Source organism: Streptomyces sp. NPDC058663 (assembly GCF_042716745.1).
Taxonomy (GTDB): Bacteria; Actinomycetota; Actinomycetes; order Streptomycetales; family Streptomycetaceae; genus Streptomyces.
On record NZ_JBHXRV010000003.1, the window covers coordinates 115,344 to 171,935 of the forward strand.

Here is a 56,592-nt window from a genome sequence, read left to right on the forward strand (position 1 = left end):
CGGCATGATCGCCCCCGACGCCACCACCTTCGACTACCTGCGGGGCCGCGACCACGCCCCGAAGGGCGCCGACTGGGACGCGGCGGTGGAGTACTGGAAGACGCTGCGCACGGACGACGACGCGGTCTTCGACGCGGAGGTCCTCATCGACGCCGCCTCGCTCGCCCCGTTCGTCACCTGGGGCACCAACCCCGGCCAGGGCGCGCCGCTCTCCGCACACGTCCCCGACCCTGCTTCGTACGAGGACGCTTCGGAGCGGCATGCCGCCGAAAAAGCGCTGGAGTACATGGGATTGACCGCAGGCCAGGCGCTGCGTGACATCAAGGTGGACACCGTCTTCGTCGGCTCGTGCACCAACGGCCGCATCGAGGACCTGCGGGCCGCCGCCGCGGTCGTCGAGGGCCGGTCGGTGGCCGACGGCGTGCGGATGCTGGTCGTACCGGGTTCCGTACGGGTGGCGCTGCAGGCGATCGACGAGGGCCTGGACAAGGTGTTCACGGCCGCCGGCGCCGAATGGCGGCACGCCGGCTGCTCGATGTGCCTGGGCATGAACCCGGACCAGCTCGCCCCCGGTGAGCGCTCCGCCTCCACCTCCAACCGCAACTTCGAGGGCAGGCAGGGCAAGGGCGGCCGTACCCATCTGGTATCGCCGCAGGTCGCGGCCGCAACCGCCGTACTGGGCCATCTGGCATCGCCCGCCGATCTGACCGACGCAGCCGCAACCGCCCTCGTGGAGGCCTGAGAACCATGGAAGCTTTCACCGCGCACACCGGCCGGGCCGTCCCGCTGCGCCGCTCCAACGTCGACACCGACCAGATCATCCCTGCTCACTGGCTCAAGAAGGTGACCAGGGACGGTTTTGAGGACGGGCTCTTCGAGGCCTGGCGCAAGGACCCGGAGTTCGTGCTCAACAAGCCCGAGCGGGCGGGCGCCTCGGTGCTGGTCGCCGGACCCGACTTCGGCACCGGTTCGTCCCGTGAGCACGCCGTCTGGGCCCTGCAGAACTACGGTTTCAAGACAGTTGTGTCCTCGCGGTTCGCGGACATCTTCCGGGGCAATTCGCTCAAGAACGGCCTGCTCACGGTGGTTCTGCCGCAGCAGACGGTGGACCGGCTGTGGGAGCTGGTCGAGGCCGACCCGAACGCCGAAATCACCGTTGATCTCCAGGACAGGCAGGTGCGGGCCGAGGGCATCACCGCCGACTTCGAGTTGGACGAGAACGCCCGCTGGCGCCTCCTCAACGGCCTGGACGACATCAGCATCACGCTCCAGAACGAGCCCGACATCGCGGCGTACGAATCAAGCCGCCCGGCCCACAAGCCGAGTACCCTCCGGGCCTGACCGTCGCTCCTGGCCCCATCGCCTTGGCCCAGTAGCCCGTTCGGCCTGAGATTCACGCCTCACTTTCGGCGCCCCCCGCCATTCGTGGCAGGGGGCGCCGAACTGTATTCCGGGCCTCAACTGTGCTTGTGGGTCGCGGAGTTGGAAGCTGGGGTTGAAGTGACGCCCGGGGCTGATGGAGTCTGGAATTCCGTTAGTTGCCCCCGGCGGAGGCGACAACTCGCCCCAGATGGCACAATCGGTGCATGGAACGTGACAGCCAACTCGAGCTCCACGAGGCAGTCGCGGACCAACTGAAGGAAGCACACACACGGGTGCGTGCACTGCAAGTCCCGGAGGGCGTACGGATGGCGCTGTCCCGGAAGCTGCTGGTCATCACGGCTGCGGCGAAACACGATCTCGCCGGTGCGGCTAGACGTCTGATCAGGTTGATGAAGGACCTCGACGAGGGCCGATTCCCTGAAGACGACTAGGGCTTCGGAACTCCCGCAAGGACTCCCACAAGGCCTACTTCGTTGCGGCACTAGGGTGATTAGCCCGTTTCGTGTTTGATTTGCGGTATATATCTGCCTAACGTGCGAATAAGTCCGGACATTTCGTTCCGGCAATGTCTCCGAAGGGGAAGACGTGAACAAGGCCCAGCTCGTAGAAGCGATTGCCGACAAGGTCGGTGGCCGTCAGCAGGCCGCTGACGCCGTGGACGCCGTTCTCGACGCCGTTGTCCGCGCCGTCGTCGCCGGCGACCGCGTCTCGGTCACCGGTTTCGGCTCGTTCGAGAAGGTCGACCGCCCGGCCCGCTACGCCCGCAACCCGCAGACGGGTGAGCGCGTGCGGGTCAAGAAGACCTCCGTGCCGCGCTTCCGTGCAGGTCAGGGCTTCAAGGACCTGGTCGCCGGCTCGAAGAAGCTGCCGAAGAACGACGTCGCCGTGAAGAAGGCGCCCAAGGGCAGCCTCTCGGGCGGTTCTTCCACCCGGACGACCGCCAAGGCCGCGGCCAAGAAGGCCACCGCCAAGAAGGCGACGGCCACGAAGAAGGCCACCGCCGCGAAGAAGACGACCGCGACGCCCGCCAAGAAGACCACGGCGACGGCGAAGAAGACCACGGCCAAGAAGGCCACCGCGACGCCCGCCAAGAAGACGACCGCCACGGCGAAGAAGGCCGCTCCGGCCAAGAAGGCCACGGCGACCACCGCCAAGAAGGCGACCGCCAAGAAGACCGCCCCGGCGAAGAAGGCCACCGCCACGAAGGCGCCGGCCAAGAAGACCACGGCGCGCAAGACCACCACCGCGAAGAAGACCACCGCGAAGAAGAAGTAACCCCCTCGCGGTCGGGGTACTCACACGCCGGGCCGGGCTCCCTTCGGGGAGCCCGGCCCGCGGTGTGTTCGGCCGCGAAGAGCAGGCCCCGAACGCGTCTCCGGGGGACCCTGTGGGTCTGCGTCTCCCAGGGCCGTCAGAAGCTTTCGGGGGGCCTTCAGAAGGTCTGGAGCGTCACCAGGGTGATCGTGCGGGCCGCGCCCTCGCCGGACGTCTCCAGGCGGACCCGCTGGCCGGGGCGGAGCAGCCTGAGGCCGCCCGCGTCGAAGGCCGGGGCGTCGAAGGGCACCGGGGTGCCATCGTCGAGCAGCACGCTGCCGCTGCGGGTCTCGGGGTCGTATGTGTACGCGGTCGCCTGCATGGCCGCAGCGTACCCAGGACCGTGCCCGCCGCACGAAGGCAGGACCGGTTCCCGCCGGAGCAGGCCCTACCCCTGCGTCTGCCGCACGAAGGCCGGGCACAGGGCCTCGGTGTGCCGGCCCACCCCCAGCGCGCACGCGGCCCGCAGATCGTCCCCGGTGTCCACGTCCTGTCGTACGGAATCGACCCATTCGAGCAGGAGTTCCTCGGCGCCCGAAATGGTGTGCCGCATACGGGAGCGCCCCCCGAACGCGGGACGCAATTCCGTCTCCGGCGCAGCGGAAAGGAATGTGGTGCCGATTCCGGCCGCGTCGGTCAGAAATGCGCGCGGAAATTCAGACGCACGGATCAGCACCCGGCGCAATTCGGCGGGGCGCAGGGCGGGCAGATCGGCGTTCAGTGCGGCGACGGCGGCGCCGGGACGCAGCGCCCGCACCGTCCGCGCCCCGTGTGCCAGCGCCGCGTTGAGGCCCGCGCCGGGCACGTCCGGCACGATGCGCGCCCCCAACTCGGCCAGCGCCGCGCCTGCCGCGATGTCGTCCGTGACGACCACCACATCACGGACCTCCGCGGTGGCCAGCGCGGCGGCCACGGTGTCCTGCGCGAACGCCAGGGCGAGGCCCGGGCGGAGCGCGTCCCCGGCAGCGGGCGCGAGCCTGCTTTTCGCCCGCGCCAAGGGCTTCAAGGGGACGACCAGGGACCAGGAAAGGGTCCGGGGCGGGTTCGTGGCGGGCCTCCGTCCGGGCTGCGGGTGTGATCTTCCGTACCGTGATCGGCAACGGGACGGGCCCATTGTCGCCCGGGGCGCCGGTAACCAGGAGGCCCGGCCCCGGGCCCGGGGCGTACGGTGTTCTCGACAGACAAGGGACCCGGGGCGACACTTGTCCGCCCGAACGGGCGCACAGGTGCACACGGGGTGCAGTGGCCAGGGTCCCAGAGGAAGGTGTCCGAGTGTCCCGCCGCAGAATCGGCTTCTGGTACCGCCTGGCCGCGGTCATCGCCAAACCCCCGCTGCTTGTTCTGTTCAAGCGGGACTGGCGCGGAATGGAGCACATTCCGGCGGACGGCGGGTTCATCACCGCGGTGAACCACAACTCGTATGTGGATCCGCTGTCCTACGCGCACTGGCAGTACAACACCGGCCGGGTGCCGCGCTTCCTCGCCAAGGCAGGGCTCTTCAAGACCCCGTTCGTCGGCATGATGCTGCGCGGGACCGGCCAGATCCCGGTCTACCGCGAGACCACCGACGCCATGACCGCCTTCCGCGCGGCCATCGCCGCCATCGAGCGCGGCGAATGCGTCGCCTTCTACCCGGAGGGCACCCTCACCCGCGACCCCGACATGTGGCCGATGGCGGGCAAGACCGGCGCCGCCCGGGTCGCGCTGGCCACCCGGGTGCCCGTCGTGCCCGTCGCGCAGTGGGGCGCCAACCTGGCCATGCCGCCGTACGCCAAGGGCAGGAAGACGTACTTCTTCCCCCGCAAGACCCTCACGGTGCAGGCCGGGCCGCCGGTCGACCTGGAGCGGTTCTACGACAAGGAACCGACGCCGGACGTGCTGCGCGAGGCGACCGAGGTCATCATGGCCGCCATCACCGCACTTCTCGCCGAGGTACGGCAGGAGCCGGTCCCCGCCCAGGTGTACGACCACCGCAAGGCGCGGGCCGAGCAGCGCCGCAAGGCAGCGGCCCACAAGCAGGCGGTCAAGGACCGGGCGCAGAACGGCAAGTCGGGAGAGAACGCACAGTGACAAAGGCCGCCGTCTTCGGAAACGGCTCCTGGGGGACCGCCTTCGGCATGGTGCTCGCCGACGCGGGCTGCGAGGTCTCCCTCTGGGGCCGCAACGCCTCCCGCGCCGACGTCATCAACGCCACGCGGACGAATCCCGAGTACCTGCCCGGGGTCACGCTCCCGGACGGCATCACGGCCACCGCCGACGCCGCCGGGGCCGCCGCCGGAGCGGACTTCGTCGTCCTCGCCGTCCCCTCGCAGACCCTGCGCGAGAACCTCGGCGGCTGGAAGGACCTGCTGGACGCCGACTCCGTCCTCGTCTCCCTGATGAAGGGCGTCGAACTCGGCACCGCCAAGCGGATGAGCGAGGTCATCGCCGAGGTCGCCGGAGTCCCGGACGACCGGGTCGCCGTGCTCAGCGGGCCCAACCTCTCCAAGGAGATCGCCGCCAGGCACCCCGCCGCCGCGGTCGTCGCCTGCCGGGACGAGGAGGCGGCCGTACGGTTCCAGGCCGCCTGCCACACCCCGTACTTCCGCCCGTACACCACCACCGACGTGGTGGGCGTCGAGCTGGGCGGCGCGGTCAAGAACGTCATCGCGCTGGCCGTCGGCATCGCCAACGGCATGGGGCTCGGCGACAACACCAAGGCCTCGCTGATCACCCGCGGCCTCGCCGAGACCACCCGGCTCGGCCTGGCGATGGGCGCCGACGCGCACACCTTCGCCGGCCTCGCGGGCATGGGCGACCTGGTCGCCACCTGCTCCTCGCCGCTGTCCCGCAACAACACCTTCGGCATGAACCTGGGCCGCGGCATGACCCTCCAGGAGGCGGTCGCCGCCACCAAGCAGACCGCCGAGGGCGTCAAGTCCTGCGAGTCCGTACTCGATCTGGCGCGGCGGCACGGGGTGGAGATGCCGATCACCGAGACGGTGGTGAGCATCGTCCACGAGGGCAAGCCGCCGCTGGTCGCCGTGAAGGAGCTCATGTCCCGCAGCGCCAAGCCGGAGCGCTAGCGCCGAGTCGCCAAGCAGGAGCGATGGCACCGAGTCGCCGAGCAGGAGCGCCGGCGCCGAGCCGGAACGCTCGGTTCCCACGGCTCTGCTGCCGGGGGCACCTCGGCGCACCTCGGGTACCCTCAAGCCGATATGAGCAGCGAGAACCTCCCCCAGAGCCCTGAGCAGGAGCCCCGCAAGCCGCGCGTGGCCGTCGTCTTCGGCGGCCGTAGCTCCGAGCACGGCATTTCGATCGTCACGGCCGGGGCCATCATGCAGGCCATCGACCGCGAGAAGTACGACGTGCTGCCGATCGGCATCACCACGGACGGGCGTTGGGTGCTGACCGCCGACGCGCCGGACCGCATGGCGATCACCGACCGCAGGATGCCCGACATGGAGCAGATCGTGGAGTCGGCCGACGGCAGCGTCGTGCTCTCCGCGGACCCGGCAAGCCGCGAGGTCCTCTACCACGAGCCGGGATCCGTGCCCAAGGCGCTCGGCGAGGTCGACGTCGTCTTCCCGATGCTGCACGGCCCGTACGGCGAGGACGGCACGCTCCAGGGCCTGCTGGAGCTCTCCGGCGTCCCGTACGTCGGCTCCGGCGTGCTCGCCTCGGCCGTCGGCCAGGACAAGGAGTACATGAAGCGGGTCTTCCTGTCCTTCGGGCTGCCGGTCGGACCCTACGAGGTGATCCGCCCGCGCGAGTGGGCCGCCGACCCGGCCGCCGCCCGCAAGCGGATCGTCGACTTCGCAGGCGAGCACGGCTGGCCGCTCTTCGTGAAGCCCGCCCGCGGCGGATCCTCGATGGGCATCACCAAGGTGAGTGACCTTTCGGGGCTGGACGAGGCGATCGCCGAGGCACAGCGCCACGACCCCAAGGTGCTCGTCGAGTCGCTGCTCACGGGGCGCGAGATCGAGTGCGGGGTGCTGGAGTTCGAGGACGGGCCGCGGGCGAGCGTGCCCGCCGAGATCCCGCCGGTCTCCGCCCACGACTTCTACGACTTCGAGGCCAAGTACATCGACTCCGCGGCCGGCATCGTGCCCGCGCCGCTGACCGGCGAGCAAACCGCCGAGCTGCAGCGCCTCGCGGTCGCGGCCTTCGACGCCGCGTCCTGCGAAGGCCTGGTCAGGGCGGACTTCTTCCTCCAGGACAACGGCGAGTTCGTGATCAACGAGATCAACACGATGCCGGGGTTCACCCCGATCTCGATGTACCCGCGGATGTGGCAGGAGAGCGGAGTGCCCTACGCGGAGCTGGTGGACCGGCTGATCCAGGCGGCACTGCGCCGTCCGACCGGGCTGCGCTAGGCGGCCGGGGGGCCGCGCCAGGACGCGGCCCCCTGCTGCCGGGGAGGGCCCGGTCAGAACTTCGGGTCCGCCAGGGACTTGGGCACCGTGTCGGCGATGGGCTTGGCGAAGTCGACCAGGATGCCCGCGTCCGCACGGTACGACGCGGGGACCAGCAGTTCCACATAGGCCTCGCGGTACGTCGTGATGAAGCGGAGCCCGTCGTCGCCCCGGTCGTCCAGCACCCAGCTCACCCCGTTCACCTCCATCCCGTGCGCCGTCGGGTCGCCCACCTTCTCGGGCCGGTCGATCCCGCAGCGCAGTACGATCGTCGGGTCGCCCCAGCCCGCGGTGAACGGGGACCCGGGCGACAGCTCGGTGCGTCCGACGTCCTCGATGACCTTGTCGGGGAGTTCCTTGTGGAGCGCCTCGCAGTACTTCGCGACCTCCGCGGGCGGCGTGGGAACCGGCGCCCCGGCCGTCACGTCGGTGGGAGAACAGGCGACGGCCGCCGACAGCAGGAGCGCCGCGGCGGCCGGTATCCGGAACGGCCGGTGGTTCGAAGAGGTCACCGGGCCAGGGTAGACGGGGGTTACAGGTGGACGACCGGGCAGGTCAGCGTGCGGGTGATGCCGTCCACCTGCTGGATCTTGGCGACCACCATGCGACCGAGCTCGTCCACCGTGTCCGACTGGGCACGGACGATGACGTCGTAGGGTCCGGTGACGTCCTCGGCCTGGATGACTCCCGCTATTTTGCCGATCGTGTCGGCGACGGTCGATGCCTTGCCGACTTCGGTCTGGATGAGGATGTATGCCTGTACCACGGAACCTCCAAGGCGGCCACGAGGATCATGTGGGGTGGGAAAGAGACGCCACCGTACCGTGTCGTCGCGGGCGGTGGGGAGAGTTGCGCGGCCGGTGACGCGGGGGCTGGTGCGCAGAAGAAGTCGTACGGCGAAGAGAAGTTGACGTACGTGTTGACGGTACCTACAGCAGTGTCGGCTCGCGACCGCAAGCGCACTGGGGCAGAAGGGGCACACATATGAAGGGCACCGTGGGCGAGCTGGGGGAGTTCGGCCTCATCGAGAGGCTGACCTCCCGGCTCACCTCCACCCCGGCCGTACGGCTCGGGCCCGGCGACGACGCGGCGGTCGTGGCCGCGCCCGACCGGCGGGTCGTCGCCAGCACGGACATCCTGCTGGAGGGCCGGCACTTCCGCCGCGACTGGTCGACGGCGTACGACGTGGGCCGCAAGGCGGCGGCACAGAACCTCGCCGATATCGCCGCCATGGGCGCCGTCCCCACGGCCCTGCTGCTCGGGCTGGTGGTCCCCGCGGAGCTCCCGGCCACCTGGCCCGTCGAGCTGATGGACGGGCTGCGCGACGAGTGCCAGGTGGCCGGGGCCGCGGTGGTCGGCGGTGACGTCGTGCGCGGCGACATCATCACGGTCGCGATCACCGCGCTCGGCGACCTGCGCAACCACGACCCGGTGGTGCGCTCCGGCGCCCAGCCCGGCGACGTGGTCGCGGTCACCGGATGGCTGGGCTGGTCGGCGGCCGGGCACGCGGTGCTCTCCCGCGGCTTCCGCTCGCCGCGCGCCTTCGTCGAGGCGCACCGCAGGCCCGAGCCGCCGTACCACGCGGGCCCCGCGGCCGCAGGGCTCGGCGCGACCGCGATGACCGACGTCAGCGACGGCCTCGTCGCCGACCTCGGCCACATCGCGGAGGCCAGCAAGGTCCGCATCGACCTGCGCTCCGGCCTCATCGACATCCCGACGCAGATGTCCGACATCGGGCAGGCCGTCGGCGTCGACCCCCTCCAGTGGGTGCTCACCGGGGGCGAGGACCACGCGATCGTGGCGACCTTCCCGCCGGACGTGAAGCTGCCGGCCCGCTGGAAGGTGATCGGCGAGGTGCTCAATCCCTCGGCGCTGCCCCAGGTGACGGTCGACGGCGCACCGTGGACGAGCAAGGGCTGGGACCACTTCGGCGACATCGAGGACTGACGCCGCCGCGCGGCGGGTGCGGCCCGGGAGGCTGTGGGGGGAGCCCGTGCGCGCGTTACATTCGCTGGTATGCGAATAGCTCCTGGTGTGCTCCCCTGTGTCCTCACCGTCGCCGGATCCGACTCCGGCGGCGGTGCGGGCATTCAGGCCGATCTGAAGACGATGCTGGCACTGGGCGTGCACGGGATGAGCGTGCTCACCGCCGTGACCGCCCAGAACTCCCTCGGCGTGCAGGGGGTGTGGGACCTGCCGGTGGAGGCCGTGCGGGCCCAGTACCGCAGTGTGGTCGACGACATCGGCGTACAGGCCGTGAAGACCGGGATGCTCTCGTCCGCCGGACTGGTCGAGGAGGTCGCCGACCTGCTGGCCGGAACGGACGCCCCGGTGGTCGTCGACCCGGTCGGCATCTCCAAGCACGGGGACCCGCTGCTCGCCGCGTCCGCCGTGGACTCCGTACGCACCTGCCTGCTGCCGACCGCCACGGTGGCCACGCCCAACCTCGACGAGGTGGCCCAACTCACCGGCGTACGGGTCGAGTCGGAGCAGGACATGCGACGGGCGGCGGACGCGCTGCTGGCCTGCGGGCCGCGCTGGGTGCTCGTCAAGGGCGGCCATCTCGCCGGTGACGCCGTGGACTTGCTCTCCGACGGCTCGGCGGAGCACTGGCTGCGCGCGGCGCGCCTGGACAACCGGCATACGCACGGCACCGGTTGCACCCTCGCCTCCGCGATCGCCTCCGGTCTCGCCAAGGGACTCGACGTACCGCAGGCGGTGCACGCGGCCAAGGAGTACGTGAGCGAGGCGATCGCCGCGGGCTTCGCGCTCGGGGCCGGAATCGGCCCGGTCGACCACGGCTGGCGACTGCGGGAACCGGCGAGGGCGGGAGACCAGCGGGGCTGAGCGGCGGTGTTCTGACAGCAGCTGTCGGGGGGCCGGCCTACGGGAACCTCGACAGCGGCTGCTGGGGGGCCGGCCCGGGTGCTGCCGCCCGGCCGGCGCCGTCGTGGGGCCGGGGGCCGGCCGACGCCGATGCGCAGCGGACCGGCGGCTGCTACTCGATGCCGATGAGCAGCGGGGCGGAATGCCGGCCGCCCTCGTAGGTGACCGTGTCCACCGCGAGGTGCTTGCCGCGGACGTGCGCCTCCAGTGCTTCCGCCAGGCCGTCCGGGGTCGTGTCCCCGAGGACCAGCGTCACCAGCTCGCCCCCCGCCGACAGCATCCGGTCCAGCACCGTCCGCGCCGTCGCCGCGACCTCCGTACCGATCACCGCCACGTCGCCGTCGATCAGCCCGAGGACGTCCCCGGCCTGGCAGATGCCCGCCATCGTCCACGACTGCCGCTCCGCGACGGCCAGTTCGGCGTAGCGGGTGGCCCCGGCCGCCGACGTCATCGCCACCACGTCCTCGTCGAAGCGCCGGTCCGGCTCGTGGACGGCGAGCGCGGCGAGGCCCTGGACCGCGGCCCTGGTCGGGATCAGCGCGACCCGCACGCCCTCGGTGCGCATCTGCTGGGCGGCGGCCGCCGCGGTGTGCCGCAGCTCCGCGTCGTTGGGCAGCAGCACCACCTCGCGCGCGTGCGCCCGCCGGATCGCGTCCACCAGCTCCCCGCTCGCGGGCGGCTCACCGGGCCGGGCCAGTACGGTCGTCGCGCCCGCCTCCGTACAGAGAGCCAGCAGGCCCTCGCCGGGGACGACCGCCACGACGGCCCGCTGCGCCCGCTCGCGCGGCGGTGCGACGCGGTCGGCGCCGAAGTGCGTGATGCGGATGCGGTACGGGCGGCCCGCCTCGACCCCGGCCTCCACCGCCGCCCCGGCGTCGTCGACATGGACGTGCACGTTCCACAGTCCGTCGCCGCCGACCACCACCAGGGAGTCGCCGAGGCCGTCGAGCCGGGTGCGCAGCCGGTCCACCGCCGCGTCGTCCGCCTCCAGGAGGTAGATCACCTCGAAGGCCGGGCCGCCCTCGTCCGCGTGGTCGGCCGAGCAGTCGTCGACCAGGACGCCGTGCGGGGCGTGCACCCTCGCCGCCAGTGCCTCGCCGGTCAGGGCCTCCACGAGTGCGCCCAGCACCGTCACCAGGCCCCGGCCGCCCGCGTCCACCACGCCGGCCCGGCTCAGGACGTCCAGCTGGCCGGTGGTCTCGGTGAGCGCCAGGCGGGCGCCCTCGTAGGCGGCGTGCGCCACCGAGGCGGCCGTCGTGCCGGCCCAGGAGGTGGTGGCGGCAGCGGCGGAGGCCGCCTCCGCTGCCGCCCGCGCCACGGTGAGCACCGTGCCCTCGACCGGATGGGCGACCGCCCGGTGGGCGGAGCGGGCGGCCCGGTGCAGCGCCCGCCGCAGATCCTCCCCGTCCGCGCTCTCGCGCTGCGACAGTTCCTCCGACATTCCCCGCAGCAACTGGGAGAGGATCGTCCCCGAGTTGCCGCGGGCCCCTATCAGCGCCCCGTGCGCCATGGCCCGTACGGCGTCGGACAGCAGCGGAACGGAAGCGGTGGGTCCGGTGACCGTCTCGTGGGCGGCGAAGACCGCTTCCAGGGCCTGGGCCGCGGACTCCACGGTCAGGAAGAGATTGGTGCCGGTGTCCCCGTCCGCGACCGGATAGACGTTGATCGCGTCGATCTCCTCGCGCTCCGCGCCCAGCGCCTCCAGGGCCAGCGAGCACCAGGTGCGTACCGCGACGGCATCGAGATCGTCGGGGGACTGCGGCACCTGGGCCTCCTCCTTGAGCAGCGGGAACGAATCGCAGACTAGCTCCCGGAGCGAAGCCACCGGGAGAAGGGCGGGGGACGGGGGTCCCTCCAGCCGTGGTAGTTTCGTTGTACGAGAGCAGTCGTTGTATGCTGCTCCGGTTGCCCGATGAAAATCGGGACATTCCCTCGGCTACGCCGCAAGATCTCCGGATCTTCGGCATGCCGGAATTCACTGTAAGTGCATCTGAAGTCTTTGGAGTGACCGTGGCTGCCAACTGCGACGTCTGCGGCAAGGGGCCGGGCTTCGGCAACAACATTTCGCACTCGCACCGCCGTACCCCGCGTCGTTGGAACCCCAACATCCAGCGCGTGCGTGCAGTGGTCGGTCGGACGCCGAAGCGGCTTAACGCCTGCACCTCGTGCATCAAGGCCGGCAAGGTCTCGCGCTGACGTCTAGATAGCGCGGCCACCTAGCTGGTTGCTTGAAGAACCGGTCCACCCTCGGGTGGGCCGGTTTTTTCTTGTCCCCGTACCACAGGCCGGCCGGCACGGGACCCCGCTGTCAGTGCCATGGTGTCCAATGGATCTCGTGCCCTCGCTCGACGAACCACTCAAGAAGACACTCGGCGGCACCACCGCGAAGGTGATGGCCGAGCACCTCGACCTGCACACGGTCGGTGACCTGCTGCACCACTACCCGCGGCGGTACGCCGAGCGCGGCGAGCTCACCCAGCTCGCCGGCCTCCCGCTCGACGAGCACGCCACCGTGGTCGCCCAGGTCGCGGACGCCCGCGTCCTGCGCTTCAACAACGGCAAGGGCCAGCGGCTCGAAGTCACCCTCACCGACGGCAGCGGCCGCCTCCAGCTGGTCTTCTTCGGCAAGGCGATCCACCACCACCAGAAGGAACTGCTGCCGGGCCGCAAGGGCATGTTCTCCGGCAAGGTCGGCATGTTCCGCAACATCCGCCAGCTCTCCCACCCCGCGTACGAGATGCTCGGCAAGGAAGCGGGTGCGGACGCCGTCGAGGCCTGGGCGAACCAGCTCATCCCCCTCTATCCGGCCTGTGCCCAGATGGAGAGCTGGAAGATCGCCAAGACCGTCGACCTCGTCCTCGCGTCCATGGAGGCGACGAAGTGGGCGGAGGTCGTCGACCCGCTGCCGACCGCACTGCGGGAGGGCCGGGGCCTGGTCGAGCTCCCCGAAGCCTTCCGCAAGATCCACCGCCCCCGCACCAAGGCGGAGATCGCCGACGCCCGCGACCGGCTCAAGTGGGACGAGGCCTTCATCCTGCAAGTCGCCCTGGCCCGTCGCCGGTTCGCCGAGACCCAGCTCCCGGCCGTCGCCCGCAAGCCGGTCCCCGAAGGCCTCCTGGACGCCTTCGACGCCAAGCTCCCCTTCACCCTCACCGACGGCCAGCAGAAGGTGTCGAAGGAGATCTTCGACGACCTCGCCACCGAGCACCCCATGCACCGGCTGCTCCAGGGGGAGGTCGGTTCCGGGAAGACCATGGTGGCCCTGCGCGCCATGCTCGCCGTCGTCGACGCGGGCGGGCAGGCCGCCATGCTCGCGCCCACCGAGGTCCTCGCCCAGCAGCACCACAGGTCCATCACGGAGATGATGGGCGAGCTGGCCGAGGGAGGCATGCTCGGCGGGTCCTCGATCGGGACGAAGGTGGTGCTGCTCACCGGGTCGATGGGGACGGCCGCCCGCAGGCAGGCCCTGCTCGATCTGGTGACGGGTGAGGCCGGCCTCGTCATCGGCACGCACGCCCTGATCGAGGACAAGGTCCAGTTCCACGACCTGGGGCTGGTGGTCGTCGACGAGCAGCACCGCTTCGGTGTCGAGCAGCGCGACGCCCTGCGGTCGAAGGGCAAGCAGCCGCCGCACCTGCTGGTCATGACGGCCACGCCCATCCCGCGCACGGTCGCCATGACCGTCTTCGGCGACCTGGAGACCTCCGTACTCGACCAGCTCCCCGCCGGGCGTTCGCCGATCGCCACTCACGTCGTGCCCGCCAAGGACAAGCCGCACTTCCTGGCCCGCGCCTGGGAACGGGTACGGGAAGAGGTGGAGAACGGGCACCAGGCGTACGTCGTCTGCCCGCGCATCGGCGACGGCGAGGACGAGCCCGGGAAGGGGAAGAAGTCCAGGAAGGCGGCCGAGGAGGCCGAGGACCCCGAGAAGCGGCCTCCGCTCGCCGTCCTGGAGATCGCCGACCAGCTGCGCGCCGGGCCGCTGAGCGGGCTGCGCGTGGAGGTGCTGCACGGCCGGATGCAGCCGGACGACAAGGACGACGTGATGCGCCGCTTCGCTGCCGGCGCGGTGGACGTCCTGGTCGCCACCACGGTCATCGAGGTCGGGGTCAACGTCCCGAATGCCACCGCGATGGTGATCATGGACGCGGACCGGTTCGGCGTCTCCCAGCTGCACCAGCTGCGCGGCCGGGTCGGGCGCGGCTCGGCCCCCGGCCTGTGCCTGCTGGTCAGCGAGATGCACGAGGCGAGCCCGGCCCGCGCCCGCCTCGCGGCAGTCGCCGCCACCCTCGACGGCTTCGAGCTGTCCCGCATCGACCTCGAACAGCGCCGCGAGGGCGATGTGCTCGGCCAGGCCCAGTCCGGGGTCCGCTCGTCGCTGCGCGTCCTCGCCGTCATCGAGGACGAGGAGGTCATCGCCGCGGCCCGCGAGGAGGCGGTCCGGATCGTCGCCGACGACCCCGAGCTGGAGCACCTCCCCGAGCTGCGCACGGCCCTCGACGCACTGTTGGACAAGGACCGGGAGGAGTACCTGGACAAGGGCTGATTGCCCCTTCCCTTCCCCAACTGCCCCTTATCGCAAATGAGTTGACGTCCACACCGGTGATGCACAACATCATCACGACACGTCCGGACTCTCCTGGGGGCACGATGAGCCACAGCACGACGCGCAACACCGGCGGGCGTCCGCTCGCCCGTTTCGGTACGGCCCTCGGCCTGGTCCTGGTCCTTGCCTCCGGCGCCCTGGCGACGGCCGGGACGGCCCAGGCCCAGCCGGTCGAAACCGGGTCCCTCAGCTTCTCGGGCGACCCGGGCGACTACATCAGCCAGGGCCGCCCGCACACGTACTCCGTCGCGAACAAGGACAAGCTCACCGTCACCAGCAACAAGGACCAGAACGCCCTCTCGGTCTCGGTCAACGGGGCGGACGGCTCCCACTGGTCACTCGACCTCGCGGACGGCAAGGCCCTGAAGGCGGGCAGCTACACCGGCGCCGTCCGCTACCCGTTCAACGAAGCCGGCCGGCCCGGCCTCGACCTGAGCGGCGACGGCCGCGGCTGCGACACCCTCACAGGCTCCTTCGACATCGCCCAGGTGGTGTTCGGGCCCCACGGCTACGTACAGAAGCTCGACGCCACCTTCGAGCAGTTCTGCGGGAACAGCGGAGCGGCTGCGCGGGGTGAGATCCACCTCACGAATCCGGAGCCTCCCACCGAGCTCTCCCTCGGCCTCGACGTGTCCCTGGAGGGCCGGGCGAGCACGCTGAACGGCAAGGCCACCGTGCACGGCAAGGTGAGCTGTGCCGTACCGGCCCAGGTGGAGGTCACGGGCGACGTGACGCAGGTGAAGAAGAAGGTCATCATCCGCGGTGCCTACAGCGCCACTGTGTCCTGCACCCCGGGGGCTCCCGTCGCCTGGAGCGCCGAGGCGGTGCCCGCCGGGACGACCCCGTTCCAGAGGGGCCTGGTCGAGGTCGAGGCGCGGGCCTCGGCGGTCGACCCGAACTACGGGAACACCGTGACGCTCTCCCGCACCGAAGCCGTCCGCCTCGCCAGGAGCTGAGCCCGAAGCGCCAGGGCCCCGGCCGGCACCGCCGGCCCGGTCAGCCGCCCGGCACCACAGGCCCCGGTCGCACTCACCTGTGCGGCCGGGGCCGACGCCTGCCGGTCCGGCGGTGAGCTGAGAGACTGGCCGGGTAGGCAGCCCGCCCCGACCAAGGACTTGAGCAGATGACCCGCGTGATCGCAGGCACCGCCGGCGGACGCCGCCTGGCCGTACCGCCGGGCAACAGCACCCGCCCCACCTCCGACCGCGCGCGCGAGGGCCTGTTCTCCACCTGGGAAGCGCTCCTGGGCACCCTGGAAGGCATCAGGATCGCCGACCTGTACGCCGGCTCCGGCGCAGTCGGCCTGGAGGCGCTGTCCCGGGGCGGAACGCACGCCCTGCTCGTGGAGGCCGACGCGAAGGCCGTCCGTACGATCCGGGACAACGTGCGCACCCTGGGCCTGCCCGGTGCCGAGGTCAGGGCGGCCAGGGCGGAGCAGGTCGTGACCACCGCGGCACCCGCCGAGCCGTACGACATCGTCTTCCTGGACCCGCCGTACGCGGTCACCGACGACGATCTCCGCGAGATTCTCCTCACACTCCTGGCACAGGGCTGGCTCGCCGACGACGCGATCGCCACCGTGGAACGCGGCACCAGGGGCGGAGAATTCAACTGGCCCACGGGATTTGAGCCGCTGCGGGCCCGTCGCTACGGCGAGGGAACGCTTTGGTACGGTCGCGCCGCCTCGTCGTGCGAAGACGCACGATGACCGGACCGGAGAGCGAGGGACCACAGATGCGCCGAGCAGTCTGTCCCGGGTCGTTCGACCCCATCACCAACGGACATCTCGACATCATCGGCCGAGCCTCCAGGCTGTACGACGTCGTGCACGTCGCGGTGATGATCAACCAGTCGAAGCAGGGTCTGTTCACCGTGGAGGAGCGGATGGACCTCATCCGCGCCGCCACCGCCGACTACGGGAACATCGTGGTGGAGTCCCACCACGGTCTCCTCGTCGACTTCTGCAAGGACCGCGACATCCCCGCGATCGTCAAGGGACTGCGCGCGGTCAGCGACTTCGACTACGAGTTGCAGATGGCCCAGATGAACAACGGCCTCTCCGGCATCGAGACCCTGTTCATACCGACCAACCCCACCTACAGCTTCCTCTCCTCCAGCCTGGTCAAGGAGGTCGCGGCCTGGGGCGGCGACGTCGCCCACCTGCTGCCGGAGCACGTCCACGAGGCCCTCACCGCCCGCCTCGCGGAGCGGAAGTCCGGGAGCCGGCCCAACTGACGTTCCGGCACCAGGTGTCGGGCGGGAGCCGACTGGCCTTACAGTCGTCCCGTCCGTCTCCAAACCAGGCCGAGAGAGTGGCGAGCACACGGTGGACGTGCAGAAGAAGCTCGATGAGATCGTCGAGGCGGTCGGCAGCGCCCGGTCCATGCCCATGTCGGCCTCGTGCGTGGTCAACCGCGCCGACCTGCTGGACATGCTCGAAGAGGTGCGGCAGGCGCTTCCCGGCTCCCTCGCCCAGGCGCAGGAGCTGATCGGCGGCCGCGAGCAGCTGGTCGAGCAGGCGCGCCAGGAGGCGGAGCGGATCATCGAATCCGCCCAGGCCCACCGCGGCGACCTGATCTCCGACACCGAGGTCGCCCGCCGCTCGCAGGCCGAGGCCGACCGGATCCTCGCCGAGGCCCGGCAGGAGGCCGAGGAGATCCGCGCCGAGGCCGACGAGTACGTCGACTCCAAGCTGGCCAACTTCGAGGTCGTCCTCACCAAGACCATCGGCTCGGTGGGCCGCGGCCGCGAGAAGCTGCTCGGCCGGGGCCCGGGCCTCGACGAGCAGGGCTTCGGGGACGACGACGCCCCCGAGTACAGCACGGACCCCTCCACCCTGCTGCACCGTGCCGACGAGTACGTCGACACCAAGCTGGGCGCCTTCGAGGCCGTCCTCGCAAAGACCCTCGAAGCGGTCGGCAAGGGCAGGCAGAAGCTGCACGGCCGGGTCGCCTCCGACGACCTCGGTGTCCACATGGCCGAGCAGGACGGCCTGGACCACTCCCAGCTGCGCGGCAGCGACGCGGACTTCCTCGCCGACCTGGCCGAGCCGCAGCCCGCCGTCCCGGCCCAGCAGCCGGCCCGGATCCCCGAGCCCCCGCAGGTCCAGCCCCAGGTCCCGGCCCAGCAGCCGTACGACCCGTACGCGGCGCAGTACGGCGACCGGCCCCAGGCCCAGGACGCCTACGCGGCCCCGTACGGCCAGCAGGACCCGTACGGCTACCAGCAGGACCCGTACGCGGCCTCCTACGCGCAGCAGGGCTACGACCCCTACGGCCGGCCCGTCCAGCAGTCCCACGAGCCCCACCAGCCTCAGCCTCAGCCGCACCACCAGGCCCCGGCACACCAGGAGGCCCCGGCGCACCCGCAGCAGGGTGCCCTCGACGAGACCAGCATGTTCGACACGGGCATGATCGATCTCGACCGGCTCCGGGAGTACGAGCAGGGCCGCTGAGACCGGATTGGGCCCTGGGCGAAGCGTCAAGTATCCTGGCTCTTCGTCGCGGACCACGTCTGCGATTCCGGCTGCCCGACCGCCCCGGAACCCCCGGGAATTCTCTCCGGGACCTCCCGCGGACGTCACGGCAGCCCTTCTCCACAGCAATCCGAAGGCAGGAATTCCCCTGAGTACGCACCTCGACCACCGCAACCCCCTCGTGTTCGACACACACGAGCTGGGCCGGCGTCCCGGTGCGCTCCAGCGGCTGACCCGCTCGGTGGAGGCCCCCAAGGACTTCGGTGTCGAAGGGGTCATCGGCGTACCGGAAGGTGCGCCGATGGAGATCAGGCTCCGCCTCGAATCCGTCATGGAAGGGGTGCTTGTCACAGGCACCGCCCGTGCCACGGGTGAGGGGGAGTGCGTAAGGTGTCTGGAGCCGGTGCGGCTTGACGTCGCAGCGGACTTCCAGGAGATGTTCTCGTACCCTGACGCCGACGACCGGGGCCGTGCAAAAGCGGAACCGGGCGACGACGCCGAGGACGACGAGGACACGCTCTTCCTCGAGGACGGTTTGTTCGACCTCGAACCCGTGCTGCGTGACGTGGTAGTGCTCGCACTGCCGATGCAGCCGGTGTGCCGGGAGGACTGTGCAGGTCTGTGCTCGCAATGCGGGATCAGCCTGAACGACGACCCCGACCACCACCATGACGCCGTCGACATCCGTTGGGCGGCACTGCAGGGACTCGTCGAGACCGGCCAGGTCGACGAGAAGGACAACGTGAACGACGCTGAATCTGGCGTCGACGAGAAGCAGGAGAAGTAGCCGTGGCTGTTCCGAAGCGGAAGATGTCGCGCAGCAACACGCGCCACCGCCGGTCGCAGTGGAAGGCTGCGGTCCCCACCCTGGTGTCGTGCGAGCGCTGCCAGGAGCCGAAGCTCCAGCACATTGCGTGCCCGAGCTGCGGCACGTACAACAAGCGCCAGGTCCTCGAGGTCTGAGCGGCTGGTGAGAGGCACCATGTCTGAGTCACACAAGACGGACAATGCCTCGTCTCACACGCTTCTGGAAGGGCGGCTCGGGTATCACCTCGAGTCCGCCCTTCTGGTGCGTGCGCTGACCCATCGTTCGTACGCGTACGAGAACGGCGGCCTGCCGACGAACGAGCGTCTGGAGTTCCTCGGGGACTCCGTGCTCGGCCTCGTCGTCACGGACACGCTGTACCGCACCCACCCCGACCTCCCGGAAGGCCAGTTGGCCAAGCTCCGGGCCGCGGTGGTCAACTCTCGTGCGCTGGCGGAGGTGGGCCGCGGCCTCGAACTCGGCTCCTTCATCCGGCTCGGCCGGGGCGAAGAGGGCACGGGAGGCCGGGACAAGGCATCGATCCTCGCCGACACCCTTGAAGCGGTGATCGGTGCGGTCTATCTCGACCAGGGTCTGGACGCGGCTTCCGAGCTGGTGCACCGGCTCTTCGATCCGCTGATCGAGAAGTCGTCCAGCCTCGGCGCCGGCCTGGACTGGAAGACCAGTCTCCAGGAGCTCACCGCGGCCGAGGGGCTCGGGGTTCCCGAGTACCTGGTCACGGAGACGGGCCCGGACCACGAGAAGACCTTCACTGCTGCCGCCCGCGTCGGTGGTGTCTCGTACGGCACCGGCACCGGCCGCAGCAAGAAGGAAGCGGAACAGCAGGCGGCGGAGTCCGCATGGCGCGCGATCAGCGCGGCGGCGGCGGAGCGCGCGGCGGCGGCGAAGGCCGACGCGGCAGCGGCCGGCTCCTCACCGGCCAGGACCAGCGACACCGTCACGGCTCAGGCCGACGACACCGTCACGGCCCAGGCCGAGGACAGTGTCGCGGCTCCGGCCCACGACACTGTCACGGCTCCGGCCGAGGACACGGCCGCGGCTTCCTGAATTCGGTTCCGAACCCCGTCGCACTCCGGTGCGGCGGGGTTTTTTCCGCTGCGGACCCGACACGGACCCGGGGGAGACGAGCGGACCGGCCACCGTGCGGGCGGCCTGGCGGACGGCGGCCTTGGGACGGCGGGTACGCTGCCGACGGTCTTCGCATCACCGCCCCGCCCCGAGGAGTGCTTCCGTGCCCGAGCTGCCCGAAGTGGAAGTCGTACGCCGCGGTCTGGAGCGGTGGGTCGCGGGGCGGACCGTCGCCGCGGTGGAGGTGCTGCACCCGCGTGCGGTGCGCCGGCACCTCGCGGGCGGCCCCGACTTCGCCGCCAGGCTGCGGGGGCACCGCGTCGGAACGGCCATGCGGCGCGGCAAGTACCTCTGGCTGCCGCTCGCGGATGCCCCGCTGGCGGTGCTCGGGCACCTCGGGATGAGCGGGCAGCTCCTCGTCCAGCCCGAGGAGGCCCCCGACGAGAAGCACCTCCGGGTGCGGGTGCGCTTCGAGGACGGGCTCGGTACGGAGCTGCGCTTCGTCGACCAGCGCACCTTCGGCGGCCTGTCGCTGCACGACACGACCCCCGACGGGCTGCCGGACGTCATCGGGCACATCGCCCGCGACCCGCTCGACGAGGCCTTCGACGACGCCGCGTTCCACACGGCGCTGCGGCTGCGGCGCACGACGATCAAGCGGGCGCTGCTCGACCAGTCGCTGATCAGCGGCGTCGGCAACATTTACGCGGACGAGGCGCTGTGGCGCGCGAAGCTGCACTACGACCGGCCCACCGCCACCGTGACCCGACCACGCTCGGCGGAACTGCTCGCTCACGTACGGGACGTCATGAACGCGGCCCTCGCCGTCGGCGGCACCAGCTTCGACAGCCTGTACGTGAACGTGAACGGCGAGTCCGGCTACTTCGACCGCTCGCTCGACGCATACGGACGCGAGGGCGAGCCGTGCCACCGCTGCGGCACCCTGATGCGGCGCCGCCCGTGGATGAACCGGTCCAGCTACTTCTGCCCGAAGTGCCAGCGGCCGCCGCGGGTGGTCACCGCGGGATAGGGACGCTGCATTGTCAGTGGTGCGCACTAGTGTGCGATCGATGTTCCGTTGATCCGCCGGGTGCGCACAAGGAGCCACGATGTCCGAAGCCGAAGCCCCCGCCGACCCCAACGAGCGGAAGGCCTACGTCCTCAATGCGGAGCCCGGTGCGCCCGGAGCGCGGGAGAGCTCGCTCGGTGGCCCGCCGCTGTGGCCCACCGACGAGCCGTGGCCGTACTGCGCGCAGGAGGACCACTGGACGTACGGCTCCGATGTGGGCAACACCGAGCCGATCGTTCCCGGCGCGGTGCCCATGGTGCCCGTACTCCAGCTCTTCGCCCGTGACGTGCCGGGGCTGGAGTTCCCGGTGGGGACGGACGTGCTCCAGGTGGTGTGGTGCGCGCTGAACCACGACGACGGCCCCTTCCTGGTGTCGCCGCGGCTCTTCTGGCGCGACGGAACGCAGGTCGTGGCCGGTGGGATGCGGGCCGGGACACCCGTCGCGCGCGAGGGGGAGTACGACGAGGACAACGTGCCGGAGCCGTCCACGGTGTCGCCGACCGTGGTGCCGGACCGGCCGAGCCGGTGGGAGCACGGGAATGCTCCCCAGGGCGGTGGCGCGTCGTACGGGGACGACGAAGAGGGCGAGGGCGGTCATGTCGTCGCATCGAAGGCAGGCGGCTGGCCTGCCTGGACGCAACCCGCCAACTGGCCCGACTGCGCGGAAGGGCACCGCATGGAGCATCTGCTGACCCTCACCGGCGACATACAGCTCGGCGACTGCGGCGGCGTCTACTTCTTCCGCTGCCGCAGGTGCCCGGGACATCCGTGGGACTGGCGCGGCGACTGTCACTGACAGCGACGGTGGAGCAGCACCGCATCGACTGCACTGACAGCGGCGGGTGGGGCAGGACCGTGACGGGTGGGGCAGGACCGTGACGGGTGGAACCGGTCAGAAACCGAAGTCCTGCGTCCACCACGGGCCGCCCTCGGCCATGTGCACGCCGACGCCCAACGTCGTGTAGTCGCAGTTCAGGATGTTTGCGCGGTGGCCCTCGCTCTTCATCCACGCGTCCATCACCGCCTGGGCGTCGGCCTGGCCGCGTGCGATGTTCTCGCCGCCCAGGTCCTTGATGCCCACCTTGGCGGCCCGGTCCCACGGCGTCGCGCCGTCCGGGTCGGTGTGGTCGAAGAAGCCGCGCGAGGCCATGTCGCGGCTGAAGTTCGCGGCCAGCGTCGCCAGCCCGGTGTCCGGGCGGACCGGGCTGCAGCCGGCCTTCGCGCGCTCCTGGTTGACCAGCGAGAGCACGGCGGCGGCCGCGTTGTCCGGCGAGGCCGGGGCGGAGGGCCTGGCGGGGCGGCGCGCCGGTGCGGCGGGCGTCTCCGGTGCGGGAGGAGGAGACCCGGTGCGCTGCGGGGCGGTCGTTGCGGGAGCCGTGGAAGGAGTCCTGGCGGGGAGCTTGGAAGGAGTCGTCTTCGCACTTTCGACCGTCTGCTTGTGCGAATCGGCCGTTGGGGTCTTCGCCGTGTCCGAGGGAGAGGACTTCTCGGAAGGGCTCTTCGACGGGCTCTGCGAGGGGCTCTTCGACGGACCCTGCGGACGCTTCGCACCCCGCGCGGACGCGGAGGCCGAGGCGCGGTCGGTGGGGGAGGCCGAGGCGTCGCCCTGGGCGCGCAGATCCACCGCGCCGCCGGCCGTCACCCGGTCCCCGGAGCCGCTGCCTCCGCCCCCGAGGTGGAGTCCCTCGGTGCCGGGAAGGATTCCGGAAGCAACCGCAACGGCGCCGAAGGCCACCGCCGCGGAGACTCCGAGCAGCCCGGTCCGCACCGGCGCGGCCCGCTTCTTGCGGCGGTCACCGCCCCGAATGCCGCCTGCCGGAATACCCGCGTGGTCGTCCGCGGCGGGCCCGGCGGCAGTGCGTCGATGGCGTCCCATCTGCTGTGCCTTCCTCAAACTCGACGGTCAATGTGTTCACCCGTATGGATGAGGCTCATTGCGTCGGGACTGTACGGCATGGCGGGTGGGGGCGGAGTGCCTCGTGAGCATTTGGCCGGTTAGCGTGCAGTCATGAACGAAGACGCACGGCCGGACGCGCGACTCACGGCCTGGGTACGCGGACGGGTACAGGGAGTGGGCTTTCGCTGGTTCACCAGGGCAAACGCTCTGCAGATCGGCGGCCTCTCCGGCTTCGCCCTCAACCTCGACGACGGACGTGTGCAAGTAGTGGCCGAGGGGCCGCGTGAGAATTGCCACCGTCTCCTGGAGTGGCTGCACTCCGCCGACACACCCGGCCGCGTCGACGGTGTCACTGAGATCTGGGGCACACCGCGCGGGGGTTACAGCGGCTTCGCCATTCGCTGACGCGCCGGCCCCTGGGCCCGCCGAGGGGCGCCGTCAGAGGTCCCGGGCACGTGCCACGGGCACCCGCGCGGACGGAAACGCCCTGGTGGTTGCCAGAAACGGCTTGCCGTGGAAGGCTCCCCGTAAGAGGATCATCTCCAAGCCCCCAGGGCCCCGCAGGTGAGCGAAGCCGTTGTTTCCAAGGCTGAACGCCCCCGGGACGCCCGCCGATACGGGGTGTGATCGTGTTGACCGTCAAACTTTTTGGTGAGACTCTGGAATCCCCGCGCACCTTAGCTGTTTGGCAGCGAGAACCGCAGTGAATCAAGTGAATCAGTAGCACTGCCAAGCACCGCGGGTGCGATTCCCTCACGACCCAACCGCTCTCGGTCGGTCACTCAGTGTGGAGGACCACTCATCATGGCAAAGGCGCTTCTCGGTTACGTCGGCGGCTCCGACCCGCGACTCCTCGCCGAGATGCGACGGCTTCAGCAGCGAGTACAGGATCTGGAATCCGAGCTCAACCGGATCCAGAACGAAAACGACTCGCTCACCGCCGCCGCTCAGCACCGCGGAGACTCTTCTCTGCTCGACGAGGACTTCGACATCGACGTCCCGCGGGCGGAACCCGCACTTACCTGATACCGCTTCCGTACTGCCGTACGGCCCGGGTCGTCACCCGTGCCCGTAGCGGCAGTGGACCGGTTTCCCACGGGCAGGGAAGAATCTCTGGCATCTCCCTGCCCAGAATCCGGCATTCCCTGCCCTGAACCATCCGCAGGGCCTTCTGCGACCAGCCGCAGGGCTTCTCCATGCCCTGCTCCGGCGTTATCGCCCTGCTTCGGCGTCATCAAGATCTGCAAGGGACGCCCCGGCGTCCCTTCTTTCTTTACCGCCCCTTCGCCCCGCGTCCTCTTTCCCTCGGCGTCCCCTCAACGTCTGATGTGCCCTGCACCTTCATGGGTGAAACCGCGCGGACGTCAGGCGTGGCGCGCAGCGCCGTCATGGATGCGCCGGGAAGGGGGAGGGATGGGCGGTAAAGTCCGGCTGCGTGCATCTCAAGGCCATGACCCTCCGCGGTTTCAAATCGTTCGCCTCCGCCACCACGCTCCGCTTCGAGCCGGGCATCACCTGTGTGGTGGGGCCCAACGGGTCGGGCAAGTCCAATGTGGTGGACGCGCTCTCCTGGGTCATGGGCGAGCAGGGTGCCAAGACACTGCGCGGCGGCAAGATGGAGGACGTCATCTTCGCCGGCACCACCGGACGGCCCCCGCTGGGCCGCGCCGAGGTGTCGCTCACCATCGACAACTCCGACGGTGCGCTGCCCATCGAGTACGCCGAGGTCACCCTCACGCGGATCATGTTCCGCAACGGCGGCAGTGAGTACCAGATCAACGGTGACACCTGCCGGCTGCTCGACATCCAGGAACTGCTGTCCGACTCCGGCATCGGCCGCGAGATGCACGTCATCGTCGGGCAGGGACAGCTCGACTCCGTCCTGCACGCCGACCCGATGGGCCGGCGTGCCTTCATCGAGGAGGCGGCGGGCGTCCTCAAGCACCGCAAGCGCAAGGAGAAGGCGCTGCGGAAGCTCGAAGCGATGAAGGCGAACCTGTCCCGGGTGGAGGACCTGACCGGTGAGCTGCGCCGTCAGCTCAAGCCGCTGGGGCGGCAGGCCGCGGTCGCGAGGCGGGCCGCCGTGATCCAGGCCGACCTGCGGGACGTACGGCTGCGGCTGCTCGCCGACGACCTGGTCGCCATGGAAAGGGCGCTCGGCGCGGAGCTCGCCGACGAGGCCGCCATGAAAGCGCGCAAGGAGGCCGCCGCGCGTGCGCTCGGGGCCGCTCAGCGGCACGAGGCCGAACTGGAGGAGGAGGTGCGGCGGCTCGCTCCCCGGCTCCAGCGGGCCCAGCAGACCTGGTACGAGCTCTCGCAGTTCGCCGAGCGGGTACGGGGCACCATCTCGCTCGCGGACGCCCGCGTGATGAGTGCGCAGGCGGCGCCCGAAGAGGAAAGGCGGGGCCGCGACCCCGAGGACATGGAGCGCGAGGCCGCCAGGATCCGCGCCCAGGAGGCCGAGCTGGAGGCCGCCCTGGACGCGGCCCGGCACGCCCTGGAGGACACCGTCGAGCACCGTGGCGAACTGGAGCGCGACCTCGCCGCCGAGGAACGCCGCCTCAGGGACCTCGCGCGCGCCATCGCCGACCGCCGCGAGGGGCTCGCCCGGCTGACCGGGCAGGTCAACGCCGCCCGCAGCAGGGCGGGTTCGGCTCAGGCGGAGATCGAGCGGCTCACCGACGCCAGTACCGCCGCCCAGGAACGCGCCACCGCCGCCCAGGAGGAGTACGAGCAGCTCAAGGCCGAGGTCGACGCGCTGGAGGCGGGGGACGAGGAGCTTGCCGGGCAGCACGAGGACGCCAAGAGCGAACTCGCCGACGCAGAGCGGGAGTTGACGACCGTACAGGAGGAGCTGACGGCTGCCGAGCGGAAGCGTGCCGCGACCTCCGCACGGCGCGAGGCGCTGGCGCTCGGGCTGCGCCGCAAGGACGGCACCGGAGCGCTGCTGGCGGCGGGCGAGCAGCTGACGGGACTGCTCGGGCCCGCCGCGGAGCTGCTGACGGCCGCCCCCGGCTACGAGGTCCCGGTGGCGGCGGCCCTGGGGGCTGCGGCGGACGCGCTCGCGGTGACCGGACCGGCCACGGCCGCGGAGGCGATCCGGCTGCTGCGCAAGCAGGACGCGGGACGGGCGGCGCTGCTGGTGGCGGGGGAGTCGGGCCAGGACCTGGCGGCCGGGCCGCCGGCCGGCGGCGCCCCCTTCGCCGTCGACTTCGTACGGGGGCCGGCCGATCTGATGCCCGCCGTCCGCAGGCTGCTGCACGGGATGGTGGTGGTGGGGACGCTGGAGGACGCCGAGGATCTGGTGCGCGTGCGCCCCGCGCTGACCGCGGTCACCGCCGAGGGCGATGTGCTGGGGGCGCACTTCGCGCAGGGCGGGTCGGCCGGGGCGCCGAGCCTGCTGGAGGTACGTGCGTCCGTGGACGAGGCGGACGCCGGGCTCGCGCGGCTGGACGTGCGGTGCGAGGAGCTGGGCGGGGCCCAGCGGGAGGCCGCCGAGCGCAGACGCCGGTGCGCCGCGGCGGTCGAGGAGCTCGGCGAGCGGCGCCGGGCCGGGGACCGGGAGCGCTCCGCGGTCGCCCAGCAGCTGGGCCGCCTCGCCGGGCAGGCGCGCGGCGCCGCCGGTGAGGCCGAGCGGTCCGCCGCCGCGGCCGCCCGGGCGCAGGAAGCGCTGGAGCGCGCCACCGAAGAAGCCGAGGAACTGGCGGAGCGGCTCGCGGTCGCCGAGGAGGCTCCCGTGGAGGAGGAGCCGGACACCTCGGTGCGCGAGCGGCTCGCCGCCGACGGGGCCAACGCCCGGCAGACCGAGATGGAGGCACGCCTCCAGGTCCGCACCCACGAAGAGCGGGTCAAGGCTCTGGCCGGCCGGGCGGACGCCCTCGACCGGGGCGCCCGCGCCGAGCGCGAGGCCCGCGCCAGGGCCGAGCAGCGGCGCCTGCGGCTGCGGTACGAGGCCCAGGTCGCCGCGGCCGTCGCGGCGGGCGCCCGGCAGCTCCTCGCGCACGCCGAGATCTCGCTCGGCAGGGCCGGGGAGGAACGGTCGGTGGCGGAGTCCGCCAAGGCCGGGCGCGAGCGCGCACTGGCCACCGAGCGGGAGCGCGGCAGGGAACTCAAGCAAGAACTCGACAAGCTGACCGATTCGGTTCACCGCGGCGAGGTACTAGGAGCGGAGAAGCGGCTGCGCATCGAGCAGCTGGAGACCAGGGCCCTGGAGGAGTTGGGTGTGGAACCGGCCTCGCTGGTGAGGGAGTACGGGCCCGAACAGCCTGTGCCCCCGTCGCCCGCCGCGGAGGGGGAGACCCTGCCCGAGGATCCGGAGCACGCCCGCAACCTGCCCCGGCCCTTCGTGCGTGCCGAGCAGGAGAAGCGGCTCAAGGCCGCCGAACGGGCGTACCAGCAGCTCGGGAAAGTGAATCCGCTCGCTCTCGAGGAGTTCGCGGCGCTGGAGGAACGCCATCAGTTCCTGTCCGAGCAGCTGGAGGACCTCAAGCGCACCAGGGCCGATCTGCTGCAGGTGATCAAGGAGGTCGACGCACGTGTGGAGCAGGTGTTCACCGAGGCGTACCGGGACACGGCGCGCGAGTTCGAGGGCGTCTTCTCGCGGCTGTTCCCCGGCGGCGAGGGGCGGCTGATCCTGACCGACCCCGAGAACATGCTCCAGACCGGGGTCGATGTCGAGGCGCGCCCGCCGGGCAAGAAGGTCAAGCGGCTGTCCCTGCTGTCGGGCGGGGAGCGGTCACTGACCGCGGTGGCGCTGCTGGTGGCGATCTTCAAGGCGCGGCCGAGCCCGTTCTACGTGATGGACGAGGTCGAGGCGGCGCTGGACGACACCAACCTCCAGCGGCTGATCCGGATCATGAAGGAGCTCCAGGAGAGCTCCCAGCTGATCGTGATCACGCACCAGAAACGCACGATGGAGGTCGCGGACGCCCTGTACGGAGTATCGATGCAGGGCGACGGCGTCTCGAAGGTCATCAGCCAACGGCTCCGCTGAGAACTCCAACTCTTCAATAAGTGAATGTCAACCCCCTCCTGCTCTGGGAAAACCCGAGAAGACTCCGAAAGGACCCCCACTTACGCTTCAGAAGTTGAAGGCATACGATCTCCCCCGATCCATTTGGCTTCTATTGGCTTCAAGTGGTGAGTGACGTGGAGTTGTGCGCCACTGGAAGCCACTGAAGTGCCTGCCCCCCACGGACATGCCCGGCAACGCGGCCGGGTCCAGGAGTTCACGTGACCAGCACAGCGCAGACGCCGCCGGCGCCCGGAGGCCGGGAGGCCGCTCCGGAGCACCTCGGCCATGTCATCTTCATCACGGCCGCGGCCGCGATGGGCGGCTTCCTCTTCGGCTACGACAGTTCGGTGATCAACGGGGCGACCAGGGCGATCGGCCACAAGTACGACATCGGCGCCGGCACCCTCGGGCAGGTCATCGCCGTCGCCCTGATCGGCTGCGCCATCGGCGCGGCCACCGCGGGCCGGCTCGCCGACCGCATCGGCCGCATCCGTGTGATGCAGATCGCCGCCGTGCTGTTCACCATCAGCGCCATCGGATCCGCCCTGCCCTTCGCGCTGTGGGACCTCACCATGTGGCGCTTCCTCGGCGGCATCGCGATCGGTATGGCCTCGGTGATCGGCCCCGCCTACATCGCGGAGGTCGCCCCGCCGGCCTACCGCGGCCGGCTCGGCTCCTTCCAGCAGGGCGCGATCGTCCTGGGCATCGCGATCTCCCAGCTCGTCAACTGGGGCATCCTCAACTGGGCGGGCGGCGACGACCGCCGGAAGATCGTCGGCGGCATGGAAGCCTGGCAGGTCATGCTCGGCGTGATGGTCGTCCCCGCCGTCATCTACGGCCTGCTGTCCTTCGTGATCCCCGAGTCGCCGCGCTTCCTGGTGTCCGTGGGCAAGACCGCGAAGGCCAAGAAGATCCTGGCCGAGGTCGAGGGCGAGCACATCGATCTGGACGCGCGCGTCGCCGAGATCGAGCACGCCATGCACCGCGAGCACAAGTCGACCTTCAAGGATCTGCTGGGCAGCAGGTTCGGCTTCCTGCCGATCGTCTGGGTCGGTATCGGCCTCTCCGTCTTCCAGCAGCTGGTCGGCATCAACGTCGCCTTCTACTACTCCGCGACGCTGTGGCAGTCCGTGGGCATCGACCCGAGCGACTCGTTCTTCTACTCCTTCACCACGTCGATCATCAACATCATCGGCACGGTGATCGCGATGATCTTCGTCGACCGGATCGGCCGCAGGCCGCTCGCCCTGATCGGCTCCGTCGGTATGGCGATCGCCCTCGCCTTCGAGGCCTGGGCCTTCTCCGCCGACATGGTGAACGGCAAGCTCCCGGACACCCAGGGCATGGTCGCCCTGATCGCCGCCCACGTCTTCGTGCTGTTCTTCGCCCTGTCGTGGGGCGTCGTCGTCTGGGTCTTCCTCGGCGAGATGTTCCCCAACCGGATCCGCGCCGCCGCCCTCGGTGTGGCCGCCGCCGCCCAGTGGATCGCCAACTGGGCGATCACGGCCAGCTTCCCGAGCCTGTCGAGCTGGAACCTCTCCGCCACGTACGTCATCTACACGGTCTTCGCCGCGCTCTCGATCCCCTTCGTGCTCAAGTTCGTGAAGGAGACCAAGGGCAAGAAGCTGGAGGAGATGGGCTGACGCCCACTCCGTCGTACGAAGGTGCTGCCCCGGCTCATCCCCCGAGCCGGGGCAGCACCCTTTCCGCGAAGAGGCGCAGGCTCTCCCGGCCCTCGGCCACCGGCATGCCGCCGCACAGCGGATGCAGGACCAGGCTCTGCGCGTCCGGTTCCGCCGCCAGCTCCACGCACTGCTCCGGAGTGAGGATCCGGTAGACCCCCTCGGCCCGGAGCTCCGAGACCGTGGCCGCGGTGGAGCACACCGCCGAGCGGATGTCCTTCGACTGCCAGGAGGCGTACGTCCGCGCCTCGTGCAGGAGGTGCTCGCCGTACGTCGCCCAGGCGCGCTCCGGGTCCTCGCTGAGGTGCAGCAGCGGGGTCCGGGCCGCCGGCATCATGCAGAACCCCTGCGTACCCAGCTCCGCGCACCGCTGCTCGTAGTACGCCCGCAGCTCCGGCAGATGGGCGCTCGGGAAGAACGGCAGTCCGAGCCGGGCCGCCCGCCGGGCCGCCGCCTTCGAGCTGCCGCCGACCAGCAGCATCGGATGCGGCTGGGTGTACGGACGGGGCGTGACGCGCACCGTACGGCCGCGGAACACGAAGGGCTCGCCCGTCCAGGCCTTCAGCAGGGTCTCCAGCAGCTCGTCCTGGAGCTTGCCGCGCCTGCCCCACTCCGCGCCCAGCTGCTCGTACTCCTCCGGCCGGTAGCCGATCCCCGCGACCGTGATCAGCCGGCCGCCGCTCAGCAGGTCCAGCACGGCGATGTCCTCGGCGAGCCGCAGCGGGTCGTACAGCGGACCGATGATCGCCGAGACGGTGACGGCGATGCGCCGGGTCGCGCCGAAGACCGCGCCCGCGAAGGCGAACGGGGAGGGCAGCCAGCCGTTGGCGGCGCCGTGGTGCTCCTCCGTCTGGACCGTGTCGACGCCGTGCTCGTCGGCGTACGCGGCCATCTCCACCGCGGCGCGGTAGCGGGCACCGAGGGACGCGGGGGTCGCCCCGGGCTCGACCAGATTGAACCGGACCACCGAATGGACCATGACGAAAATCCCCCTCCGCCGGTGTGGACAGCGAAGGGGGACCGTAGTTGACGAGGCGTCAGATGGACAGGCTTTCGACGGGCTCCTCGCGGCGCTCGGGTGCCTGCTCCCGCGGCAGCACCGCGTACAGCACGCCGGCGGCGACGATCGTCACGACCCAGCCGAGCCCGTTGGCACCGAGCCAGGTGGAGGCCAGCGGGCCGGTGAACCACTCGACCTTCGTGAAGAGCAGACCGACCACCAGGGCCACTCCCCACGCCGCCATGGCGGACGGCGCGAAGCCGCCGCGGTACCAGTAGGCGCTGGTGCGCCCGGTGTCCATGAGCGCCTCGCCGTCGTACGTCCGGCGCTTCAGCATGTCCACGCCGAACACACCGATCCAGGCCGAGAACGCCACCGCGAGCAGCGTCAGGAAGGAGATGAACGAGCCGATGAAGCTGGTCGCCACCACCATCAGCAGGAAGCCGAAGATCAGGCTGATCAGGGCGTTCACGCTGACCGCCCAGGCGCGCGGCACGTTGATGCCCAGCGTCTGCGCGGTGAAGCCGGCCGAGTACATCGACATCGAGTTGATCAGGAGCATCCCGATCAGGGCGATGACCAGGTACGGGACCGAGATCCACATCGGCAGCAGCTCGCCGATGAAGGAGACCGGGTCCTGCGCGCTCGCCAGGTTCGGCGTCGAGACGGCCATCACCGCGCCCATCAGGACCATCGGCAGGACCACGATGCCCGCGCCGCCGATGGAGGCGCCGACCATGCCCTTGCTGGAGGCGTTGCGGGGCAGGTAGCGGGTGAAGTCCGGGCCCGAGGGGACCCAGCTGATGCCGCCCGCGGCGATGGTGCCGATGCCGGCGATCAGCATCGCGGTGGACCCGGCGGGCTTGGCGAAGACGGACGACCAGTCGGTGTTGGCGATCAAGTAGACCAGTACGAGCACGGAGAAGACGCCGAAGAGGTACGTCGACCACTTCTGGCAGATCTGCAGCGCCTTGATGCCGAGCCCCGACACGATGAACGTGCAGGCCACGAAGAGCAGCAGGGTGACGACCACGAGCGTGGTGTTGCTCTTGATCCCGAAGAGCAGGTCCAGGACCGTCAGCACCGCGTACGCGCCGGTGACCGCGTTGATCGTCTCCCAGCCCCAGCGGGCCACCCAGATCAGCGAACCGGGGAAGAGGTTGCCGCGCTGCCCGAATACCGCCCGGGACAGGGCCATGCCGGGGGAGCCGCCGCGCTTGCCGGCGATCGAGATCAGACCGACCAGGCCGTACGACACGACCGGCGCGGTGACCGCGACGACCAGCACCTGCCAGAAGTTGAGCCCGTTGAACACGATCAGTCCGGCGCCCATGGTGAGCAGCAGCACGCTGATGTTGGCGGCCACCCAGGTCGGGAACAGCTCGCGGACGTGGCCGGTGCGCTCGTTGTCCGGGACCGGCTCCAGGCCTCGGGTCTCGACCGTGCTCTCAGCGGCGGTGGGGGATTCGGCGGTGGTGCTCATGGGGTGGGGTTCCATGCCTCTCGCTCGGCCCGCGACGTTGCGGACCGGTGGGGGAGTGTTCGTCAGGGACTCTACGCGCGTTGATACAGGCCAGACCATCGTACTTTGACCCGACTGCACGCCTTGCTGCGGGTATGTCTCTTGGAGGAAGCCCCAAATCGGGCCCCTGAGGCATCCGTGGCCGATACTGGTCGGGTTATGGACATCCTCATCCTTGCTGTAGTCATCGCCCTGGTCGCGGTCGGCGCGATCAGCGGGCTCGTGGTCGGCAGCCGCAAGAAGAAGAAGCAGCTGCCCCCCTCGGCACCGTCGAGCACGCCGACCATCACTGCCCCGCCCGCCGAACCTCAAGTGGGCGAGGACGCCGCTCCGCCGAAGGACGAAGCGCGCCGCACCATCGAGGAGGTGGACCTCCCGGGAGCCACCGAGGCCCCGGTCGTCGTCGCACCGCCCGTCGAGGAGCCACCCGCACTCGACGTGCCCGAGCCCACCGCCGGCCGTCTGGTACGGCTGCGCTCCCGGCTCGCCCGCTCCCAGAACTCGCTCGGCAAGGGCCTGCTCGCGCTGCTCTCGCGCGACAACCTCGACGAGGACACCTGGGAGGAGATCGAGGACACGCTCCTCACCGCCGACGTCGGCGTCGCCCCCACCCAGGAACTCGTCGAACGGCTGCGCGAGCGCGTCCGCGTGCTCGGCACCCGCACCCCCGACGAACTGCGCACCCTGCTCCGCGAGGAACTGCTCGCCCTCATCGGCACCGACGTCGACCGCTCCGTGAAGACGGAGGGCGGCCTCGAAACCCCAGGCGTCGTCATGGTCGTCGGCGTCAACGGCACCGGCAAGACCACCACCACCGGCAAGCTGGCCCGCGTCCTGGTGGCCGACGGCCGCTCGGTCGTGCTCGGCGCCGCCGACACCTTCCGCGCCGCCGCCGCCGACCAGCTCCAGACCTGGGGCGAGCGCGTCGGCGCCCGTACCGTACGGGGCCCGGAGGGCGGCGACCCGGCGTCGATCGCCTTCGACGCCGTCAAGGAAGGCATCGCGGAGGGCGCGGACGTCGTCCTCATCGACACCGCAGGCCGGCTGCACACCAAGACCGGCCTCATGGACGAGCTCGGCAAGGTCAAGCGCGTCGTGGAGAAGCACGGCCCGCTCGACGAGGTGCTCCTCGTCCTGGACGCCACCACCGGTCAGAACGGCCTGGTCCAGGCGCGGGTGTTCGCCGAGGTCGTGAACATCACCGGCATCGTGCTCACCAAGCTGGACGGCACCGCCAAGGGCGGCATCGTGATCGCCGTCCAGCGCGAACTGGGTGTACCGGTCAAGCTGGTGGGCCTCGGCGAAGGCGCGGACGACCTGGCTCCGTTCGAGCCGGAGGCATTCGTGGACGCGCTGATCGGGGACTGAACCCCGGACACCCACGGCGGTCCGGGAGCCGGGCCACAAGAACCGGGGTCCGGACGGCCGGCCGCGCGAGCCGGGTTCTGGACACGTACGTACGAAAGGGACCACCCCTCAACGTCGAGGGGTGGTCCCTTTCCTGCGCAGGGCGCTCACGCCGGATGCCGCGGGGCGCTCACGCCGGATGCCGGTGGCAGAGGTACGCCAGCGTGCCGAGCAGCAGCCGGGCCTGCGGGGGCCTGGCCGCCGTGTCGAGCGACGGCGGACGCAGCCAGCGGACCTGGCCCAGACCCGCGTGGTCCGACGGGGGAGCGGTCACGTACGCGCCGGTGCCCAGACAGTGCAGATCCAGCTCCGCGTCGTCCCAGCCCATCCGGTACAGCAGCTCGGGCAGCGCCGCGGCCGCGCCCGGTGCGACGAAGAAGTGCGTGCGGCCGTCCGGCGTCCCGGCGACGGGGCCCAGCGGAATGCCCATCCGCTCCAGCCGGACCAGTGCGCGGCGCCCCGCCGCCTCGGCCACGTCCAGCACGTCGAAGGAGGTGCCGACCGGCAGCAGCACCGCCGCGCCGGGAAACTGGGCCCAGGCGGCGGTGACCTCGTCCAGCGTGGCCCCGGCAGGTACCACCGGGGCGAAGTCGAAGGGGTGCGCGCCGGGAGCCCCGCACGCGGCGTCGCCGCAGGAGCAGACGCCCGCGACCGCCCGTGCTCCCGGGATCACGTCCCAGCCCCACAGCCCGGTGTACTCCGCCACCGCTGTGCCGTCTGCCGTGCGGCCGCGGCGCCGCGTGCCGGACCGCATGTCCCGGATGCCGCCGATCGTGAAGCCCATGCCCCCTCCAACGGGTCGAACGCGCCGGTGGTTACGACGTGGAACGGTCCGATGACGCTCCGTCAACGAAAGTGGCCGGCGATCCGGCTCCGGTGGCGTATCGGGTCACCCGGGGTAGTGCGGGGCGACGCACGCGCTCCGGCGTGCGTCGCTCCGCCTGTTCCTGATCGTCCTGTGTCAAGTGAATCGCGCCTGCCCGGCGGGGAGTTCACTCGGAGGGGTGGCGAATGGTGGCGTTTCTGTAAGTGCCCTCGCCGGAGGGGTGATCGTAGGATTACTTTCAGTGCATGAACCCCCCAGTGCGCACGTTCACGGGTATGCCGGAGGCAAGCCGGATTCCTGTTCGACGGGGTGCATTCGGCGGACAGCGGGCCCCCAGGGGCGGCATTCTGCAGGGGTTCGTACGGAGGGTCCGAGAAGAGTTGCCGGGATGTGGTGTGCGGCCCGTCCCGGGTGGGCAGTACGGACGCCCGGCAAAGACGCCGGCGCGGACGGTGCGGACGGTGGCGAAGACGGAATGGGGGCGTTCCCGTGGGCGGCAGCAGCGGTAGCGACGGACACGCTGGAAAGCGCCCGAACGAGCAGCTCGCTTCGTGGTTCGCGCGCAGCGGCTGGTCCAAGGGCGAGCTGGCGCGCCAGGTCAACCGGCGGGCCCGCCAGATGGGCGCCCACCACATCAGCACCGACACCTCGCGGGTGCGCCGCTGGCTGGACGGCGAGAACCCGCGCGAGCCCATTCCGCGCATCCTCTCCGAGCTGTTCTCCGAGCGCTTCGGCGCGGTGGTCGCCATCGAGGACCTCGGGCTGCGCGCCGCCCACCAGTCGCCGTCCGTCTCCGGCGTGGACCTGCCGTGGGCCGGGCCGCAGACCGTCTCGCTGCTGAGCGAGTTCTCCCGCAGCGATCTGATGCTGGCCCGCCGGGGCTTCCTCGGCTCCGCGCTCGCGCTGTCCGCCGGGCCCACCCTCATCGAGCCGATGCAGCGCTGGCTGGTTCCCGCCCCTCCCGGGGACCCCGCCCCGGCGGAGCCGGCCGTCGCCTCCCGGCGGCCCGCCCGCCTCTCCGAGGCGGAACTCCAGCTCCTGGAATCCACCACCATGATGTTCCGCCAGTGGGACGCCCAGTGCGGCGGCGGACTGCGCCGCAAGGCCGTCGTGGGCCAGCTCCACGAGGTCACCGACCTCCTCCAGGAACCGCAGCCAGGCGCCACCTCCAAGCGGCTGTTCCGGTGCGCCGCCGAACTCGCCGAGCTGGCGGGCTGGATGAGTTACGACATCGGGCTCCAGCCCACCGCCCAGAAGTACTTCGTGCTCGCCCTGCACGCCGCCAAGGAAGCGGGCGACAAGCCGCTGGGCTCGTACATCCTCTCCAGCATGAGCCGTCAGATGATCCACCTCGGCCGCCCCGAGGACGCGCTCGAACTGGTCCACCTCGCCCAGTACGGCAGCCGCGACTGCGCCACCGCCCGCACCCAGTCGATGCTGTATGCGATGGAGGCCCGTGCGTACGCCAACATGGGCCAGCCCAGCAAGTGCAAGCGGGCCGTGCGGATGGCCGAGGACACCTTCACCGACGCGGGACTCGACGACGAGCGGGACCCGGACTGGATCCGCTTCTTCTCCGAGGCCGAGCTCAACGGCGAGAACTCGCACTCCTACCGCGACCTCGCCTACGTGGCAGGCCGCAGCCCGACGTACGCCTCCCTCGCCGAGCCCGTCATGGACCGTGCCGTACAGCTCTTCGAAAAGGACTCCGAGCACCAGCGGTCGTACGCGCTGAACCTGATCGGCATGGCCACCGTGCACCTGCTCAAGAGGGAGCCCGAGCAGGCCGTGGACCTTTCCGAGCGGGCCCTCGAGGTCGCCAAGAAGGTCAGGTCGGAGCGGGTCAACAACCGCATCCGCAAGACCGTCGAAGGCGCGGTGCGGGAATTCGGCGACGTGGCCGAAGTCGTCGACCTGACCGACCTGCTGGGAGCCCAGCTGCCCGAACCCGCCGAGGCGGTGTAGGGCCCACCTACCCGGCCGCGACAGCGATCCCGCGAAGCCCGATTCGGCTCCCCCGCCGCCAGGTCACCCGGGTAGCTGTCGCGGCCGGCTCATGCGGGGCCCCGGGGCCCGTACGCCCGCAGCCGAAGACCTGCGGGCTCCCCCGATGATCCGCGAGTTCATTCCCGTGTAACACGCACGCCGTCATCGTCACTGCCGCGAAACATCGAGCGGCATCCGCCGAAACCGCGCTCCGCCACTCTCTGGGTCCATAACCAGCCACCCCGCACTGGCCCCCGAGACGAGGAGACGCCGATGCCCCCAGGCATCCCGACAGAAGCCCTGACGGTGACACTCGCCGCGGACGCACCCACGCTGTCCGCCGCCAACACCGGCTTCATGCTCATCTGCTCCGCCCTGGTGATGCTGATGACCCCCGGCCTGGCCTTCTTCTACGGAGGAATGGTCCGGGTCAAGTCCACCCTCAACATGCTGATGATGAGCTTCATCAGCCTCGGGATCGTCACGATCCTGTGGGTGCTCTTCGGCTTCAGCCTCGCCTTCGGCGACGACCTGGGCTCGGTCATCGGCTGGAACCCGGACTATGTCGGACTCGGCGGCATCGGCCTCACCGAGCTCTGGGACGGCTACACCATCCCGGTCTACGTCTTCGCCGTCTTCCAGCTGATGTTCGCGGTGCTCACGCCCGCGCTGATCAGCGGTGCGCTCGCGGACCGGGTGAAGTTCACCGCCTGGGCGCTGTTCATCACCCTGTGGGTCGTCGTCGTGTACTTCCCCGTCGCGCACTGGGTGTGGGGCGCGGGCGGCTGGCTCTTCGAGATGGGCGTCATCGACTTCGCGGGCGGCACCGCCGTCCACATCAACGCGGGCGCGGCCGCCCTCGGCGTGATCCTGGTGATCGGCAAGCGGGTCGGCTTCAAGAAGGACCCGATGCGCCCGCACAGCCTGCCGCTGGTGATGCTCGGCGCCGGACTGCTGTGGTTCGGCTGGTTCGGCTTCAACGCCGGGTCCTGGCTGGGCAACGACGACGGCGTCGGCGCGGTCATGTTCGTCAACACCCAGGTCGCGACGGCCGCGGCGATGCTGGCCTGGCTGGCGTACGAGAAGATCAGGCACGGCGCGTTCACGACACTGGGCGCCGCCTCCGGCGCGGTCGCCGGACTGGTCGCGATCACCCCCTCGGGCGGGTCCTGCTCGCCGCTCGGCGCGATCGCCATCGGCGTCATCGCGGGCGTGGTCTGCGCCATGGCCGTGGGCCTCAAGTACAAGCTGGGGTACGACGATTCGCTGGACGTCATCGGCGTCCACCTGGTCGGCGGTGTGATCGGCTCCCTGCTGGTCGGGTTCTTCGCCACCGGCGGCGTACAGTCCGACGCCAAGGGCCTCTTCTACGGCGGCGGCCTCGAACAGCTCGGCAAGCAGGCGCTCGGCGTCGTCGCCGTCCTCGCCTACTCCCTGATCGTCTCCGCCCTGCTCGCCCTCGCCGTCGACAAGGCGATGGGCATGCGGGTCGAGGAGGACGTCGAGGTCTCGGGCATCGACCAGACCGAACACGCCGAGACGGCATACGACTTCACCGGTGCGGGCGGTGGCGCGGCCCCGCGCACCCCCGTCCCCGGACCGACTGTTGAAGCGAGCAAGAAGGTGGACGCATGAAGCTGATCACGGCAGTCGTCAAGCCGCACCGGCTGGACGAGATCAAGGAGGCCCTGCAGGCCTTCGGAGTGCAGGGCCTGACGGTCACGGAAGCGAGCGGCTACGGCCGGCAGCGCGGGCACACCGAGGTGTACCGGGGTGCCGAGTACACCGTGGACCTGGTCCCGAAGATCCGCATCGAGGTGCTGGTGGAGGACGGGGACGCGGAGCAGCTGATCGAGGTGGTGGTCAAGGCGGCCCGCACCGGGAAGATCGGCGACGGCAAGGTGTGGAGTGTGCCGGTGGAGACGGCGGTGCGGGTGCGGACGGGGGAGCGGGGGCCCGACGCGCTGTAGCTCCGCTGGGGGGATGTGGCCGGCCGGGGGCGGGCGGGGCCGAGTTGTCCGGCTCCGCCGGGGGCCGCCCCAGGGGGCGAGGTTCAGGGCGGCCCCGCCGCCCAGGGGGCCGTTTGATCCGACTGTGGCGATTGGTGAGGGAGTTACCGGGTGACTGGCAAGGATCCGATCGACGGCTCGGAGCGCGGTGGTTACGCGGCGGCCCGGCTGCACCTGCTTCAGCAGGAGGTGCGGCCGGGCCCCTCCCGCCGTACCGGCCTGGCGAATCTCACCGACGAGTGGCTGGCCGGCCTCTTCACCGCCGCCGCTGCGCGGGCCGGAGGCCCCCGCGCCGCCCTGGTCGCCGTCGGCGGGTACGGCAGGGGCGAGCTCTCGCCCCGCAGCGACCTCGACCTCCTGCTCCTGCACGACGGAGCCCCGGCCACCTCCGTCGCCGCCCTCGCCGACGGCATCTGGTACCCCGTCTGGGACCTCGGCCTCGACCTCGACCACTCCGTGCGCACCCCCGCCGAAGCCCGCAAGGTGGCCGGCGAGGACCTCAAGGCCCACCTCGGCCTCCTCGACGCCCGCCACCTCGCCGGCGACCTCGGCCTCACCACCGCCCTGCGCACCACCGTCCTCGCCGACTGGCGCAACCAGGCACCCAAGCGCCTGCCCGAACTCCACGAGCTCTGCCTCGAAAGGGCGGAGCGCGCAGGCGAGTTGCAGTACCTCCTGGAACCCGACCTCAAGGAGGCCGCCGGCGGCCTCCGCGACGCCACCGCGCTGCGCGCCGTCGCCGCCTCCTGGATCGCGGACGCCCCCCGCGAGGGCCTCGCCGACGCCCGCCGCACCCTCCTCGACGTTCGCGACGCCCTGCATCTGGCCTCGGGGCGGGCCACCGACCGCCTCGCGCTCCAGGAACAGGACCAGGTGGCCGAAGCGCTCGGCGTCCTGGACGCGGACGTACTGCTGCGCCAGGTGTACGAGGCCGCGCGCACCATCTCGTACGCCGGTGACGTCACCTGGCGCGAGGTGGCCCGGGTGGTGAGGGCCCGCTCCGTGCGGCCCCGGCTGAAGGCGCTGCTCGGCGGGCGGCCCGCGCCCGAGCGCACCCCGCTCGCCGACGGCGTGGTCGAGCAGGACGGCGAAGCGGTGCTTGCCCGCACCGCGCGGCCGGAACGCGACCCGGTCCTCCTGCTCCGGCTGGCGGCCGCCGCCGCGCAGGCCGGGCTGCCGGTCAACCGCCACGCCGTACGCCAACTGGCCAAGGTGTCGCCGGCGTTGCCGGTGCCCTGGCCCGCCGAGGCCCGCGAGGAACTGGTCACCCTGCTCGGTGCGGGGGAGCCGGCGATCGGGGTGTGGGCGGCGCTGGAGGCACAGGACCTGGTCACCCGGCTGCTGCCGGACTGGGAACGGGTGCGGTGCAGGCCCCAGCGCAACCCCGTGCACACCTGGACCGTCGACCGCCACCTGGCCGAGACCGCGGTGCGCGCCGCCGCGATGACCCGCCGGGTGAGCCGCCCCGACCTGCTGCTCGTCGCCGCCCTGCTGCACGACATCGGCAAGGGGTGGCCCGGTGACCACTCGGTGGCCGGGGAGACCATCGCCCGCGACATGGCGGCGCGGATCGGGTTCGACGCGGCGGACGTGACCGTCGTCGCCACCCTCGTACGCCACCATCTGCTGCTCGTCGAGACGGCCACGCGACGCGATCTGGACGACCCGGCGACGGTACGGGGGGTGGCGGACGCGGTCGGCTCCGTGGCCACCCTGGAACTGCTGCACGCGCTGACCGAGGCGGACGCACTGGCCACCGGCCCGGCAGCCTGGTCGGCGTGGCGGGCCTCGCTCGTGGCGGACCTGGTGAAACGGGCGGGGGCCGTACTGGCGGGGGAGCCGCTGGCGGACCCGGAACCACTCGCCCTCGACGCGGAACAGGAACGGCTCGCGATCGAGGCGCACCGCACGGACGGGCCCGCGCTGACACTGCGGGCACGGGAGGAGGGGGACGCCGGGCTCGGGGTCGAGCTGCTGATCGCCGTTCCCGACCGGCCGGGAGTGCTGCCCGCGGTGGCAGGGGTCCTCGCCATGCACCGGCTGACGGTGCGGACGGCGGAACTGCGCTCGGCGCAGCCCCCGCTGGACGGCGCGGCCCCCGTCCTGCTGCTGGACTGGCGGGTGGCGGCGGCGTACGGGGGACTGCCGGAGGCGACGCGGCTGCGCGCCGATCTCGTCCGCGCGCTGGACGGCTCGCTGGACCTGCCGGCCCGGCTGGCCGAGCGGGAGAAGGCGTACGCGGCCGGGCGCGCGCGGCGCACGAGCCGGGCACCCGCGGCGCGCGTGACGGTCGCCCCGACGGCGTCCCGGCACGCGACGGTCCTGGAGGTGCGCGCCCAGGACGCCCCGGGTCTCCTGCACCGCATCGGCCGGGCACTGGACACGGCGGGGGTACGGGTACGGAGCGCGCACGTGTCGACGCTGGGGGCGAGCGCGGTGGACGCCTTCTACGTGACGGGTGCGAAGGGGGAGCAGCTTTCGGCGGCGGACGCGGCAGGGGTCGCGAAGACGGTCGAGGGGGCGCTGGTGTAGCCGGGGAGCGAGGGGCGGGCGGCCGTGCACCCCAGGGGCAGACCGCACCACCTCCGTCCGGATACCCTGGGTGCCATTGCCCGTCCGCCCCCGACCCGAGGATCCGCGACCACCGTGTTCGATACCCTCTCCGATCGCCTTTCCGCGACTTTCAAGAACCTCCGGGGCAAGGGCCGCCTCAGTGAGGCGGACATCGACGCCACGGCACGCGAGATCCGTATCGCACTGCTCGAAGCGGATGTCGCCCTGCCCGTCGTCCGGGCCTTCATCAAGCAGGTCAAGGAGCGGGCGTCCGGCGCCGAAGTCTCCAAGGCGCTGAATCCCGCCCAGCAGATCATCAAGATCGTCAACGAAGAGCTGGTCGGCATCCTCGGCGGCGAGACCCGCCGTCTGCGCTTCGCCAAGTCCGGCCCGACCGTGATCATGCTCGCGGGTCTCCAGGGTGCCGGTAAGACGACCCTCGCCGGAAAGCTGGGTCTGTGGCTGAAGGGGCAGGGCCACTCCCCGCTCCTCGTGGCCTGCGACCTCCAGCGCCCCAACGCCGTCAACCAGTTGAGCGTCGTCGCCGACCGTGCCGGAGTCGCGGTCTACGCGCCCCAGCCGGGCAACGGCGTCGGCGACCCGGTCACGGTCGCCAAGGACTCCATCGAGTACGCGAAGACCAAGCAGTTCGACGTGGTCATCGTCGACACCGCAGGACGGCTCGGCATCGACCAGGAGCTGATGCAGCAGGCCGCGGACATCCGCGACGCCGTCAGCCCGGACGAGATCCTCTTCGTCGTCGACGCGATGATCGGCCAGGACGCGGTCAACACCGCCGAGGCGTTCCGCGACGGCGTCGGCTTCGACGGCGTGGTGCTCTCCAAGCTGGACGGCGACGCCCGTGGTGGTGCGGCGCTCTCCATCGCGCACGTCACCGGCCGCCAGATCATGTTCGCCTCCAACGGCGAGAAGCTGGACGAGTTCGACGCGTTCCACCCGGACCGCATGGCCTCGCGCATCCTCGACATGGGTGACCTGCTCACCCTGATCGAGCAGGCGGAGAAGACCTTCAGCCAGGAAGAGGCCGCTCAAATGGCCTCCAAGCTGGCGTCCTCCAAGGGCAAGGACTTCACGCTCGACGACTTCCTGGCCCAGATGGAGCAGGTCAGGAAGATGGGTTCGATCTCCAAGCTGCTCGGCATGCTGCCGGGCATGGGGCAGATCAAGGACCAGATCAACAACATCGACGAGAAGGAAGTCGACCGCGTCGGCGCCATCATCAAGTCGATGACCCCCGCCGAGCGGGCCGAGCCGACGATCATCAACGGCTCGCGCCGTGCCCGTATCGCCAAGGGCTCCGGCGTCGAGGTCAGCGCCGTGAAGGGCCTGGTCGAGCGGTTCTTCGAGGCCCGCAAGATGATGTCGAAGATGGCTCAGGGCGGCGGCATGCCCGGTATGCCGGGAATCCCCGGCATGGGTGGCGGCCCCGGCAGGCAGAAGAAGCAGATCAAGCAGGCCAAGGGCAAGCGCAAGAGCGGCAACCCGATGAAGCGCAAGGCCGAGGAGCAGGCCGCCGCCGAGCGGCGCGAGCAGGCCGCGCAGGGCGGTGGCGCGTTCGGCCTCCCCGCGGGTCAGGGCGGCAAGGACTTCGAACTGCCGGACGAGTTCAAGAAGTTCATGTAACCCGGGTCGTCCGTGCGGTTCCGGCCCCGGCGGCCGGCGGATCCCGGTCGCTGTGGGCGTCCTCCCTGGTGAGGGCGCCCACAGTGACGTTACCGTGCCGCCGCCCGCCGTCGGCCGCCGAGTCCCTACGGCTTGCGGGCGATCAAGTAGCGGAAGACGTTCGGCATCCAGACCGTGCCGTCGGCCCGCAGATGCGGATGCAGGGCCTCCACCAGCTCCTTCTCCACCTGGGCAGGGTCCGTGGCCCGTACCGCCGCGTCGTAGAGGCCGGTCGACAGCAGGCCCCGCACCGCGCTGTCCATGTCGCCGTATCCGAAGGGGCAGGCCACCCGCCCCGACCCGTCCGGTGTGAGGCCGGCCCGGGCGGCCACGTCCTCCAGATCGTCGCGCAGCGTGGGCCGCCACCCGCCGGAGGTGCGCAGCGTGTCCGTCAGCCGGGACGCCACCCGCAGCACCGCCGAGGTGGCGCAGCGCTCCGGCGGACCCCAGCCGGTCAGTACGACCGCGCTGCCGCGACCCACCAGCGCCACCGCCTCGCTCAGCGCGGGCGTCAGGCCGTCGGTGTCGCCGGCCGCGCAGCCGATCGGCTCGAAGGCGGTCACCAGGTTGTACGGAGCGGCGTCGGTGTCCGCGGCGGCGGACGGCCCGCCGCGGACCACGGCCGCCCCCGCGTCCCGGCCTTCCGTCTGCGCCCCGGGTGCCCCGCCGGTGCGGAGCCGGGTCCGGGCCAGCGCGAGCCGCGCGAGGTCGGTGTCGACCCCGGCGACCCGCGCACCCCGCGAGGCCGCGACGAACAGGGCGAGCCCCGCGCCGCAGTCGAGGCCGAGCAGCCGGGTGGCAGGGCCTACCTCGAGCCGCTCGTACACCGCGTCGTAGAGCGGAACCAGCATCCGTTCCTGGATCTCGGCCCAGTCACGCGCGCGTGTGCCCGTGGGAGCCGAGGCCGCGCTCGGGTGGTGCTGGACGAGCGTTGGTGTCATCGAAAGCGCCCCAATCCGCCGAGAGGTCGGTCGTGCTGTGCATGGCAACCCCCGTGCTGTGTGCGCGTCGGCACTCCCCCTCTGTCAGGGAACTGCGCAACCGTGCCCAAGTCCAGGGGGCGTCACGGCAATTGCTCGCTCACCCGGCTGTCGCGCCCCCGGCCGGTGCCCCGCGTACGTCCCCTACCGCGTCCGGCCGTACGGTGTCTGCGCCGTACGGTCCGGACGGTCCGGGTACGCGGGGATACGTCTTGGGGCGGCGGAGGCCGCACGGGGGCTCCCCGGATCGGCGCACTTGCCCTCGTCGCGAAGCATCAGCGGGAACTGACTGGTACGTGCAAATTATTTGGGATGCCCCGGAATAGGAACACGGGGGCCCTCCGGCTCGTTGTCACGTCGTGAGCACGACACCACCTGTCCTCGCCGCAGAGCTGGCGCAGGCGTGGGCCGACATCCAGCGGTACCACCCCGAGCTGCCCGATCTTGCCGCGCCCGAGTCCCTGATCGGAGAGTCATCGTCCGCCTGCGGCGTGGCTCTCTCCTTCGAACGACTGCTGCACGAGGCAGTGCACGGAATCGCCGCAGCCCGCGGTGTCCGTGACACCTCGCGTGCCGGCCGCTACCACAACCGCAGATTCCTGGCGATCGCCGAGGAGCTGGGTCTCGACCACCCGGAGGAGCCGCATCCCAGCAGCGGATTCTCCCTGGTCGCCCTCAATTCCGAGGCCAAGCGCCGCTACCGTCCCACGATCGAGCGGCTGACCCGCGCCCTCAAGGCACACACGGTCGCCACCGCCGCGGACACCAAGCGCTCCTTCCGCGGCCCGGCCGCCCGGCACGGGTCCTCCGGCGGAGGGGTCCGGGTCAAGGCCGTCTGCGACTGCGGGCGCAATGTGCGCGTGGTCCCCTCGGTGCTGGCCCAGGCCCCGATCGTGTGCGGCGGCTGCGGAAAGCCGTTCCGCATCCCGGACGTGGTGGCCGCCGCTAGCTGAGGCGCCGAAGAGCCTCGGCCGGGGAACGGCGCGTCGCAGGTGTGTGGCACAATGGACAGCTGTACTCGACAGCCGCACAGGACCCCTCTCTCCTCCGGCTGACGCGTCCATCGGGCACTTACGAGTACCGCAACCCCACGTGGCATCCCGTTGTGCCCAACCACGTCAATTCCAGGAGAGAACACTCCAGTGCTCAAGATCAAGCTGAAGCGCCTTGGCAAGATCCGTTCGCCCCACTACCGCATCGTCGTCGCCGACGCGCGGGTGCGCCGTGACGGTCGGGCCCTCGAAGAGATCGGCCTGTACCACCCGGTGCAGAACCCCTCGCGCATCGAGGTCAACGCCGAGCGTGCGCAGTACTGGCTGTCCGTCGGCGCCCAGCCGACCGACGCCGTCCTCGCCATCCTGAAGCTCACCGGTGACTGGCAGGCGCACAAGGGCCTTCCGGCCCCGGCGCCGCTGCTGCAGCCGGCCGCCAAGGAAGACAAGCGCGCTTCGTTCGAGGCCTTCGCGAAGGCTCTCGAGGGTGGCGACGCCAAGGGCGAGGCCATCACCCCGAAGGCGAAGAAGGCCGACAAGAAGGCGGACGAGGCCCCGGCTGACGCCGCTGCCGAGTCGACCGAGGCCTGAGCATGCTCGAGGAGGCTCTTGAGCACCTCGTGAAGGGCATCGTGGACAACCCCGACGACGTGCAGGTCGCCTCGCGCACCCTGCGTCGTGGACGTGTCCTTGAGGTCCGGGTGCACCCCGACGACCTCGGCAAGGTGATCGGCCGCAACGGCCGTACCGCCCGCGCCCTGCGTACCGTCGTGGGAGCCATCGGTGGCCGTGGAATCCGTGTCGACCTCGTCGACGTGGACGCCGCTCACTGAGCATGCAGTAGAGCATTACCGGCAGGGGCCGGGGAGGGCTGAGGCCCGCCCCGGCCCGTTGTCGTTCCACCGGGCCTTTACCGCCGGGGAGCCACGTCGCAGCACAGTCGTACACACGGGTACGAGAACAGGTACGGACAGGAGAGAACGAGAGTGCAGCTGGTAGTCGCGCGGATCGGCCGCGCCCACGGAATCAAGGGCGAGGTCACCGTCGAGGTGCGCACGGACGAGCCGGAGCTGCGGCTCGGGCCCGGCACCGTACTGACCACGGACCCCGCAGGTGTGGGCCCGCTGACCGTCGAGACCGGCCGGGTGCACAGCGGGCGGCTGCTGCTGCGCTTCGAGGGCGTCAAGGACCGCACCGGGGCCGAGGCCCTGCGCAACACCCTCCTGATCTCCGACGTGGACCCCGAGGAGCGGCCCGAGGACCCGGAGGAGTTCTACGACCACCAGCTGGTCGACCTCGACGTGGTGCTCGCCGACGGTACGGAGATCGGCCGGATCACCGAGATCACCCACCTGCCGTCGCAGGACCTGTTCATCGTGGAGCGCGAGGACGGCAGCGAGGTGATGATCCCCTTCGTGGAGGAGATCGTCCTCTCCATCGACCTGGAGGAGCAGCGCGCGGTCATCGACCCGCCGCCTGGCCTGATCGACGACAGCCAGGCGATCGTGGTCTCCACCAGGGACGCGGAAGAAGACGCGCACGCAGAAGAGCACGCGGACGAGGACGCCGCCGGGCCGGAGGCCAAGGCCTGATGCGGCTCGACGTCGTCACGATCTTTCCCGAGTACCTCGAACCGCTGAACGTCTCCCTGGTCGGCAAGGCACGCGCGCGTGGCGTCCTCGACGTCCAGGTGCACGACCTGCGCGAGTGGACGTACGACCGCCACAACACCGTCGACGACACCCCCTACGGCGGCGGTCCCGGCATGGTCATGAAGCCCGACCCGTGGGGCGCGTGCGTGGACCAGGCGCTCGCCGACGGGTACGAGGCGGGAGCCCACGGCCCGGTGATGGTCGTCCCCACCCCCAGCGGCCGCCCCTTCACCCAGGAGCTCGCCGTCGAACTGTCGGCACGCCCCTGGCTGGTCTTCGCGCCCGCCCGCTACGAGGGCATCGACCGCCGCGTCATGGACGAGTACGCGACGCGGATGCCGGTGTACGAGGTCTCCATCGGGGACTACGTGCTGGCCGGCGGCGAGGCGGCGGTCCTGGTGATCACCGAGGCGGTCGCCCGGCTGCTGCCCGGGGTCCTCGGCAACGCCGAGTCCCACCAGGACGACTCCTTCGCGCCGGGTGCCATGGCCAACCTCCTGGAAGGCCCCGTCTACACCAAGCCCCCCGAGTGGCGCGGCCGCACCATTCCCGAAGTGCTGCTCAGCGGGCACCACGGGAAGATCGCGCGCTGGCGGCGGGACGAGGCACTGCGCCGGACGACCGCCCACCGGCCCGATCTGGTCGAGCGGACCGACCCCGCCGCCTTCGACAAGAAGGACCGGGAGATGCTCTCCATCCTGGGCTGGCGGCCGGGCCCCGACGGCCGATTTGGGCCGAGCCCCGACGCCGTGGAAGAATAGGTCGTTGTTGTCCGTCCGCGTACGCCCCTGCCACAGGGGGAACGACGTACGCCGGACGCGGTCAGCACTCCTCTTCATCTCCGATATGCCGCTGATGACCTGTGGCATCAGCGAAGAAAGCAGACCCACATGTCTCACCTGCTCGACGCCCTCGACGCTGCCTCGATCCGCAGCGACGTCCCGGCCTTCCGCCCCGGTGACACCGTCAACGTGCACGTGCGCGTCATCGAAGGCAACCGCTCCCGTGTGCAGCAGTTCAAGGGTGTTGTCATCCGCCGCCAGGGTGCGGGCGTCCGCGAGACCTTCACGGTCCGCAAGGTCTCCTTCTCCGTCGGCGTCGAGCGCACCTTCCCGGTGAACTCCCCGATCTACGAGAAGATCGAGGTCGTGACCCGCGGTGACGTCCGTCGCGCGAAGCTGTACTACCTGCGCGAGCTGCGCGGCAAGGCCGCGAAGATCAAGTCGAAGCGCGACTACTGATCGAGCCCCAGGTGCCCGGGCCCTGCCGGATAGGCTCGGACCCGATGGACACCGAGGCAGCCGCACAGCACACGGAGCGCGACCGCTCGCCCGCCCCTTCGCAGGGGCCGGCGCAGCGGTCGCGCTCCGCGCGTTTTCCGGGCTCCGCCGGTTCCCCCGGGCGGCGGCCGCTGCTGCTTGCCTTCGGATTCCTCGCGTTCCTGCTGTTGCTCAGTGGCTTCGTGGTGCAGCCCTTCCTCATCCCCAGTGCGTCGATGCAGCCCGCCCTCCAAGTCGGCGACCGGGTGCTGGTGAACAAGCTGGCGTACCGTTTCGGGGCCGAGCCGCGCCGCGGCGACGTGGTGGTCTTCGACGGGACGGGTTCGTTCGTACGGGAGGGGCCCGCGGTCAACCCCGTGACGGGCGCGCTGCACTGGGCCGGATCGGCGCTCGGACTCGCGGAGCCCGCCGAGACGGACTTCGTGAAGCGGGTGGTGGGCGTGGGCGGCGACCGGGTGGTCTGCTGCGACAGGCGGGGGAGGATCCAGGTGAACGGGACGAGCGTGACGGAGCCCTATCTGTATCCGGGCAATCCCCCCTCCCGGGTGCCCTTCGACATCGTCGTGCCCGACGGGACGCTGTGGATGCTCGGCGACCACCGCTCGCGCTCCCGCGACTCCCGCGACCACCTGGGCAGTCCGGGCGGCGGCATGGTGCCGCTGGACCGGGTGATCGGCAGGGCGGACTGGATCGGCTGGCCGTTCGGCCGGTGGAGTTCGCTGGAGCATTCCGACGCCTTCACCGGCGTCACTGCGCCGGCCGCCTCCCATGGGTAACCGCGGGCGGGGCCGGACGCAGAGCACGCCGGAGGAGTCACCGCTGCCGACGGGCAGCAGACCCACCGCGCCCCGGGCCTCCACGGGGCACGGGAGGGCCGAGCGGCGCAAGCTGGCCCGGCGGGTCAAGCGGCGCAGGCGCAGGTCCGCGATCAAGGAGATACCCGTCCTCGTCGTCGTGGCGCTGCTCATCGCGCTCGTACTGAAGACGTTCCTGGTGCAGGCGTTCGTGATCCCGTCGGGCTCGATGGAGCAGACGATCCGGATCGGCGACCGGGTTCTGGTGGACAAGCTGACCCCGTGGTTCGGGTCCCGTCCCGAGCGCGGCGAGGTCGTCGTCTTCCGGGACCCCGGCGGCTGGCTGGAGCACGAGAAGAAGCCGCCGAAGCCCGATCCGGTGGGGATCAAGCAGGTCAAGGAGGGGCTGACCTGGATCGGGCTGCTGCCGTCGGCGGACGAGCAGGACCTCATCAAGAGGGTGATCGCGGTCGGCGGCGACACGGTGAAGTGCTGCGACAAGAATGGTCAGGTCACCGTCAACGGCGTGCCGCTCAGTGAACCCTATGTCTTTCCGAGCGACCGGCCCTCCAGGATTCCGTTCGAGGTGAAGGTGCCCGAGGGCCGGATCTTCGTCATGGGAGACCATCGGTCGGATTCTGCCGATTCCCGCTACCACCTGGACGAAAAGCACCAGGGAACGGTCGCGGAAGAGGGTGTCCTCGGCCGGGCCTTCGTCATCGGCTGGCCCATCGGGCGCTGGCGCAAGCTGGAGGTGCCCGAGACGTTCGCCCGGATTTCGGAGCCGCGCGCCGGGGCGGCAGCCGTGGGGGAGCCGTCGAATAGGGTGGCGTCCCAGGATCGATGAGGTCCTACTCCCGAGCCCAGGGGAACTCCCGCTCGTTATGGGAGTGGTGGGTCCGCGTCCTGACGGCGCGGGCGGCGGCACGGAGTGAGGAGTGGACGTGGGGGATGTGGCGGTCGGGGCCCGGTCCGGGCACGGCGGTTCCGAGGAGAATCCCGATCCCGGGCAGCGCGGTGCGCTCTCCCCGCCCGGTGGCGCGGGTCCGCTTCCGCCGGAGAGGTCCGCTGCGGGTGCGGTCCCCACGGGCGCGGCTTCCGCGGGTGCGGTCCCCACGGGTTCCGCTCCGACGGGTGCCGGTTCCACGGGTGCGGCTTCCACGGGTGCGGCTTCCACGGGTGCGGCTTCCACGGGTGCGGCGACGGAGCAGACGAATGGTGAAACGGTGAGCGACTCGGACAACGGCCCGCAGGGCGGTGGCCACGACGGCGGCGGCCAGGGTGGCGGCCACGGGGGCAGCCACGACGGCGGTGGCCACGGGGGCAGCCACGACGACCTCGGCACCGACGACGGCGGAGGCTCGGGCGCGCGCAAGCAGCGGTCGTTCTGGAAGGAACTGCCCCTGCTGATCGGTATCGCGCTGGTTCTCGCGCTGCTGATCAAGACGTTCCTGGTGCAGGCCTTCTCGATCCCGTCGGAATCGATGCAGGAGACCCTCCAGAAGGGCGACCGCGTCCTGGTCGACAAGCTGACCCCGTGGTTCGGCTCGGAGCCGGAGCGCGGCGAGGTCGTCGTCTTCCACGACCCGGGCGGCTGGCTCCTCGACACCAAGGTGGCCGAGCCCAACGCCGTGCAGACGTTCCTCAGCTGGATCGGTCTGATGCCGTCCACGGAGGACAAGGACCTGATCAAGCGGGTCGTCGCCATCGGCGGTGACACGGTGGAGTGCAAGGCCGGCAGCTCGGTCAAGGTCAACGGCCACGCGCTCGACGACAAGTCGTACATCGCGCCGAAGGGCGCCCCGTGCGACGACAAGCCGTTCGGCCCGCTGAAGGTGCCGGACGGCAAGATCTGGGTGATGGGCGACAACCGGAAGAACTCGCTCGACTCCCGCTACCACCAGGACATCAAGGGTGGCGGCATGGTCGACAACGAGGAGGTCGTCGGACGGGCCATCGTGGTGGCCTGGCCGATCAGCCGCTGGGCCACGCTGCCCGTACCGGACACCTTCGACCAGCCCGGTCTCGCGAGCGCCACCGCTGGAGCCGCTTCGGCGGCCCCAGGAGCGCTCGGCCTGGCCGGTGCGGTTCCGCTGGTGCTCTGGCGCCGCAGGAAGCTGACCGCCCGGCGTACCGACGGGTAGGGTGCCGTCCCAGATCGTTGATCTCCGAACAGGGGGAGCGCCGGGATGGGCGAAGCAGGACGTACGTCGATACGTAACGCAGACGGCCGCGGCCGCCTCGGCACTGTGCTGTCGGGGCTGGCCGTGGCCGTCGGCTGTGTGCTCTTCCTCGGCGGCTTCGCCTGGGGTGCGGTGGTGTACAAGCCGTACACGGTGCCTTCCGACTCGATGACTCCGTCGATCAAGGCCGGGGACCGGGTGCTCGCCGAGCGGATGGCCGGCGAGCAGGTGCGGCGCGGGGACGTGGTGGTCTTCACCGACCGGACGTGGGGCGCGATGCCGATGGTGAAGCGGGTGGTCGGGGTCGGTGGCGACAGGATCGTCTGCTGTGACGCGCGCAGCCGGCTGCTCCTCAACGGGAAGCCCCTGGAGGAGCCGTATCTGCGCGCGCAGGCGGACACCGCCGGGCAGCCCTTCAGCGCCACGGTCCCCGAGGGCCGGCTCTTCCTCCTCGGCGACGAGCGGCGTACCTCGGTGGACTCCCGCGGGCACCTCATGGAAGCCGGCAAGGGCACGGTCCCGGTCTCCGCGGTGGAGGCCCGGGTGGACGCCGTCGCCTGGCCGGTCGGCGGCGTACTGGAGCGGCCGCGCCCCTTCGCGGAACTGCCCGGAGGCGTCTCCGAGCCGGGCCCGGTGAAGCCGGTGGTGACGGCGGCCGTGGTGGGAGCACTGCTGATCTTCGGCGGGGCCGCGTACGGGCCGTTGTCGAAGCTGGGCGGACGAAGGAAGGTGCGGGTGTGAGCACGGTGGGGAACTCCGACGGCCCCGGGCCCGCGGGGGAGACGCGGCCGTCCGGCGAGGCGGGAGCGGCAGGGGAGACGCCGGAGCGGCGGAGGGTCGCGCGGGTGGTCCTGCTCGACCCCGAGGACCGCATTCTGCTGATGCACGGCTTCGAGCCCGCGGACCCGGGCCGCAAGTGGTGGTTCACGCCGGGCGGCGGCCTGGAGGGCGAGGAGACCTGGGCGGAGGCGGCACTGCGCGAACTCGCGGAGGAAACCGGGATCACGGACGTCGAGCTCGGCCCCGTGCTGTGGCGGCGTCAGTGCTCCTTCCCCTTCGACGGACGGCGCTGGGACCAGGACGAATGGTTCTATTTGGCGCGTACGCAGCAGACCGCGACGGTGCTGACCGGGCTGACGGAGCTGGAGCGGCGCAGCGTCGCGGGTCTGCGGTGGTGGTCCTCCGCCGCACTGCTCGCGACGCGTGAGACGGTGTACCCGACCAGGCTCGCCGAGTTGCTGCGCACGCTGCTCGACGAGGGTCCTCCGAGTACGCCGATCGTCCTGGCCCCGGAATTCGCATAGGGGCGAACGGGGCTGGCGCACAATAGGGGGACGCACGGCTGAAGGGGAACATGCCATGAGCGCCGAGGACCTCGAGAAGTACGAGACCGAGATGGAGCTGAAGCTCTACCGGGAGTACCGCGATGTCGTCGGTCTGTTCAAATATGTGATCGAGACCGAACGGCGCTTCTACCTCACCAACGACTACGAGATGCAGGTGCACTCGGTCCAGGGCGAGGTGTTTTTCGAAGTATCGATGGCGGACGCGTGGGTCTGGGACATGTACCGGCCCGCCAGGTTCGTCAAGCAGGTGCGGGTCCTCACGTTCAAGGACGTCAATGTGGAGGAGCTCAACAAGAGCGATCTGGAACTTCCGGGTGGCTGAGTTTTCCACAAGGGTGGAGTTGTCCACCAAGATCCACTAGTTCGCGGGTATTGCGTCACATTCGGTTCCGGAGGTGGAACCGAATGAACGCGAAGAATGAACGAACGGCGCACGCCGCCCGCGGCAGCCTCGGCCGGTACGGCGAGGATCTGGCGGCCCGCTGGGTGACCGAAACCGGGATGTCCGTACTGGAGCGCAACTGGCGCTGCCGGGCGGGCGAGATCGACATCGTGGCCAGGGACGGGGACGCGGTCGTCGTCTGCGAGGTCAAGACCCGCCGCACCAGCCCCTTCCAGCACCCCATGGCAGCCGTCCCGCCGCGCAAGGCGCGGCGGCTGCGCGCCCTGGCCGAACTCTGGCTGCACGAGCACGGCGGTCCGCCGCCCGGCGGCGCCCGGATCGACCTCGTGGGCGTCACCCTGCCCCGACGGGGCTCCCCGGTCGTGGAGCACGCGCGGGGGGTGGCCTGATGGGGTTCGCGCGTACGTGTTCGGTGGCGCTGGTCGGCGTCGAGGGCGTGGTGGTCGAGGTGCAGGCCGACCTGGAGCCGGGGCTCGCCGCCTTCGCCCTGGTGGGCCTGCCCGACAAGAGCCTGTTCGAGAGCAAGGACCGGGTGCGGGCGGCGGTGGTCAACTCCGATGTGGCCTGGCCGCAGAAGAAGCTGACCGTGGGGCTGAGCCCGGCCTCGGTGCCCAAGAGCGGCAGCGGTTTCGACTTGGCCGTCGCGGTCGCCGTGCTGGGTGCGGCCGAGCGGATCGACCCCCGGGAGATCGCCGATCTCGTGATGGTCGGGGAGCTCGGGCTGGACGGCAGGGTCAGACCGGTGCGCGGCATCCTCCCCGCAGTGCTGGCCGCCGCCGAGGCCGGGTACCGGCAGGTGGTGGTGCCCGAACAGTGCGCGGCGGAGGCCGCGCTGGTGCCCGGCATCTCGGTGCTCGGCGTCCGCAGCCTGCGCCAGCTGATCGCCGTGCTCGCCGGGGAGGAGGTGCCGGAGGAGGAACCGGCGGACGAGGGACGCCCCGATGCCATGCTGGCCGGGCTGATGGTGCCCGGCGCGGGAGCGGGCACCGGCCTGTCGGCGGACCGCGCGGACGACGGACCGGACCTGGCGGACGTGGGCGGACAGGAGGTGTCCCGGTTCGCCCTGGAGGTCGCTGCGGCGGGCGGCCACCACCTGCTGCTGTACGGCCCGCCGGGGGCGGGCAAGACCATGCTCGCGGAACGGCTGCCCGGGCTGCTGCCCCCGCTGAGCCGGCAGGAGTCCCTCGAAGTCACCGCGGTGCACTCGGTGGCGGGCATCCTGCCGCCCGGCGAACCGCTGGTCACCCGGGCGCCGTACTGCGCTCCGCACCACTCCGCGACGATGCAGTCCTTGATCGGCGGGGGCAACGGGCTGCCGAGGCCCGGGGCGGTCTCGCTGGCGCACCGGGGGATCCTCTTCATGGACGAGGCGCCGGAATTCACTGCGAAGGCACTCGATTCGCTGCGGCAGCCGCTGGAGTCCGGTCATGTGGTGGTGGCGCGCAGCGCGGGAGTGGTGCGGCTGCCGGCCCGCTTCCTCATGGTGCTGGCGGCCAACCCGTGCCCGTGCGGACGGCACGGCTCCAAGGAGGCCGCGTGCGACTGCGGAGCGGCCACGGTCCGGCGCTACCAGGCGCGGCTCTCGGGCCCGCTGATCGACCGGGTCGACCTCAAGGTCAGGGTCGAAGCGGTGCAGCGCGCCGACCTGATGGGGCGGGGCCGCCGCGGCGAGAGCACCGCCGAGGTCGCCGCCCGGGTGCGGGCCGCGAGGGAGCGGGCCGCGCTCCGGCTGGCGGGCACCCCCTGGACCCACAACAGCGAGGTGCCGGGCCATGAACTGCGTACCCGCTGGCAGGCGCTGCCCGGCGCGCTCGCCACCGCCGAACGGGACATGGACCGGGGGCTGCTGACCGCGCGCGGCTTCGACCGGGTGCTGCGCGTCGCCTGGACCGTCGCGGACCTCGCCGGAAACGAGCGGCCCGACGAGGGCGACCTGGAGATCGCGCTCCAGCTGCGGACCGGTGTCGACCGGGGTGCGATCAAGGCACGGCTGGGCGGGAGCGGCGTGCTGGTGGGCGGAGGCGCGGGGTGAGCGGGGACGGGGCCGGTGCGGGGCGGGGGCGCGTGAGCGAGGCGGAGCGGCTGGCCCGGGCGGCCCTGACCGGGATCATCGAGCCGGGGGACGAGACGGGCGGGCGCTGGCTGCGCGAGTACGGTCCTGTGGAACTGCTGCGACGGCTCACCGCGCCCGCCCCCGGAGCGGCCGATGCCCTGTCGGGGGTCAGCGCGAAACGGCTCGCCGGAGTCCGGAACAGGGCGGCGGGCGCCGACGGGGCCCGGTACCTGGCGGCGGCGGCCGCGGTGGCCGGCCGGCTGGTGTGCCCGGGGGACGAGGAGTGGCCCAGCCAGCTGGACGACCTCGGGGACGCCAGGCCCGTCGCCCTCTGGGTGCGGGGCCGGCCCAGCCTGCGGATCTGGGCACTGCGCTCCGTCGCCGTCGTCGGAGCCCGCGCCTGCACCCCGTACGGCTCCCACATGGCGGCGACCCTCGGAGCGGGCCTCGCCGAGCGCGGCTGGGTGGTGGCGTCCGGGGCCGCGTACGGGGTCGACGGGGCCGCCCATCGCGGGGTGCTCGCCGCGGGCGGGGCGACCATTGCCGTACTGGCCTGCGGCATCGACACCGTCTATCCCCGCGGCCACGCCGAGTTGATCTCCCGCATCGCCGAACAGGGACTGCTGGTCGGAGAGTTGCCGCCGGGCAGCCACCCGACGCCGAGCAGGTTCGTGCTGCGCAACAGGGTCATCGCCGCGCTCACCCGGGGCACCGTCGTCGTGGAGGCCGAGTACCGCAGCGGATCGCTCGTCACCGCCCGCGGCGCACAACGCCTGGGACGCTTCACCATGGGTGTCCCCGGGCCGGTCACCAGCGGGCTCTCGGCCGGGGTGCACGAACTCCTCCGGGGAGAGGGAGTACTGGTCACCGACGCGGCCGAAATCGTCGAACTCGTCGGGGAGATGGGGGACCTCGCCCCGGCCCGGCGCGGACCCGTCCTGCCCAGGGACCTGCTCGACCCCGTCGCCGTCCGCGTCCTGGAGGCACTGCCCGCCCGCACGGCAACCGACACGCGGAGCGTCGCGCGCGAGGCGGGGACGACCGGGGACGAGGCACTCGCCAGGCTGTACGAACTGCACTCCCTGGGGTTCGTCGAACGTCACGGCGACGACTGGAAGTTGGCGTCAAGCGCCGTACGCGCGGTACACGCCCGGCGAGGCGGTGCTTGACCAGGGGCATCCGAATGAAAAGCTTAAGGACGATGTCCTGTGATTCGAGCGCCGAAGCCCGGGGGGAGCTGCCCTGTGCGGCAGCGGCCCGTGGGCGGGGGCGTGGTCCGGGGGCGTCAACCGGAGGGCTTCATGTCATATCCTGCGCGCACTGCGACGACCCAGTCACGCTACGCTCGCAAGGATTTCGCCCCGCTCAGGCATCACCCACGGCATCAAGTCCCCCTCACATCACAGCAGAACGGCTCAAGGCAACGCATGCCCCAGCACACCTCCGGGTCTGACCGCGCGGCAGCTCCCCCCGCTGCCCGTGGCCCCGTACGGCCCCCGGCGCCCTCGTCCGTGGACGAGCTGTGGCGGTCGTACAAGACCACGGGCGACGAGCGGCTGCGGGAGCAGCTGATCCTGCACTACTCGCCGCTGGTGAAGTACGTCGCGGGCCGGGTCAGCGTGGGGCTGCCCTCCAACGTCGAGCAGGCGGACTTCGTGTCCTCCGGAGTCTTCGGGCTGATCGACGCCATCGAGAAGTTCGACATCGAGCGCTCCATCAAGTTCGAGACGTACGCCATCACCCGCATCCGCGGCGCGATGATCGACGAACTGCGCGCCCTCGACTGGATCCCCCGCTCGGTACGGCAGAAGGCCAAGGCCGTCGAGCGTGCGTACGCCACCCTGGAGGCGCAGCTGCGGCGCACCCCCTCCGAGGGCGAGGTCGCCGCCGAGATGGGCATCGCCGTCGAGGAACTGCACGCCGTCTTCAGCCAGTTGTCACTGGCCAACGTCGTCGCCCTCGAAGAGCTGCTGCACGCCGGCGGTGAGGGCGGCGACCGGCTCAGCCTGATGGAGACGCTGGAGGACACCAGCGCCGACAACCCGGTCGAGGTCGCCGAGGACCGCGAACTGCGCCGGCTGCTCGCCCGGTCCATCAACACCCTCCCCGAGCGGGAGAAGACCGTGATCACCCTCTACTACTACGAGGGCCTCACCCTCGCCGAGATCGGCAATGTGCTCGGCGTCACGGAGAGCCGGGTCAGCCAGATCCACACCAAGTCGGTGCTGCAGCTCAGGGCCAAACTGGCCGACGTCGGCCGGTGACCGGCCGGGCCCCGCGGAAGCGCTGAATCGTCCCTGCCGGGTGTA

Annotated in this window: 55 protein-coding genes and 1 pseudogene (1 of these 56 cut by a window edge); 46 read left to right on the forward strand and 10 right to left on the reverse strand. The window is 71.1% G+C overall.

Going from position 1 to position 56,592, the window contains the following annotated elements; genetic code table 11:
- From leuC to ACFWVV_RS03365, 4 genes are all read left to right on the forward strand, one after another.
- Positions 1-742, forward strand: partial view of a 3-isopropylmalate dehydratase large subunit gene (gene leuC, locus ACFWVV_RS03350; protein ID WP_384344404.1) — the 3' portion only. The gene continues 689 nt to the left of window position 1, outside the view; only the last 742 of its 1,431 coding nucleotides appear in the window; the start codon falls outside the window, past its left edge; the stop codon is at positions 740-742.
- 5 nt (positions 743-747) lie between these two features.
- Complete coding sequence (gene leuD, locus ACFWVV_RS03355; RefSeq protein ID WP_384344407.1) at positions 748-1,341, forward strand: 3-isopropylmalate dehydratase small subunit; 594 nt, start codon at positions 748-750, stop codon at positions 1,339-1,341.
- A gap of 245 nt (positions 1,342-1,586) precedes the next feature.
- A complete protein-coding gene (locus ACFWVV_RS03360; RefSeq protein WP_384344410.1) occupies positions 1,587-1,814 on the forward strand; it encodes a hypothetical protein in 228 nt (75 codons plus the stop codon).
- A gap of 154 nt (positions 1,815-1,968) precedes the next feature.
- Positions 1,969-2,658: an HU family DNA-binding protein gene (locus ACFWVV_RS03365; protein WP_384344413.1), complete on the forward strand. Its 690-nt coding sequence runs from the start codon at positions 1,969-1,971 to the stop codon at positions 2,656-2,658.
- A 157-nt stretch (positions 2,659-2,815) separates the two neighbouring features.
- On the opposite strand, the gene ACFWVV_RS03370 is transcribed toward ACFWVV_RS03365, so the two are convergent.
- The gene (locus tag ACFWVV_RS03370) at positions 2,816-3,019 is read right to left on the reverse strand and encodes a hypothetical protein (protein ID WP_384344416.1); all 204 of its coding nucleotides are present in this window, start codon (positions 3,017-3,019) and stop codon (positions 2,816-2,818) included.
- Positions 3,020-3,085: 66 nt separating this feature from the next.
- Positions 3,086-3,811, reverse strand: coding sequence for a 2-phospho-L-lactate guanylyltransferase (gene cofC, locus ACFWVV_RS03375; protein ID WP_384344419.1), 726 nt, complete (start codon positions 3,809-3,811; stop codon positions 3,086-3,088).
- Positions 3,812-3,969: 158 nt separating this feature from the next.
- Here cofC and ACFWVV_RS03380 point away from each other — a divergent pair, with 158 nt between their 5' ends.
- The 3 genes from ACFWVV_RS03380 (at position 3,970) to ACFWVV_RS03390 (ending at position 7,052) form a co-directional block, all read left to right on the forward strand.
- Positions 3,970-4,767, forward strand: coding sequence for a lysophospholipid acyltransferase family protein (locus ACFWVV_RS03380; protein ID WP_384344422.1), 798 nt, complete (start codon positions 3,970-3,972; stop codon positions 4,765-4,767).
- A 47-nt stretch (positions 4,768-4,814) separates the two neighbouring features.
- Positions 4,815-5,762, forward strand: a complete 948-nt coding sequence (locus tag ACFWVV_RS03385) for an NAD(P)H-dependent glycerol-3-phosphate dehydrogenase (protein WP_384344651.1) — start codon at positions 4,815-4,817, stop codon at positions 5,760-5,762.
- A 132-nt stretch (positions 5,763-5,894) separates the two neighbouring features.
- Positions 5,895-7,052, forward strand: coding sequence for a D-alanine--D-alanine ligase family protein (locus ACFWVV_RS03390; protein WP_384344425.1), 1,158 nt, complete (start codon positions 5,895-5,897; stop codon positions 7,050-7,052).
- A 53-nt stretch (positions 7,053-7,105) separates the two neighbouring features.
- Here the strand turns inward: ACFWVV_RS03390 and ACFWVV_RS03395 are convergent, their stop codons facing one another.
- Both ACFWVV_RS03395 and ACFWVV_RS03400 read right to left on the reverse strand, forming a co-directional pair.
- Positions 7,106-7,603: a DUF3515 domain-containing protein gene (locus tag ACFWVV_RS03395; protein WP_384344428.1), complete on the reverse strand. Its 498-nt coding sequence runs from the start codon at positions 7,601-7,603 to the stop codon at positions 7,106-7,108.
- Between the two features lie 20 nt (positions 7,604-7,623).
- Positions 7,624-7,857, reverse strand: coding sequence for an Lrp/AsnC ligand binding domain-containing protein (locus tag ACFWVV_RS03400; protein WP_384344431.1), 234 nt, complete (start codon positions 7,855-7,857; stop codon positions 7,624-7,626).
- A gap of 218 nt (positions 7,858-8,075) precedes the next feature.
- On the opposite strand from ACFWVV_RS03400, the gene ACFWVV_RS03405 reads away from it, so the two are divergent.
- Together ACFWVV_RS03405 and thiD are read left to right on the forward strand one after the other, a co-directional pair.
- Entirely contained in the window at positions 8,076-9,038 is a 963-nt protein-coding gene (locus ACFWVV_RS03405) for a thiamine-phosphate kinase (RefSeq protein ID WP_384344434.1), read from the forward strand.
- 69 nt (positions 9,039-9,107) lie between these two features.
- Positions 9,108-9,938, forward strand: a complete 831-nt coding sequence (gene thiD / locus ACFWVV_RS03410) for a bifunctional hydroxymethylpyrimidine kinase/phosphomethylpyrimidine kinase (protein ID WP_384344437.1) — start codon at positions 9,108-9,110, stop codon at positions 9,936-9,938.
- A gap of 151 nt (positions 9,939-10,089) precedes the next feature.
- Here the strand turns inward: thiD and ACFWVV_RS03415 are convergent, their stop codons facing one another.
- Positions 10,090-11,742, reverse strand: coding sequence for a DAK2 domain-containing protein (locus ACFWVV_RS03415; RefSeq protein ID WP_384344654.1), 1,653 nt, complete (start codon positions 11,740-11,742; stop codon positions 10,090-10,092).
- A gap of 245 nt (positions 11,743-11,987) precedes the next feature.
- Here ACFWVV_RS03415 and rpmB point away from each other — a divergent pair, with 245 nt between their 5' ends.
- The 11 genes from rpmB (at position 11,988) to ACFWVV_RS03470 (ending at position 21,817) form a co-directional block, all read left to right on the forward strand.
- A complete protein-coding gene (gene rpmB, locus ACFWVV_RS03420) occupies positions 11,988-12,173 on the forward strand; it encodes a 50S ribosomal protein L28 (RefSeq protein ID WP_384344656.1) in 186 nt (61 codons plus the stop codon).
- 130 nt (positions 12,174-12,303) lie between these two features.
- Positions 12,304-14,523, forward strand: coding sequence for an ATP-dependent DNA helicase RecG (gene recG, locus ACFWVV_RS03425; RefSeq protein ID WP_384344439.1), 2,220 nt, complete (start codon positions 12,304-12,306; stop codon positions 14,521-14,523).
- 104 nt (positions 14,524-14,627) lie between these two features.
- The gene (locus tag ACFWVV_RS03430; protein WP_384344442.1) at positions 14,628-15,539 is read left to right on the forward strand and encodes a hypothetical protein; all 912 of its coding nucleotides are present in this window, start codon (positions 14,628-14,630) and stop codon (positions 15,537-15,539) included.
- Positions 15,540-15,706: 167 nt separating this feature from the next.
- Positions 15,707-16,291: a 16S rRNA (guanine(966)-N(2))-methyltransferase RsmD gene (gene rsmD / locus ACFWVV_RS03435; RefSeq protein WP_384344445.1), complete on the forward strand. Its 585-nt coding sequence runs from the start codon at positions 15,707-15,709 to the stop codon at positions 16,289-16,291.
- Between the two features lie 26 nt (positions 16,292-16,317).
- On the forward strand, positions 16,318-16,818 hold the full coding sequence (gene coaD, locus ACFWVV_RS03440; protein WP_384344448.1) for a pantetheine-phosphate adenylyltransferase: 501 nt from the start codon (positions 16,318-16,320) through the stop codon (positions 16,816-16,818).
- Positions 16,819-16,909: 91 nt separating this feature from the next.
- Positions 16,910-18,037 (forward strand): cell division initiation protein, encoded by a 1,128-nt coding sequence (locus ACFWVV_RS03445; protein ID WP_384344451.1) that lies wholly within the window; start codon positions 16,910-16,912, stop codon positions 18,035-18,037.
- 169 nt (positions 18,038-18,206) lie between these two features.
- The gene (locus ACFWVV_RS03450; protein ID WP_384344659.1) at positions 18,207-18,845 is read left to right on the forward strand and encodes a YceD family protein; all 639 of its coding nucleotides are present in this window, start codon (positions 18,207-18,209) and stop codon (positions 18,843-18,845) included.
- A 2-nt stretch (positions 18,846-18,847) separates the two neighbouring features.
- The gene (rpmF, locus tag ACFWVV_RS03455; RefSeq protein ID WP_003965982.1) at positions 18,848-19,021 is read left to right on the forward strand and encodes a 50S ribosomal protein L32; all 174 of its coding nucleotides are present in this window, start codon (positions 18,848-18,850) and stop codon (positions 19,019-19,021) included.
- Between the two features lie 19 nt (positions 19,022-19,040).
- A complete protein-coding gene (rnc, locus tag ACFWVV_RS03460) occupies positions 19,041-19,931 on the forward strand; it encodes a ribonuclease III (protein ID WP_384344453.1) in 891 nt (296 codons plus the stop codon).
- A gap of 184 nt (positions 19,932-20,115) precedes the next feature.
- The gene (mutM, locus tag ACFWVV_RS03465; protein WP_384344456.1) at positions 20,116-20,982 is read left to right on the forward strand and encodes a bifunctional DNA-formamidopyrimidine glycosylase/DNA-(apurinic or apyrimidinic site) lyase; all 867 of its coding nucleotides are present in this window, start codon (positions 20,116-20,118) and stop codon (positions 20,980-20,982) included.
- Between the two features lie 79 nt (positions 20,983-21,061).
- Positions 21,062-21,817 (forward strand): DUF1963 domain-containing protein, encoded by a 756-nt coding sequence (locus tag ACFWVV_RS03470; protein ID WP_384344459.1) that lies wholly within the window; start codon positions 21,062-21,064, stop codon positions 21,815-21,817.
- A 96-nt stretch (positions 21,818-21,913) separates the two neighbouring features.
- On the opposite strand, the gene ACFWVV_RS03475 is transcribed toward ACFWVV_RS03470, so the two are convergent.
- Positions 21,914-22,897, reverse strand: a complete 984-nt coding sequence (locus ACFWVV_RS03475) for a CAP domain-containing protein (RefSeq protein ID WP_384344462.1) — start codon at positions 22,895-22,897, stop codon at positions 21,914-21,916.
- Between the two features lie 132 nt (positions 22,898-23,029).
- Between ACFWVV_RS03475 and ACFWVV_RS03480 the strand changes: the two genes are divergently transcribed.
- The 4 genes from ACFWVV_RS03480 to ACFWVV_RS03495 all read left to right on the forward strand — a co-directional run bounded on the left by ACFWVV_RS03480 (position 23,030) and on the right by ACFWVV_RS03495 (position 29,575).
- The gene (locus ACFWVV_RS03480) at positions 23,030-23,323 is read left to right on the forward strand and encodes an acylphosphatase (RefSeq protein WP_384344464.1); all 294 of its coding nucleotides are present in this window, start codon (positions 23,030-23,032) and stop codon (positions 23,321-23,323) included.
- Between the two features lie 399 nt (positions 23,324-23,722).
- Entirely contained in the window at positions 23,723-23,944 is a 222-nt protein-coding gene (locus tag ACFWVV_RS03485; protein ID WP_185034388.1) for a hypothetical protein, read from the forward strand.
- Between the two features lie 409 nt (positions 23,945-24,353).
- Positions 24,354-27,911: a chromosome segregation protein SMC gene (smc, locus tag ACFWVV_RS03490; RefSeq protein ID WP_384344468.1), complete on the forward strand. Its 3,558-nt coding sequence runs from the start codon at positions 24,354-24,356 to the stop codon at positions 27,909-27,911.
- Positions 27,912-28,150: 239 nt separating this feature from the next.
- Complete coding sequence (locus ACFWVV_RS03495; RefSeq protein ID WP_384344471.1) at positions 28,151-29,575, forward strand: sugar porter family MFS transporter; 1,425 nt, start codon at positions 28,151-28,153, stop codon at positions 29,573-29,575.
- Between the two features lie 34 nt (positions 29,576-29,609).
- On the opposite strand, the gene ACFWVV_RS03500 is transcribed toward ACFWVV_RS03495, so the two are convergent.
- Both ACFWVV_RS03500 and ACFWVV_RS03505 read right to left on the reverse strand, forming a co-directional pair.
- Positions 29,610-30,593 carry an LLM class flavin-dependent oxidoreductase gene (locus ACFWVV_RS03500; RefSeq protein ID WP_384344474.1) on the reverse strand — a complete coding sequence of 328 codons (984 nt, stop codon included), beginning with the start codon at positions 30,591-30,593 and terminating at the stop codon, positions 29,610-29,612.
- Between the two features lie 58 nt (positions 30,594-30,651).
- Positions 30,652-32,097 carry a purine-cytosine permease family protein gene (locus tag ACFWVV_RS03505; protein WP_384344477.1) on the reverse strand — a complete coding sequence of 482 codons (1,446 nt, stop codon included), beginning with the start codon at positions 32,095-32,097 and terminating at the stop codon, positions 30,652-30,654.
- A 198-nt stretch (positions 32,098-32,295) separates the two neighbouring features.
- Here ACFWVV_RS03505 and ftsY point away from each other — a divergent pair, with 198 nt between their 5' ends.
- On the forward strand, positions 32,296-33,504 hold the full coding sequence (gene ftsY, locus ACFWVV_RS03510; RefSeq protein WP_384344480.1) for a signal recognition particle-docking protein FtsY: 1,209 nt from the start codon (positions 32,296-32,298) through the stop codon (positions 33,502-33,504).
- Positions 33,505-33,673: 169 nt separating this feature from the next.
- Here the strand turns inward: ftsY and ACFWVV_RS03515 are convergent, their stop codons facing one another.
- Entirely contained in the window at positions 33,674-34,327 is a 654-nt protein-coding gene (locus ACFWVV_RS03515) for a bifunctional DNA primase/polymerase (protein WP_384344483.1), read from the reverse strand.
- A 531-nt stretch (positions 34,328-34,858) separates the two neighbouring features.
- Here ACFWVV_RS03515 and ACFWVV_RS03520 point away from each other — a divergent pair.
- The 5 genes from ACFWVV_RS03520 to ffh all read left to right on the forward strand — a co-directional run bounded on the left by ACFWVV_RS03520 (position 34,859) and on the right by ffh (position 42,561).
- Positions 34,859-36,334, forward strand: a complete 1,476-nt coding sequence (locus ACFWVV_RS03520) for a hypothetical protein (protein WP_384344485.1) — start codon at positions 34,859-34,861, stop codon at positions 36,332-36,334.
- A gap of 294 nt (positions 36,335-36,628) precedes the next feature.
- Positions 36,629-37,990: an ammonium transporter gene (locus tag ACFWVV_RS03525; protein WP_384344487.1), complete on the forward strand. Its 1,362-nt coding sequence runs from the start codon at positions 36,629-36,631 to the stop codon at positions 37,988-37,990.
- A complete protein-coding gene (locus tag ACFWVV_RS03530; RefSeq protein WP_384344490.1) occupies positions 37,987-38,325 on the forward strand; it encodes a P-II family nitrogen regulator in 339 nt (112 codons plus the stop codon). Before ACFWVV_RS03525 ends, ACFWVV_RS03530 begins: the two co-directional genes overlap by 4 nt.
- A 150-nt stretch (positions 38,326-38,475) precedes the next feature.
- The gene (locus tag ACFWVV_RS03535; RefSeq protein ID WP_384344493.1) at positions 38,476-40,896 is read left to right on the forward strand and encodes a [protein-PII] uridylyltransferase; all 2,421 of its coding nucleotides are present in this window, start codon (positions 38,476-38,478) and stop codon (positions 40,894-40,896) included.
- A gap of 114 nt (positions 40,897-41,010) precedes the next feature.
- Positions 41,011-42,561: a signal recognition particle protein gene (gene ffh, locus ACFWVV_RS03540; protein WP_384344496.1), complete on the forward strand. Its 1,551-nt coding sequence runs from the start codon at positions 41,011-41,013 to the stop codon at positions 42,559-42,561.
- Between the two features lie 125 nt (positions 42,562-42,686).
- Here ffh and ACFWVV_RS03545 read toward each other — a convergent pair whose 3' ends face one another.
- Positions 42,687-43,541, reverse strand: a complete 855-nt coding sequence (locus tag ACFWVV_RS03545; RefSeq protein WP_384344499.1) for an SAM-dependent methyltransferase — start codon at positions 43,539-43,541, stop codon at positions 42,687-42,689.
- Between the two features lie 398 nt (positions 43,542-43,939).
- On the opposite strand from ACFWVV_RS03545, the gene ACFWVV_RS03550 reads away from it, so the two are divergent.
- The 16 genes and pseudogenes from ACFWVV_RS03550 (at position 43,940) to whiG (ending at position 56,547) form a co-directional block, all read left to right on the forward strand.
- Entirely contained in the window at positions 43,940-44,533 is a 594-nt protein-coding gene (locus ACFWVV_RS03550; protein ID WP_384344502.1) for a hypothetical protein, read from the forward strand.
- A gap of 189 nt (positions 44,534-44,722) precedes the next feature.
- Entirely contained in the window at positions 44,723-45,163 is a 441-nt protein-coding gene (gene rpsP / locus ACFWVV_RS03555; RefSeq protein WP_384344505.1) for a 30S ribosomal protein S16, read from the forward strand.
- Between the two features lie 2 nt (positions 45,164-45,165).
- On the forward strand, positions 45,166-45,405 hold the full coding sequence (locus ACFWVV_RS03560) for an RNA-binding protein (protein ID WP_384344508.1): 240 nt from the start codon (positions 45,166-45,168) through the stop codon (positions 45,403-45,405).
- Positions 45,406-45,558: 153 nt separating this feature from the next.
- Positions 45,559-46,164, forward strand: coding sequence for a ribosome maturation factor RimM (gene rimM / locus ACFWVV_RS03565; RefSeq protein WP_384344511.1), 606 nt, complete (start codon positions 45,559-45,561; stop codon positions 46,162-46,164).
- Positions 46,164-46,985 carry a tRNA (guanosine(37)-N1)-methyltransferase TrmD gene (trmD, locus tag ACFWVV_RS03570; RefSeq protein WP_384344514.1) on the forward strand — a complete coding sequence of 274 codons (822 nt, stop codon included), beginning with the start codon at positions 46,164-46,166 and terminating at the stop codon, positions 46,983-46,985. The genes rimM and trmD overlap by 1 nt, the downstream gene beginning before the upstream one ends.
- A 129-nt stretch (positions 46,986-47,114) precedes the next feature.
- The gene (gene rplS, locus ACFWVV_RS03575) at positions 47,115-47,465 is read left to right on the forward strand and encodes a 50S ribosomal protein L19 (protein WP_384344517.1); all 351 of its coding nucleotides are present in this window, start codon (positions 47,115-47,117) and stop codon (positions 47,463-47,465) included.
- A gap of 44 nt (positions 47,466-47,509) precedes the next feature.
- The gene (gene lepB, locus ACFWVV_RS03580; RefSeq protein ID WP_384344519.1) at positions 47,510-48,280 is read left to right on the forward strand and encodes a signal peptidase I; all 771 of its coding nucleotides are present in this window, start codon (positions 47,510-47,512) and stop codon (positions 48,278-48,280) included.
- Positions 48,273-49,358, forward strand: a pseudogene (lepB, locus tag ACFWVV_RS03585) (signal peptidase I); the annotation flags it as partial. The gene lepB (ACFWVV_RS03580) and the pseudogene lepB (ACFWVV_RS03585), both read left to right, overlap by 8 nt.
- A gap of 166 nt (positions 49,359-49,524) precedes the next feature.
- On the forward strand, positions 49,525-50,442 hold the full coding sequence (gene lepB, locus ACFWVV_RS03590; RefSeq protein ID WP_384344522.1) for a signal peptidase I: 918 nt from the start codon (positions 49,525-49,527) through the stop codon (positions 50,440-50,442).
- Between the two features lie 45 nt (positions 50,443-50,487).
- Positions 50,488-51,222 carry a signal peptidase I gene (lepB, locus tag ACFWVV_RS03595; protein ID WP_384344525.1) on the forward strand — a complete coding sequence of 245 codons (735 nt, stop codon included), beginning with the start codon at positions 50,488-50,490 and terminating at the stop codon, positions 51,220-51,222.
- Between the two features lie 5 nt (positions 51,223-51,227).
- Complete coding sequence (locus tag ACFWVV_RS03600; RefSeq protein WP_384344662.1) at positions 51,228-51,785, forward strand: NUDIX hydrolase; 558 nt, start codon at positions 51,228-51,230, stop codon at positions 51,783-51,785.
- 55 nt (positions 51,786-51,840) lie between these two features.
- Positions 51,841-52,149 carry a DUF2469 domain-containing protein gene (locus ACFWVV_RS03605; protein ID WP_185034425.1) on the forward strand — a complete coding sequence of 103 codons (309 nt, stop codon included), beginning with the start codon at positions 51,841-51,843 and terminating at the stop codon, positions 52,147-52,149.
- Between the two features lie 83 nt (positions 52,150-52,232).
- Positions 52,233-52,619 carry a YraN family protein gene (locus ACFWVV_RS03610; RefSeq protein WP_384344528.1) on the forward strand — a complete coding sequence of 129 codons (387 nt, stop codon included), beginning with the start codon at positions 52,233-52,235 and terminating at the stop codon, positions 52,617-52,619.
- Complete coding sequence (locus tag ACFWVV_RS03615) at positions 52,619-54,262, forward strand: YifB family Mg chelatase-like AAA ATPase (protein ID WP_384344531.1); 1,644 nt, start codon at positions 52,619-52,621, stop codon at positions 54,260-54,262. The genes ACFWVV_RS03610 and ACFWVV_RS03615 overlap by 1 nt, the downstream gene beginning before the upstream one ends.
- A complete protein-coding gene (gene dprA, locus ACFWVV_RS03620; RefSeq protein ID WP_384344534.1) occupies positions 54,259-55,452 on the forward strand; it encodes a DNA-processing protein DprA in 1,194 nt (397 codons plus the stop codon). The genes ACFWVV_RS03615 and dprA overlap by 4 nt, the downstream gene beginning before the upstream one ends.
- A gap of 258 nt (positions 55,453-55,710) precedes the next feature.
- Positions 55,711-56,547, forward strand: coding sequence for an RNA polymerase sigma factor WhiG (whiG, locus tag ACFWVV_RS03625; protein WP_384344537.1), 837 nt, complete (start codon positions 55,711-55,713; stop codon positions 56,545-56,547).
- Positions 56,548-56,592: the final 45 nt, after the last annotated feature.

Bases quoted from the DNA above. Each gene is read 5' to 3' on its own strand.
- leuD (WP_384344407.1), top strand. From the start codon at position 748: ATGGAAGCTTTCACCGCGCACACCGGCCGGGCCGTCCCGCTGCGCCGC.
- ACFWVV_RS03360 (WP_384344410.1), top strand. From the start codon at position 1,587: ATGGAACGTGACAGCCAACTCGAGCTCCACGAGGCAGTCGCGGACCAA.
- ACFWVV_RS03370 (WP_384344416.1), bottom strand. From the start codon at position 3,019: ATGCAGGCGACCGCGTACACATACGACCCCGAGACCCGCAGCGGCAGC.
- cofC (WP_384344419.1), bottom strand. From the start codon at position 3,811: ATGGGCCCGTCCCGTTGCCGATCACGGTACGGAAGATCACACCCGCAG.
- ACFWVV_RS03385 (WP_384344651.1), top strand. From the start codon at position 4,815: ATGGTGCTCGCCGACGCGGGCTGCGAGGTCTCCCTCTGGGGCCGCAAC.
- ACFWVV_RS03390 (WP_384344425.1), top strand. From the start codon at position 5,895: ATGAGCAGCGAGAACCTCCCCCAGAGCCCTGAGCAGGAGCCCCGCAAG.
- ACFWVV_RS03405 (WP_384344434.1), top strand. From the start codon at position 8,076: ATGAAGGGCACCGTGGGCGAGCTGGGGGAGTTCGGCCTCATCGAGAGG.
- thiD (WP_384344437.1), top strand. From the start codon at position 9,108: ATGCGAATAGCTCCTGGTGTGCTCCCCTGTGTCCTCACCGTCGCCGGA.
- recG (WP_384344439.1), top strand. From the start codon at position 12,304: ATGGATCTCGTGCCCTCGCTCGACGAACCACTCAAGAAGACACTCGGC.
- ACFWVV_RS03430 (WP_384344442.1), top strand. From the start codon at position 14,628: ATGAGCCACAGCACGACGCGCAACACCGGCGGGCGTCCGCTCGCCCGT.
- rsmD (WP_384344445.1), top strand. From the start codon at position 15,707: ATGACCCGCGTGATCGCAGGCACCGCCGGCGGACGCCGCCTGGCCGTA.
- coaD (WP_384344448.1), top strand. From the start codon at position 16,318: ATGCGCCGAGCAGTCTGTCCCGGGTCGTTCGACCCCATCACCAACGGA.
- rnc (WP_384344453.1), top strand. From the start codon at position 19,041: ATGTCTGAGTCACACAAGACGGACAATGCCTCGTCTCACACGCTTCTG.
- ACFWVV_RS03470 (WP_384344459.1), top strand. From the start codon at position 21,062: ATGTCCGAAGCCGAAGCCCCCGCCGACCCCAACGAGCGGAAGGCCTAC.
- ACFWVV_RS03475 (WP_384344462.1), bottom strand. From the start codon at position 22,897: ATGGGACGCCATCGACGCACTGCCGCCGGGCCCGCCGCGGACGACCAC.
- ACFWVV_RS03480 (WP_384344464.1), top strand. From the start codon at position 23,030: ATGAACGAAGACGCACGGCCGGACGCGCGACTCACGGCCTGGGTACGC.
- ACFWVV_RS03485 (WP_185034388.1), top strand. From the start codon at position 23,723: ATGGCAAAGGCGCTTCTCGGTTACGTCGGCGGCTCCGACCCGCGACTC.
- ACFWVV_RS03500 (WP_384344474.1), bottom strand. From the start codon at position 30,593: ATGGTCCATTCGGTGGTCCGGTTCAATCTGGTCGAGCCCGGGGCGACC.
- ACFWVV_RS03505 (WP_384344477.1), bottom strand. From the start codon at position 32,097: ATGAGCACCACCGCCGAATCCCCCACCGCCGCTGAGAGCACGGTCGAG.
- ftsY (WP_384344480.1), top strand. From the start codon at position 32,296: ATGGACATCCTCATCCTTGCTGTAGTCATCGCCCTGGTCGCGGTCGGC.
- ACFWVV_RS03515 (WP_384344483.1), bottom strand. From the start codon at position 34,327: ATGGGCTTCACGATCGGCGGCATCCGGGACATGCGGTCCGGCACGCGG.
- ACFWVV_RS03525 (WP_384344487.1), top strand. From the start codon at position 36,629: ATGCCCCCAGGCATCCCGACAGAAGCCCTGACGGTGACACTCGCCGCG.
- ACFWVV_RS03530 (WP_384344490.1), top strand. From the start codon at position 37,987: ATGAAGCTGATCACGGCAGTCGTCAAGCCGCACCGGCTGGACGAGATC.
- ACFWVV_RS03545 (WP_384344499.1), bottom strand. From the start codon at position 43,541: ATGACACCAACGCTCGTCCAGCACCACCCGAGCGCGGCCTCGGCTCCC.
- ACFWVV_RS03560 (WP_384344508.1), top strand. From the start codon at position 45,166: ATGCTCGAGGAGGCTCTTGAGCACCTCGTGAAGGGCATCGTGGACAAC.
- trmD (WP_384344514.1), top strand. From the start codon at position 46,164: ATGCGGCTCGACGTCGTCACGATCTTTCCCGAGTACCTCGAACCGCTG.
- rplS (WP_384344517.1), top strand. From the start codon at position 47,115: ATGTCTCACCTGCTCGACGCCCTCGACGCTGCCTCGATCCGCAGCGAC.
- lepB (WP_384344519.1), top strand. From the start codon at position 47,510: ATGGACACCGAGGCAGCCGCACAGCACACGGAGCGCGACCGCTCGCCC.
- lepB (WP_384344525.1), top strand. From the start codon at position 50,488: ATGGGCGAAGCAGGACGTACGTCGATACGTAACGCAGACGGCCGCGGC.
- ACFWVV_RS03605 (WP_185034425.1), top strand. From the start codon at position 51,841: ATGAGCGCCGAGGACCTCGAGAAGTACGAGACCGAGATGGAGCTGAAG.
- ACFWVV_RS03610 (WP_384344528.1), top strand. From the start codon at position 52,233: ATGAACGCGAAGAATGAACGAACGGCGCACGCCGCCCGCGGCAGCCTC.
- ACFWVV_RS03615 (WP_384344531.1), top strand. From the start codon at position 52,619: ATGGGGTTCGCGCGTACGTGTTCGGTGGCGCTGGTCGGCGTCGAGGGC.
- whiG (WP_384344537.1), top strand. From the start codon at position 55,711: ATGCCCCAGCACACCTCCGGGTCTGACCGCGCGGCAGCTCCCCCCGCT.